This is a genomic window from Sphingobium sp. 22B, assembly GCF_001580035.1.
Classification (GTDB): Bacteria; Pseudomonadota; Alphaproteobacteria; order Sphingomonadales; family Sphingomonadaceae; genus Sphingobium; species Sphingobium fuliginis.
Map to the genome: position 1 here is coordinate 1 of NZ_LTAB01000030.1, position 53,445 is coordinate 53,445.

Annotated in this window: 54 protein-coding genes; 9 read left to right on the forward strand and 45 right to left on the reverse strand. The window is 66.0% G+C overall.

The window, feature by feature from the left end:
- Window positions 1-149 precede the first annotated feature (149 nt).
- The 22 genes from A0J57_RS20530 to A0J57_RS20635 form a co-directional block, all read right to left on the reverse strand.
- Entirely contained in the window at window positions 150-1,307 is a 1,158-nt protein-coding gene (locus tag A0J57_RS20530) for a deoxyguanosinetriphosphate triphosphohydrolase (RefSeq protein ID WP_044660127.1), read from the reverse strand.
- A gap of 69 nt (window positions 1,308-1,376) precedes the next feature.
- Window positions 1,377-3,197 (reverse strand): SPOR domain-containing protein, encoded by a 1,821-nt coding sequence (locus A0J57_RS20535; RefSeq protein ID WP_061939077.1) that lies wholly within the window; start codon window positions 3,195-3,197, stop codon window positions 1,377-1,379.
- 123 nt (window positions 3,198-3,320) lie between these two features.
- Window positions 3,321-4,790: a cell division protein FtsZ gene (gene ftsZ / locus A0J57_RS20540; RefSeq protein WP_061939079.1), complete on the reverse strand. Its 1,470-nt coding sequence runs from the start codon at window positions 4,788-4,790 to the stop codon at window positions 3,321-3,323.
- A gap of 110 nt (window positions 4,791-4,900) precedes the next feature.
- Window positions 4,901-6,187 carry a cell division protein FtsA gene (gene ftsA / locus A0J57_RS20545; RefSeq protein ID WP_025550635.1) on the reverse strand — a complete coding sequence of 429 codons (1,287 nt, stop codon included), beginning with the start codon at window positions 6,185-6,187 and terminating at the stop codon, window positions 4,901-4,903.
- Window positions 6,188-6,193: 6 nt separating this feature from the next.
- The gene (locus A0J57_RS20550; protein WP_044660131.1) at window positions 6,194-7,141 is read right to left on the reverse strand and encodes a cell division protein FtsQ/DivIB; all 948 of its coding nucleotides are present in this window, start codon (window positions 7,139-7,141) and stop codon (window positions 6,194-6,196) included.
- A complete protein-coding gene (locus tag A0J57_RS20555; protein ID WP_025550631.1) occupies window positions 7,134-8,099 on the reverse strand; it encodes a D-alanine--D-alanine ligase in 966 nt (321 codons plus the stop codon). Before A0J57_RS20555 ends, A0J57_RS20550 begins: the two co-directional genes overlap by 8 nt.
- A complete protein-coding gene (gene murB, locus A0J57_RS20560) occupies window positions 8,096-9,016 on the reverse strand; it encodes a UDP-N-acetylmuramate dehydrogenase (RefSeq protein ID WP_082718763.1) in 921 nt (306 codons plus the stop codon). The genes A0J57_RS20555 and murB overlap by 4 nt, the downstream gene beginning before the upstream one ends.
- Complete coding sequence (locus tag A0J57_RS20565) at window positions 9,013-9,210, reverse strand: hypothetical protein (protein WP_025550630.1); 198 nt, start codon at window positions 9,208-9,210, stop codon at window positions 9,013-9,015. Before A0J57_RS20565 ends, murB begins: the two co-directional genes overlap by 4 nt.
- Window positions 9,210-10,631, reverse strand: a complete 1,422-nt coding sequence (murC, locus tag A0J57_RS20570) for a UDP-N-acetylmuramate--L-alanine ligase (RefSeq protein ID WP_025550629.1) — start codon at window positions 10,629-10,631, stop codon at window positions 9,210-9,212. Before murC ends, A0J57_RS20565 begins: the two co-directional genes overlap by 1 nt.
- Before the next feature lie 58 nt (window positions 10,632-10,689).
- Window positions 10,690-11,871, reverse strand: a complete 1,182-nt coding sequence (murG, locus tag A0J57_RS20575) for an undecaprenyldiphospho-muramoylpentapeptide beta-N-acetylglucosaminyltransferase (RefSeq protein WP_025550628.1) — start codon at window positions 11,869-11,871, stop codon at window positions 10,690-10,692.
- The gene (locus tag A0J57_RS20580; RefSeq protein WP_025550626.1) at window positions 11,868-13,070 is read right to left on the reverse strand and encodes an FtsW/RodA/SpoVE family cell cycle protein; all 1,203 of its coding nucleotides are present in this window, start codon (window positions 13,068-13,070) and stop codon (window positions 11,868-11,870) included. The genes murG and A0J57_RS20580 overlap by 4 nt, the downstream gene beginning before the upstream one ends.
- A 26-nt stretch (window positions 13,071-13,096) precedes the next feature.
- On the reverse strand, window positions 13,097-14,422 hold the full coding sequence (murD, locus tag A0J57_RS20585; protein ID WP_061939083.1) for a UDP-N-acetylmuramoyl-L-alanine--D-glutamate ligase: 1,326 nt from the start codon (window positions 14,420-14,422) through the stop codon (window positions 13,097-13,099).
- A 5-nt stretch (window positions 14,423-14,427) separates the two neighbouring features.
- Window positions 14,428-15,501, reverse strand: a complete 1,074-nt coding sequence (gene mraY / locus A0J57_RS20590) for a phospho-N-acetylmuramoyl-pentapeptide-transferase (protein ID WP_025550622.1) — start codon at window positions 15,499-15,501, stop codon at window positions 14,428-14,430.
- Complete coding sequence (murF, locus tag A0J57_RS20595) at window positions 15,501-16,877, reverse strand: UDP-N-acetylmuramoyl-tripeptide--D-alanyl-D-alanine ligase (RefSeq protein ID WP_061939086.1); 1,377 nt, start codon at window positions 16,875-16,877, stop codon at window positions 15,501-15,503. Before murF ends, mraY begins: the two co-directional genes overlap by 1 nt.
- Entirely contained in the window at window positions 16,874-18,316 is a 1,443-nt protein-coding gene (locus A0J57_RS20600; protein WP_061939088.1) for a UDP-N-acetylmuramoyl-L-alanyl-D-glutamate--2,6-diaminopimelate ligase, read from the reverse strand. The genes murF and A0J57_RS20600 overlap by 4 nt, the downstream gene beginning before the upstream one ends.
- Window positions 18,316-20,016: a penicillin-binding protein 2 gene (locus A0J57_RS20605; protein ID WP_061939089.1), complete on the reverse strand. Its 1,701-nt coding sequence runs from the start codon at window positions 20,014-20,016 to the stop codon at window positions 18,316-18,318. The genes A0J57_RS20600 and A0J57_RS20605 overlap by 1 nt, the downstream gene beginning before the upstream one ends.
- On the reverse strand, window positions 20,017-20,670 hold the full coding sequence (locus tag A0J57_RS20610) for a hypothetical protein (protein ID WP_025550614.1): 654 nt from the start codon (window positions 20,668-20,670) through the stop codon (window positions 20,017-20,019).
- A complete protein-coding gene (gene rsmH / locus A0J57_RS20615; RefSeq protein WP_061939091.1) occupies window positions 20,667-21,647 on the reverse strand; it encodes a 16S rRNA (cytosine(1402)-N(4))-methyltransferase RsmH in 981 nt (326 codons plus the stop codon). Before rsmH ends, A0J57_RS20610 begins: the two co-directional genes overlap by 4 nt.
- Window positions 21,644-22,141 carry a division/cell wall cluster transcriptional repressor MraZ gene (locus A0J57_RS20620; RefSeq protein ID WP_061939093.1) on the reverse strand — a complete coding sequence of 166 codons (498 nt, stop codon included), beginning with the start codon at window positions 22,139-22,141 and terminating at the stop codon, window positions 21,644-21,646. Before A0J57_RS20620 ends, rsmH begins: the two co-directional genes overlap by 4 nt.
- A gap of 185 nt (window positions 22,142-22,326) precedes the next feature.
- Entirely contained in the window at window positions 22,327-23,601 is a 1,275-nt protein-coding gene (locus A0J57_RS20625) for a hypothetical protein (protein ID WP_235600923.1), read from the reverse strand.
- Window positions 23,602-23,644: 43 nt separating this feature from the next.
- Window positions 23,645-23,950 (reverse strand): hypothetical protein, encoded by a 306-nt coding sequence (locus A0J57_RS20630; RefSeq protein ID WP_044660141.1) that lies wholly within the window; start codon window positions 23,948-23,950, stop codon window positions 23,645-23,647.
- A 41-nt stretch (window positions 23,951-23,991) separates the two neighbouring features.
- A complete protein-coding gene (locus tag A0J57_RS20635) occupies window positions 23,992-24,987 on the reverse strand; it encodes a cysteine synthase A (RefSeq protein ID WP_044662761.1) in 996 nt (331 codons plus the stop codon).
- 173 nt (window positions 24,988-25,160) lie between these two features.
- On the opposite strand from A0J57_RS20635, the gene A0J57_RS20640 reads away from it, so the two are divergent.
- Both A0J57_RS20640 and A0J57_RS20645 read left to right on the forward strand, forming a co-directional pair.
- Entirely contained in the window at window positions 25,161-26,129 is a 969-nt protein-coding gene (locus A0J57_RS20640; RefSeq protein WP_061939114.1) for a cell wall hydrolase, read from the forward strand.
- 387 nt (window positions 26,130-26,516) lie between these two features.
- A complete protein-coding gene (locus tag A0J57_RS20645; RefSeq protein WP_025546951.1) occupies window positions 26,517-26,645 on the forward strand; it encodes an entericidin A/B family lipoprotein in 129 nt (42 codons plus the stop codon).
- Between the two features lie 36 nt (window positions 26,646-26,681).
- Here A0J57_RS20645 and tatC read toward each other — a convergent pair whose 3' ends face one another.
- The 9 genes from tatC to A0J57_RS20690 all read right to left on the reverse strand — a co-directional run bounded on the left by tatC (window position 26,682) and on the right by A0J57_RS20690 (window position 34,083).
- Window positions 26,682-27,467: a twin-arginine translocase subunit TatC gene (tatC, locus tag A0J57_RS20650; RefSeq protein ID WP_025546953.1), complete on the reverse strand. Its 786-nt coding sequence runs from the start codon at window positions 27,465-27,467 to the stop codon at window positions 26,682-26,684.
- Complete coding sequence (gene tatB / locus A0J57_RS20655) at window positions 27,464-27,901, reverse strand: Sec-independent protein translocase protein TatB (protein ID WP_025546955.1); 438 nt, start codon at window positions 27,899-27,901, stop codon at window positions 27,464-27,466. Before tatB ends, tatC begins: the two co-directional genes overlap by 4 nt.
- 30 nt (window positions 27,902-27,931) lie before the next feature.
- Entirely contained in the window at window positions 27,932-28,162 is a 231-nt protein-coding gene (locus tag A0J57_RS20660) for a twin-arginine translocase TatA/TatE family subunit (protein ID WP_007685564.1), read from the reverse strand.
- Between the two features lie 130 nt (window positions 28,163-28,292).
- Window positions 28,293-28,886, reverse strand: coding sequence for an SMC-Scp complex subunit ScpB (gene scpB, locus A0J57_RS20665; protein WP_025546958.1), 594 nt, complete (start codon window positions 28,884-28,886; stop codon window positions 28,293-28,295).
- Complete coding sequence (locus A0J57_RS20670; RefSeq protein ID WP_044660143.1) at window positions 28,883-29,665, reverse strand: ScpA family protein; 783 nt, start codon at window positions 29,663-29,665, stop codon at window positions 28,883-28,885. Before A0J57_RS20670 ends, scpB begins: the two co-directional genes overlap by 4 nt.
- A gap of 37 nt (window positions 29,666-29,702) precedes the next feature.
- The gene (gene nagZ, locus A0J57_RS20675; RefSeq protein ID WP_061939095.1) at window positions 29,703-30,716 is read right to left on the reverse strand and encodes a beta-N-acetylhexosaminidase; all 1,014 of its coding nucleotides are present in this window, start codon (window positions 30,714-30,716) and stop codon (window positions 29,703-29,705) included.
- Between the two features lie 175 nt (window positions 30,717-30,891).
- Window positions 30,892-31,608, reverse strand: a complete 717-nt coding sequence (locus A0J57_RS20680) for an SPOR domain-containing protein (protein ID WP_025546963.1) — start codon at window positions 31,606-31,608, stop codon at window positions 30,892-30,894.
- 19 nt (window positions 31,609-31,627) lie between these two features.
- On the reverse strand, window positions 31,628-33,355 hold the full coding sequence (gene argS, locus A0J57_RS20685; RefSeq protein WP_044660145.1) for an arginine--tRNA ligase: 1,728 nt from the start codon (window positions 33,353-33,355) through the stop codon (window positions 31,628-31,630).
- Window positions 33,356-33,474: 119 nt separating this feature from the next.
- Entirely contained in the window at window positions 33,475-34,083 is a 609-nt protein-coding gene (locus A0J57_RS20690) for a hypothetical protein (protein ID WP_037481428.1), read from the reverse strand.
- A gap of 154 nt (window positions 34,084-34,237) precedes the next feature.
- On the opposite strand from A0J57_RS20690, the gene ispH reads away from it, so the two are divergent.
- Genes ispH through rnhA form a run of 3 tightly spaced genes read left to right on the forward strand, consistent with a single transcriptional unit; the run spans window position 34,238 to window position 36,610 of the window.
- A complete protein-coding gene (gene ispH, locus A0J57_RS20695; protein WP_048575439.1) occupies window positions 34,238-35,185 on the forward strand; it encodes a 4-hydroxy-3-methylbut-2-enyl diphosphate reductase in 948 nt (315 codons plus the stop codon).
- Window positions 35,186-35,189: 4 nt separating this feature from the next.
- A complete protein-coding gene (gene thrB, locus A0J57_RS20700; protein WP_061939097.1) occupies window positions 35,190-36,167 on the forward strand; it encodes a homoserine kinase in 978 nt (325 codons plus the stop codon).
- Window positions 36,164-36,610, forward strand: coding sequence for a ribonuclease HI (rnhA, locus tag A0J57_RS20705; RefSeq protein ID WP_025546973.1), 447 nt, complete (start codon window positions 36,164-36,166; stop codon window positions 36,608-36,610). The genes thrB and rnhA overlap by 4 nt, the downstream gene beginning before the upstream one ends.
- 57 nt (window positions 36,611-36,667) lie before the next feature.
- On the opposite strand, the gene A0J57_RS20710 is transcribed toward rnhA, so the two are convergent.
- Window positions 36,668-37,303 (reverse strand): CAP domain-containing protein, encoded by a 636-nt coding sequence (locus tag A0J57_RS20710; RefSeq protein ID WP_235600924.1) that lies wholly within the window; start codon window positions 37,301-37,303, stop codon window positions 36,668-36,670.
- Between A0J57_RS20710 and hemW the strand changes: the two genes are divergently transcribed.
- On the forward strand, window positions 37,302-38,477 hold the full coding sequence (gene hemW / locus A0J57_RS20715) for a radical SAM family heme chaperone HemW (RefSeq protein WP_061939100.1): 1,176 nt from the start codon (window positions 37,302-37,304) through the stop codon (window positions 38,475-38,477). The genes A0J57_RS20710 and hemW overlap by 2 nt on opposite strands.
- A gap of 163 nt (window positions 38,478-38,640) precedes the next feature.
- On the opposite strand, the gene A0J57_RS20720 is transcribed toward hemW, so the two are convergent.
- The 9 genes from A0J57_RS20720 to A0J57_RS20760 form a co-directional block, all read right to left on the reverse strand.
- A complete protein-coding gene (locus A0J57_RS20720) occupies window positions 38,641-40,152 on the reverse strand; it encodes a M56 family metallopeptidase (protein WP_061939102.1) in 1,512 nt (503 codons plus the stop codon).
- Entirely contained in the window at window positions 40,149-40,517 is a 369-nt protein-coding gene (locus A0J57_RS20725; RefSeq protein WP_025546982.1) for a BlaI/MecI/CopY family transcriptional regulator, read from the reverse strand. The genes A0J57_RS20720 and A0J57_RS20725 overlap by 4 nt, the downstream gene beginning before the upstream one ends.
- 480 nt (window positions 40,518-40,997) lie before the next feature.
- Window positions 40,998-41,330 carry a Grx4 family monothiol glutaredoxin gene (gene grxD / locus A0J57_RS20730; protein ID WP_061939104.1) on the reverse strand — a complete coding sequence of 111 codons (333 nt, stop codon included), beginning with the start codon at window positions 41,328-41,330 and terminating at the stop codon, window positions 40,998-41,000.
- A gap of 57 nt (window positions 41,331-41,387) precedes the next feature.
- Window positions 41,388-41,621, reverse strand: a complete 234-nt coding sequence (locus tag A0J57_RS20735) for a BolA/IbaG family iron-sulfur metabolism protein (protein WP_025546986.1) — start codon at window positions 41,619-41,621, stop codon at window positions 41,388-41,390.
- A 19-nt stretch (window positions 41,622-41,640) separates the two neighbouring features.
- Entirely contained in the window at window positions 41,641-41,964 is a 324-nt protein-coding gene (locus A0J57_RS20740; protein ID WP_025546988.1) for a DUF1476 domain-containing protein, read from the reverse strand.
- A 60-nt stretch (window positions 41,965-42,024) separates the two neighbouring features.
- Window positions 42,025-42,618: a 3-isopropylmalate dehydratase small subunit gene (gene leuD, locus A0J57_RS20745; protein WP_048575443.1), complete on the reverse strand. Its 594-nt coding sequence runs from the start codon at window positions 42,616-42,618 to the stop codon at window positions 42,025-42,027.
- 109 nt (window positions 42,619-42,727) lie between these two features.
- Window positions 42,728-44,182, reverse strand: a complete 1,455-nt coding sequence (gene leuC / locus A0J57_RS20750; protein ID WP_061939106.1) for a 3-isopropylmalate dehydratase large subunit — start codon at window positions 44,180-44,182, stop codon at window positions 42,728-42,730.
- Window positions 44,183-44,321: 139 nt separating this feature from the next.
- Window positions 44,322-45,008, reverse strand: coding sequence for a glutathione S-transferase family protein (locus A0J57_RS20755; protein WP_061939108.1), 687 nt, complete (start codon window positions 45,006-45,008; stop codon window positions 44,322-44,324).
- Between the two features lie 223 nt (window positions 45,009-45,231).
- The gene (locus A0J57_RS20760) at window positions 45,232-46,824 is read right to left on the reverse strand and encodes an isocitrate lyase (protein ID WP_025546991.1); all 1,593 of its coding nucleotides are present in this window, start codon (window positions 46,822-46,824) and stop codon (window positions 45,232-45,234) included.
- A 149-nt stretch (window positions 46,825-46,973) separates the two neighbouring features.
- Between A0J57_RS20760 and A0J57_RS20765 the strand changes: the two genes are divergently transcribed.
- Window positions 46,974-48,371, forward strand: a complete 1,398-nt coding sequence (locus tag A0J57_RS20765) for a short-chain fatty acyl-CoA regulator family protein (RefSeq protein WP_044660152.1) — start codon at window positions 46,974-46,976, stop codon at window positions 48,369-48,371.
- A 67-nt stretch (window positions 48,372-48,438) separates the two neighbouring features.
- Here the strand turns inward: A0J57_RS20765 and A0J57_RS20770 are convergent, their stop codons facing one another.
- From A0J57_RS20770 to A0J57_RS20785, 4 genes are all read right to left on the reverse strand, one after another.
- On the reverse strand, window positions 48,439-49,047 hold the full coding sequence (locus A0J57_RS20770; protein WP_048575476.1) for a hypothetical protein: 609 nt from the start codon (window positions 49,045-49,047) through the stop codon (window positions 48,439-48,441).
- Window positions 49,048-49,168: 121 nt separating this feature from the next.
- Window positions 49,169-49,372, reverse strand: coding sequence for a hypothetical protein (locus A0J57_RS20775; RefSeq protein WP_025546994.1), 204 nt, complete (start codon window positions 49,370-49,372; stop codon window positions 49,169-49,171).
- Between the two features lie 80 nt (window positions 49,373-49,452).
- Window positions 49,453-49,869, reverse strand: a complete 417-nt coding sequence (locus A0J57_RS20780; RefSeq protein WP_025546996.1) for a DUF5990 family protein — start codon at window positions 49,867-49,869, stop codon at window positions 49,453-49,455.
- A gap of 91 nt (window positions 49,870-49,960) precedes the next feature.
- Complete coding sequence (locus tag A0J57_RS20785) at window positions 49,961-50,899, reverse strand: right-handed parallel beta-helix repeat-containing protein (protein ID WP_061939110.1); 939 nt, start codon at window positions 50,897-50,899, stop codon at window positions 49,961-49,963.
- 344 nt (window positions 50,900-51,243) lie between these two features.
- Here A0J57_RS20785 and A0J57_RS20790 point away from each other — a divergent pair, with 344 nt between their 5' ends.
- Both A0J57_RS20790 and A0J57_RS20795 read left to right on the forward strand, forming a co-directional pair.
- Window positions 51,244-52,758, forward strand: a complete 1,515-nt coding sequence (locus tag A0J57_RS20790) for an ABC transporter substrate-binding protein (RefSeq protein ID WP_044660155.1) — start codon at window positions 51,244-51,246, stop codon at window positions 52,756-52,758.
- 32 nt (window positions 52,759-52,790) lie between these two features.
- A complete protein-coding gene (locus A0J57_RS20795; RefSeq protein WP_025547000.1) occupies window positions 52,791-53,213 on the forward strand; it encodes a DUF4112 domain-containing protein in 423 nt (140 codons plus the stop codon).
- Window positions 53,214-53,445 lie beyond the last annotated feature (232 nt).

Sequence of the window (53,445 nt, forward strand, 5' to 3'; positions counted from 1 at the left end):
GGTTTCGCGATCCGTCCCCTTCCGCCCGGACCGGGGTGGCCACCCCGGTCCGGGCAATCCAGCATGACCCAAACGGACAGCAATGTCATAAGACAAGCGGTTTCAGGGCAAAGGGAATGCCGGACCGTCGCGAATCTCCCGACAATGGCTCAGGCCAGCGCCAGTTCACCGAAAATCTCGGCATGCCGCTTTTCGGCATAGCGGTCGGTCATGCCCGCGATGAAGTCCGCTATATGGCGGCTGCGCCGGGGTTCCAGCGTCGCGCAATCGTCGCGCCACTCCTGCGGCATCAGTTTCGGGTCCGCCTGATAGGCGCGAAACAGATCGGTCACGATCACGCGCGCCCGGTCGGCGGCCGCCAGTTGCGATGGGTGGTGATAGAGCGTCGCATACATGAACCGCTTGAGATCGCGCTCCTGCGCTGCGAGTTCGGGCGAGAAGCCGACCAGCGGGCGTCCGGCCCGGCGAACGTCGTCGGCCGTCTCCACGCCCGCCGCAAGGATGTTGGCGCGGGTGGCGGCGATCAGGTCGTTCGCCATCACGCCGATCTGTTCCCGCACCAGTTCGCGCAGCAGGCGATCCTCCGGCACATCGGGATAGCGCGCGCGAACCCGGTCCCAGCAGCCTTTCACCAGCGGCACGCCCAGAAGCTGGTCCAGCGTCAGCAGGCCCGCGCGCAGCCCGTCGTCGATGTCGTGATTGTCATAGGCGATGTCGTCCGCGATCGCCGCGAGCTGCGCCTCCAGCGAGGCATGGCTGGCAAGGTCGAGCGGGAACAGCGCATCCACCTCCCGCATGGCCCAGCCGGGCCGCGTGACCGGGCCATTATGCTTGGCCAGCCCCTCCAGCATCTCCCAGCTCAGATTGAGGCCGCGGAACAGCGGGTAGGGACTTTCCAGCAGCATCAGCGTGCGCAGCGTATGCGCATTATGGTCGAAGCCGCCATGCGCGTCGAGCGCCGCCTCCAGCGCATCCTCCCCTGCATGACCGAAAGGCGGATGGCCGATGTCGTGCGCCAGGCAAAGCGCTTCGGTAAGGTCTTCGTTGAGGCCCAGTGTCCGCGCCGTCGTGCGCCCGATCTGCGCCACCTCCAGGCTGTGGGTCAGCCGGACGCGGAAATGATCGCCGTCGGGCGACACGAACACCTGCGTCTTGTGGCGCAGGCGGCGAAAGGCGATACTGTGGATGATGCGGTCGCGGTCCCGCTGGAACATGTCGCGGGGCCCCCGCACCTCCCCGCCGGGTTCGGCATGGAGGCGGCCCCGGCTCTGGCCGGGATGCGAGGCATAGGATGCAAGCAGCGTCATGCCGCGCCCTTTAATGCCGTTTTCGACCATTGCCGAGTCGTTCGATGTTCCGATCGATGGGAAATCGCCCTATTTCGCCGGAAGCCGCTCAACCACTTCCCCGGCATCGCTTTTCCAGGCGAACACGTCCGCGCCCGCCGCCTTCAGCCTGTCCTCCAGCGCCCTGGCCCGCGTGAAGCTGCTGAACGGCCCGACAAGCAGGCGATTGGTGCGGCCCCAGCTCGCCACCCAGGCGTCCTGCGGTTCGAGCGAGTCATATTTCTTGCGCAATCCCTTCATGGTGAAGGCCAGTGCGCCCTTGTTCGCACCCGTACCGACCTGAAGCCAGTTGCGCGAGGGATTGGCGGCAAGGCGGGCCTTTTCCTCGGCCGCCTTCTTCTTTTCCTCGGCCAGTTGCCTGGCCTTGGCATCCGCTTCGGCCTTCGCCTTGGCGGCGGCGGCCTTCTTCGCCTTTTCCGCGGCAGCGGCGGCGGATGCCTCCCGCTCGGCGCGGCGGGCGGCCTGGATCCGGGCGACCTCCGACAGGTCGACCGCGACGACGCTCGACTGGCGTTCGGATTCCGGCACATCGATGGCGTGGATGATGTCCGCCAGCGAATGGGTGACGGCCGGATCGATCTGCTGCTGCGGCGCAGGCGTTGCGGTTGGTGGCGGAGCGGCCGGCTGAGCCGACGGCGCGTCCACCCCGCCCTGTGGCGGGCTGGACGGGGGGGGCGCCGATGCCTGCGCCAGCGTGATCGCGTTGAGCTGGCTCGGCGGGGGACTGGCGGGCGCCGGGCTGTGCGCCGGGACAGATTCGAAGCCGGGCGCCGGCGGGCCCTGCACATTGGAGGTGGCGGGAGCGGCGGCGGAGGCGGCAGCTTGCGGCGCGCGCTGCGGCGGAGGCGGCGTCTGGGTCTGGGTCTGTGGAATGGTGGAGGTGGGAACGGGCTGGCCTGGCGCCGGCGCGTTACGGGTCGGCGCTTCGGCCGGCGCAAGCCTCGTGGCGGTTTCGGTGCGGCGCGAACGACGATCCTGCTGCGCGGATCGGGCCGGCGGCGGCGTCCGGGCAGCGGGTTGGCTGGCCGGCGGTGCGGCAGGCGTGGCGGACGCGAAAGCGGGCGGCGTGGGCGTGATGGCGGCGACGGTCGAACCGACATTGGCCGGGAAATGCCCGAAATGCACCGCCGCCGCCTTTTGGGCAGCGGTCAGATAGGGCATTTTCTGCATATAGGGCAGGATCGCCGCGGCAAGCTGCGACGGCATGGTCTGCTCCGCGATCTTCCTGGCGTCGGCCTGTCGGTTGTTCATCGCCAGGATGAACGCCCGGTAGCGCCAGGCCGCCCGGTCGCTCTTGTAGAGCAGCGGTTTCAGCACTCGTTCCGCCGCGTCGACCTGGCCGGAAATGCCAAGCGAGGCGGCATAGCGGTGCGTGAGCTCGACATCGTCCGGTGTCCGCTGGAGCGCCGCCTGATAGTCGCGCTGCGCGCCCGCCTGATCGCCGGTCATGTCCTTGGCAAGGCCCCGGTCGGACAACAGGGTCGCTTCGGGAAAGCCCAGCCGCGTCGCCTGATCGAACAGGCGCAGCGCTTCGGCGGGGTTCTGGTTCTTCAGCATGACGCGGCCAAGGCCCGCCTTCACCTTGCCGTTGTTCGGCGCCAGCGTGTCGGCCCGGGCAAAGAAACCCGCCGCCGCCCGCGCGTCGTCCATGTCCAGCGCAGCCTCGCCCGCGCCGATCAGCGCCGTCACGTCACGCGGATTGGACGCCAGCCGCGCCAGATGATTGTTGAGGTTTTCCGCGCTGGAGGGACGCATCGCCTGCACCTGGGCGGGCTGCGCCAGAACCGGTTGCGCCAGCGCGGTGCCCGCTAGAAGCAGTCCGCGGAGAATCCATATGTCATAACGTCTCACAGACAGCCCTTTAGCGGATGGAGGCGGGACAAGGGAATATGTCGAAAGAAAAAGCGCGCCCGGTTGCCCATGGCAGCCGATGGCGCGCTTGTCAGTATGCCCCGGGGCGAACCCCGCGGCCGATTACTGGTTGCTCTGGCGGTTCAGGAAACGCGGAATGTCGGGCGTCGGCACGCCCTCGTCGCTGGCGGCGGCGCCCTTGTCGGCGCCGCGGGTCAGGCCCGCCATCCGCTCGAACAGCGTGCCACCGGTGGCGACGCGCGGCGCGGCCTGCGGCGCCGGAGCGGGCTGAGCCGGCGCTTCTTCGGCCGCATCCTCACCCAGCAGCAACTCGTCCTGCGAAGGGTCTTCATCCGAAAACACTGCGGCAGGACGCTGCGGACTGAAAGGCGCAGGCTTCGCCGCCGCCGGCGCTGCGGCAGGCGGGGTCAGCGGAGCCGGGGCCGGCGCGGCGGGCACGTCGAGTTCCAGCGTTTCAGGCTCGGCTTCCGGCGCGGGCGCAGGAGCCGCGACCGGAGCCGGCGCAGGCTGCGGCGCGGGCTTGGGCGCGGCGGCGGTCGGCACCGCGACCGCCGGACGGCTGGCGAAGCTGAACGGCTGGGTCAGCGGCGCGGCATTGGCTCCCGCATCGCTGTCGATGCCGGTGGCGACCACCGATACGCGGATCTTGCCGTTCAGATTGTCGTTGAAGGCCGAACCCCAGATGATGTTCGCATCGGGATCGACCAGTTCGCGGATGTGGTTGGCGGCCTCGTCCACTTCCATCAGGCGCATGTCGTCGCCGCCCACGATGGAGACGATCACGCCCTTGGCGCCACGCATCGACACGCCGTCCAGCAGCGGATTGGCGATGGCCTTTTCAGCGGCCTGCAGAGCGCGGCCATCGCCTTCGGCTTCGCCGGTGCCCATCATCGCCTTGCCCATTTCGCCCATCACGGAACGGACGTCCGCGAAGTCGAGGTTGATGAGGCCCGGCATGACCATCAGGTCGGTGATGCCGCGCACGCCCTGCTGCAGCACCTCGTCCGCCATCTGGAAGGCTTCCTTGAAGGTGGTGTTCGGGTTGGCGATCAGGAACAGATTCTGGTTCGGGATGACGATGAGGGTATCGACATGCTTCTGCAGTTCCTCGATGCCCGCCTCCGCCGACTTCATGCGGCGATTGCCCTCGAAGGTGAAGGGCTTGGTCACCACGCCGACGGTCAGGATGCCGCGGTCGCGGGCGGCCTTGGCAATGACCGGCGCGGCGCCGGTGCCGGTGCCGCCGCCCATGCCGGCGGCGATGAAGCACATATGCGCGCCGTCCAGCGCCTGCTCGACCGAGGCGATGGTCTCTTCAGCGGCGGCCTTGCCGATTTCCGGGCGAGAGCCGGCGCCCAGCCCTTCGGTGATCTGCGGGCCAAGCTGGATGCGCCGTTCCGCGGGCGAGGCATTCAGCGCCTGCGCGTCGGTATTGGCGACGATGAAATCCACGCCCTCGACGGAGGCGGCGATCATGTTCGCGATGGCGTTGCCGCCCGCGCCGCCGACGCCGATCACCGCGATGCGTGGCTTCAACTCGTCCACATGCGGCGGGCTGATTTCAATGCTCATAAATTCTAGCTCCCTCCAGCTTCGGTGACGTGAGCGAAACTGTCATCGAAGGTTAATGCAACAGATGATGGCGTATTTCACCAGTAAAATTCGTCTGACCTGTGTTTATTTCAATAGTTCGTCTTCATCGCCTTCACCATTCTCTGCCACCATGCTGGCGCGCCGATACGATGAACGGTCTGGGGAGCGGGCGCTATCGTTCTAAGATCAACCGGGTTCGAAGCGCCGTAAAGCGCAAGTCCGGCCAGCGTCGCGAAGGCCGGGCCGCTATGCGCCTCCGGCATGGCGGCTAGGCCGCGCGGCCGTCCGATCCGCACCGCGCGGCCCAGCGCGCCCTGGGCATAGTCGGCAATGCCCTTCATTTCCGCGCCGCCGCCGGTCAGCACGACCTGCCGTCCGGTGGGCGTGTTGAAGCCCATGCCGGCGAGCGCCGCATTCACCTCCACCATGATCTGGTTCAACCGCTCGCAGATCACCGCCACCAAAGCGGCGCGGGTGATCTTGCCGCCATCGGCATTGGGGCCTGCGCTCTGCCCCGGAATGGCGACGTCGCCATGGGGCGCGGCGATCTCTATCATGTCGCGGAAGTCGCGGCGGTTCTGCATGGCGGACCCATAGAAGCATTTGATCCGCTCCGCCTGGCTGCGGCGGATGCCGAAGGCGGAGGCGATGTCGTCCGTGATATCGGACGCGCCGATCGGAATGCTGTGCAGCCCGACCAGCATGCCGCCCGCATAGAGGGAGACATTGGTGACGCCGGCGCCCAGTTCGACCAGCGCCACGCCCAGGTCCCGCTCCTCTTCCGACAGGCACGCGAGGCCTGTGGCAATGGGGGAAGCCACGATGGAGTTGACGTTCAGATAAGCGCCGCGCACGCAGAGGTCGAGATTGGCGAGCGGCGCCCCGTCTGCCAGCACGACATGGATGTCGACGCCCAGCAGGTCTGCATGCATGCCGAGCGGCTTCTTTACCGGCACGCGGCCGTTGATGGTGAAACAGGTCGGCTGGGCATGCAGAACCACGCGCCCGTCCGGATCGATCCCCTGCTGGCCGGTGGTCAGAAGGTCATCGATGTCCGCCTGTTCGACGCGATAGCCGCCCATGTCGCGCTCGACCGTGACCACGTCGCTGACCAGCGAGCCGCCGGAGAAGCTGACCCACACATCCTCGATATTCGTGCCCGCGACGCGTTCCGCCTGCTCCACGGTTTCCCGGACGGCGAGTTCGGTCCGCTCCATGTCCGCGATGAAGCCGCGCCGCACCCCCCGGCTTTCGCGCTGGCCGGTGCCCAGGATCGCCAGTTCGCCATTTTCGGTGCGCCCCGCGATCAGCGCGGACACCTTCCACGATCCGATGTCGATCGCGGTGACGAACTTCTCGACCTTGGGTTGAGCCATGGGGGTTCAGCCTTCCTCGCCCTTGGCGGGCGCTTCGGCGCTCGCATCGGGCTTGTCGCCGGACGAACCGCTTCCCTGGCCCTGCGGCAGGCGCAGCACGAAACGGTCGGGATCGCGCATGTCGAACTTGACGATGCCCCGGCCCAGCAGGCGGTTCACCCCGTCCATCCGCGCGAAATTGACCAGCGCCGTGGCCGACGGCTTGTCGCCTTCCGGCAGGGAAAGCGTCTCCCCCGACTGAAAGCGCAGGTCCCAGCGCCGGTTCCCGACCCAGGTGGCGCCCGCCAGCATGGGTTTGAGCGCGGGCGCATTTTCCATCAGCCTGTTGAGGCCCGCGGTCTGGAGATTGGCGTTGGGACCGACCACCAGCGGCAGGTCCGGCATCGCCCCGGCGGACACCGATTGCAGCACCACGCCGGCCACGTCGATCAGGTGAAGCTGTCCATCATGCTGCCACACCGCGACAGGATCGCGTTCGACGATGTCGACCACCAGCGTATCGGGCAGGCGGCGGGAAATGCGCGCATCCTTGACCCAGCCGAGCTTCAGCATGTCGGCCCGCACCTTGGGCAGGTCGAGCGAAAGCATGGACCGGCTCACCTGGCCCAGGGCGATATTGTAGATGGGCAGTTCGTCCATCCGCTCGACGCCGCGCACTTCGACCTTCTCGACTTCGAAACCGGCCTGGGCGGCAAGTTCGGACGCCTTCTGCCCGGCCATGGCGGGAACGCCCATCAGCATGGCGATGCCGACCAGCGCGGCCAGCACGATGCCGACGATGGTCCAGCTCGCCATGCGCTGGAGCGTTTCCTCGCTCACCGGCAGCAGGTCGATCAAGCCGTCGATCCAGCTCCGCTGCTTGACCGAACGCCCTCGCCCCCCGCTGCGGCCGCGCGCGCCGGTCGTTCGCGTCAGCCGCGCCGTTCCGCCACGCCGGATGCGTGCTTCAGCCATGCTTCGCCCCCCCATTGGCTGCAATTCGGGCGCCGTTCAGCGCGTCCTCGACTATACGCTCCACCAGCTCGGCATAGTCAATGCCCAGCCTGGCCGCCTGTTCGGGCACGAGGCTGAGCGGCGTCATGCCCGGCTGGGTGTTCACCTCCAGCAGGAACAGCCCGTCGATCCCCTGTTCATCGTCCCAACGGAAATCGGCGCGCGACGCCCCCTTGCAGCCCAGCAACCGATGCGCGCGCAACGCGATTGCCTTGCAGGCTTCGCTGATCTCCTGCGGAATATCGGCGGGACACACATGCTCGGTCATGCCGTCGGTATATTTGGCGTCGAAATCGTAGAAGCCGCTTTTCGGGCGCAATTCCGTGACCAGCAGCGCTTCGTCGCCCAGCACGGCGGTCGTGAGTTCCCGGCCGCGAATATAGGGCTCGGCCAGCAATTCCTCGAAATGCAGCCACGGTCCCTCGACATCCCGGCCGATGGGCGATCCATAATTGCCGTCCCGGGTCACGATGGCGACGCCGACCGAACTGCCCTCATTGACCGGCTTCACCACATAGGGGCGCGGCAGGGGATCGCCCTCGAACAGGCTTTCGCTGGGCACGATATGACCGCCGGGCATGGGGATGCCATGGGGCACCAGCGCCTGCTTGGTAAGCTGCTTGTCGATCGCGATGACCGAGGTGGCGAGGCCGGAATGGGTGTAGGTGAGGCCCATCAGGTCCATCATGCCCTGCACCGTGCCATCCTCGCCGGGCACGCCGTGAAGGGCGTTGAACACGACATCGGGCCTGGCCTCCGCGAGGCGCAGCGCGACGTCGCGGTCCATGTCGATCCGCGTAACCCTGTGGCCGCGCGATTCCAGCGCCTTGGCGACGCCCTCGCCCGACGAAAGCGAAACGGGCCGTTCGGCGGACCAGCCCCCCATCAGGACGGCAACATGCCAGGGGCCACGAGTCATGTATCTGTTCCTTCAACCAGCTGAACGCCCACCCTTTGAATTTCCCATTCGAGGTCAATGCCGCTCTTTTCCTTCACCCGGCGGCGCACCTCCTCGCCCAGCGCCTCTATATCCGCGCTGGTCGCATCGCCCAGGTTGAGGAGGAAATTGGTGTGCTTTTCCGAAACCTGCGCGCCCCCCCGTTGGAGCCCCCGGCACCCGGCCTCATCCACCAACTGCCAGGCCTTGTGACCGGCCGGGTTCTTGAAGGTGGACCCTCCGGTCTTGCTGCGGAGCGGCTGGCTTTCCTCGCGGGCGGTCGCGATGCGGTCCATCTCCGCCTGGATGGCCGCGGACTCGCCGGGAAAGCCCCGGAAAACCGCGCTCACCACGACAGCGCCGTCGGGAAGAGTGCTGTGGCGGTAAGCGTAGCCCAATGCATCGACCGGCAATGTCACCCGCTCGCCGGACCGCAGCACAACCTCGCATTCCACAAGAATATCGCAGGTCTCACGACCATAGGCGCCCCCGTTCATCCGCACGAAGCCGCCGACCGTGCCCGGAATGGAGCGCAGGAATTCAAGCCCGGCGATCCCTGCATCCCGCGCGGTCGATGAAACGAGGATGCCCGAGGCCCCTCCCCCGCAGCGCAGGCTGGTCGCATCGACCTGCTCCACCTTGGCAAAGGGCTTGCCAAGACGCACCACAACGCCCGGAACGCCGCCGTCCCGCACGATCAGGTTGGAACCGAGCCCCAGCGCCATCACCGGGATCGCCGGGTCCAGTCGGGTGAGGAAATCGGAAAGATCGTCCGCGTCCTTCGGCTCGAACAGCCATTGCGCGACGCCGCCCGCCTTGAACCAGACGAGCGGTGCCAACGGCGCATCGGCCTTGAGCGAACCGCGAACCGGAGGAAGGGACGTTGCCGCCAGCGTCAATCGCGCATCCCCCAAAGCCGCATCCAGCCCTTCATCGCCTTCATGCCCGCCTCGCCCGCGCGGGTTGCGGCGAGGCCCGCATCCACATTGCGCTGGGCGGCGTCGACCATCTGCTGCGCCGCTTCGACGCCCTGCATCTGGATGTCGATCATCCGCTTCTGCATTTCCAGCCCGACATTGAGCAGTTCGAACATCAGGCGGCTTCCCTCTCCGCAACGGCGGAGGCCAACCCCGCCGCCCATTTGGTAATGTCGCCCGCGCCCAGGCAGATGATCATGTCATCCGCCTGCACATCGGCGGCGATCAGGCGGGCAAGATCGTCCGCGCCCTCGACCGTCGCGGCGTTGCGATGGCCCCGGCGCTTCAGCCCTGCGACCAGTTCCGCGCTGTCCACGCCCTCGATCGGCTGCTCGCCGGCTGGATAGACCGGGGCGGCATAGACGATGTCGGCATCGTTGAAGGCCTGCTGGAACTCGTCCATCAGGTCGCGCAGGCGGGTGAAGCGATGCGGTTGCACCACAGCGATGACCCGGCCTTTCGCACCTTCGCGGGCGGCAGCCAGCACCGCCTTGATCTCGACCGGATGGTGGCCGTAATCGTCGATCACCGTCGCGGCGCCGCCACCGACCGCGATTTCCCCGACCTTGGTGAAGCGCCGCTTGACGCCGCCGAACTTGGCGAAGCCGGTCTGGATCGTCGCGTCATCGATGCCCATCTGCAATGCCACGCCGATCGCCGCCATGGCGTTCAGCACATTATGGCGGCCCGGCATCGGCATTTCGATGCCCTCGATCCGGCGGAGCGAACCGTCGCGCTCCCGGATCTGCACGTCGAAGCGGTTGCCGCCGGGAATCGGCTGCACATTTTCGCCGCGAATATCGGCCTGGGCGGAGAAGCCATAGGTGACGATGCGCCGGTCCTGCACGCGCGGCAGGATCGCCTGCACCTCCGGATGATCGAGGCAGAGCATCGCCGCGCCGTAGAAAGGCACATTCTCGACAAATTCGACAAAGGCGTCCTTCACCTTGTCGAAACTGCCATAATGGTCGAGATGCTCGGGATCGATATTGGTGACGACCGCCAGCGTGCCGTCCAGGCGCAGGAAGCTGCCGTCACTCTCGTCGGCTTCCACCACCATCCATTCGCTGTTGCCGAGGCGGGCGTTGGAGCCATAGCTGTTGATGATGCCGCCATTGATGACGGTCGGGTCCACCCCGCCCGCATCCAGCAACGCCGCGACCATCGATGTGGTCGTGGTCTTGCCGTGCGTGCCCGCGACCGCGACGGTCGATTTGAGGCGCATCAGTTCCGCCAGCATTTCGGCCCGGCGGATGACGGGGACGCGGCGCTCCAGCGCCAGATCGACCTCCGGATTGCCCTTCTTGATCGCGGTGGAGGTCACGACCACGGCGGCATCGCCCAGATTTTCGGCCTTGTGACCGATCATCACGGGGATGCCCTTCTTGCGCAGCCCCTCGACCACATAGCCTTCGGCGACGTCGCTGCCCTGAACCCTGTAGCCCAGATTATGCATCACCTCAGCGATGCCGGACATGCCGATGCCGCCGATGCCGATGAAATGGATCGTGCCGATGTCGGTGCCGACACCCTTCATGCGTGGGATTCCTTGCTGACAGAATAGAGAGAGCCGTGGGGGGAGAGTTTGGCGTTCTTCATGCAGGAACACCCTGCAAATTGAGGCTGGTGGGCGTCGGGCCGACACGCAGCGGGTCATTGATGATGGGCGCCGGGCCAATGCTTTCCAGCAGATCCGCCATGTCGCGGGCCGCATTCGGGCGACCGCAGGCGCGGGCGCGCTTGGCCGCATTCTGGAGCGCGCCGGGTTCCAGCGCCATCTTCTGCATCTGCTTGGCAAGTTCCACAGCCGTGAAGCGCGCCTGCGGAATGGTGCGGGCGCCCCCGGCCTCGGTCATCTCGCGGGCATTGGCGGTCTGGTGGTCGTCCATCGCGCTCGGCAGCGGTATCAGGATCGCCGGACGCCCCGCACAGGTCAGTTCCGCCAGCGTCGAAGCGCCCGCCCGCGCGATGACAAGGTGCGACCAGCCCAGTTTTTCCGGGACATCGTTGAAATAAGTCGCCAGGTCCGCCGGGATTTCGAGATCGGCATAGAGCCGGCGCACCCGCTCAATATCCTCCGCCCGGCATTGCTGCGTCACCTGCAGGCGCCGGCGCAGGCTGAGCGGCAGCATGCCCAGGCCGTCGGGCACGACGCTGGAAAGGATCGTCGCCCCCTGGCTGCCGCCGATGACCAGCACACGGAACACGCTCTCGTCGGTCAGCGCGGGAAAATCCTCCTCGCGAAGCTGCTTCACCTCCTCGCGCACCGGATTGCCGACGAGGTGGACCTTGCCGGCATATCTGTCCTTGAGCCGCTCGACATCCGGATAGGCGGTCGCGATGGCATCCACCCGTCCCGCCAGATAGCGGTTCACCCGGCCAAGCACGGCATTCTGTTCGTGAATGGCCGTCGGAATGCCATCGGCCAGCGCGCCCAGCAACGCGGGCATGGCCGGATAGCCGCCAAAACCCACAACGGCCGTCGGGCGGAACGTCTCGTTCAGACGCCGCGCCATCGCCCGGCCCGCCAAAATCGCCTTCAACGCGCCCGGCCAGCTTCTGGGATTCCGGGTCATCCGCCCGGCGGGCATGACATGGACCTGTGCCCGATTGTCAGGCGCCTTGTCGAAAATGCCAGGTATCTTGGCGCCGCGCTCATCCGTCACCAGCGCGACATGATGGCCGCGCAGCATCAGCTCTTCAGCAACGGCATGCGCCGGAATCATATGACCACCCGTCCCGCCGGCGGCGAGGACGAAGTGTCGGGAAATGCTCATCGACCACTCCATTTGACGACCGTGTGCCGACCCATGAAGGGGTTGCGCCGCGTGAATGCGAGCAACAGGCCGACGCCGATACAAAGCGCCAGCATAGAGGAGCCGCCATAGCTGATAAAGGGCAGCGTCATGCCCTTGGACGGAAATATCTGGGCATTGACGCCCATGTTGATGATCGCCTGAAGCCCGAACTGGGTGGTGAGGCCCGCGGCGGCGAGGATGGTGAAATTATCATCCTCGTCCAGCATGCGCAGGAACACCCGCACGACGATCGCCAGATAGACGCAGGCGATGCCGATGCAGGCGAGCAGGCCGAACTCTTCCCCGATGACCGAGAAGATATAGTCGGTATGCGCTTCGGGCAGGCGGAACTTGTTCTGCCCGCCGCCCGGCCCGACGCCCAGGAAGCCGCCATGGGTGATGGTGCGGAAGGCCAGTTCGGTCTGGTCCGGCCCGACATCCTGCGCGACGCCGATGCCCAGGAAGTCGTTGATGCGCTGACGTCCGTTCTCATAGAACATGTACATCAGCACCAGCCCGCCAAGCCCCGCGCCCGCCATCCCGCCGATGAAGCGCATGGACACCCCCGACAGCAGCAGCAGGCCGCCCCAGCAGGCGAGGAAGATCACCGTCTGGCCGAAGTCCGGCTGCTTCATCAGAATCGCCGCGATCAGCAGCGTCAGCACGCCGGTCAGCGGGATCACGGGCAACGTCATGTCCTTGCCGCGCAGCGACAGCAACCAGGCCATGGTGACGACATAGACGGGCTTGAGGAATTCCGACGGCTGGAACCGGAAACCCGGCAGGTCGATCCAGCGCTTGGCGCCGTTCACCACCGAACCCAGCACCGGCACCAGCAGCAGCGCCACGGCAAAGACGATGCACAGGATAAAGGCCAGTCGGCGCGCCTGCGTCCGGGGCAGCATGGAGATCACCAGCATGATCGGCAGGCCGATGAACACCCACATCAACTGGCGGTAGAAATAGATGAGCGGCGTCACCGAAACCGTGCTGGTCGACCGGTCGATCGCCGCCACCGGGGAGGCCGCCGCCACGGCGACCAGCCCGATCGCCATCAGCGCGACGATCAGCGACAGCAGCACGCGGTCGATTTCCCAGAACCAGATAGCCAGCGCCGTACGCTCACGCGGGACGGTGCGGTTCCTGAACTCCTTTACAAGATCGCCTGCCCTCGACATGCCCCCCAAAGCTCCTCCGATTCCCTTTATTCCAGCGCGGCGACGGCAGCGGCGAAGGCATCGCCCCTCGCCTCGAAATCGCGGAACTGGTCGAAACTCGCGCAGGCTGGCGACAGCAGCACCACGTCACCCGGCTGCGCCACCCGCGCAGCGCGGCGAACGGCGGCCGATAGCATTTCCGAATCGTCCACCGCCATATGCGGGCGCAACAGCTCAGCGAACATGGGGCCCGCTTCGCCGATGGTATAGGCCTGGGCCACATTGGCGAACCAGGGCGCGCACTCGTCCAGATTGTCGGTCTTGGCCAGGCCGCCGACGATCCAGTGCAGCCGCTTGCGGCCATCGACCGGCGGATAGGCGGCCAGCGCCGGCGCGGTCGAGGCGGCATTGGTCGCCTTGCTGTCGTTGACGTAGAGGACACCGTTCAGTTCCCGCACCCGCTGCATTCGGTGGGGAAGGCTGGCATAGCTTTGCAGGCCCTGTTCGATTGTCGCTTCGCCGATGCCCAGCGCGCGGGCGACCGCAATGGCGACGGCAGCGTTCTGGGCGTTATGCGGGCCTTGCAATGCGGGCCAGCCGGCCTGAGCGGAGGGAGCGATGTCGCCCGATCGCACCTCCACAACCCCGCCATTCCCGCCTTGCCGGGAATGACGGACGGAATGGAATATCCCCCGGCTCGGCTCATCTTCCGTCGCGATTACCGCGACATGCCCGGCCGACTGCATCGCGAACAGCCGCGCCTTGGAGGCTACATAGCCTTCAAAGCCATTATAACGGTCGAGATGATCCGGCGTGATGTTGAGCAGCACCGCCACGTCGCAATCCAGGCTGCCCGTCAGGTCGATCTGGTAGCTCGACAGCTCCAGCACATAGACGCCGCCCTCAGGCAACGGGTCCTGTCCCAGGATCGGCAGCCCGATATTGCCGCCCATCCGCGTGGGAATGCCCGCCGTCTCGATGATATGATGGACCAGAGCGGTCGTGGTGGACTTGCCGTTGGTTCCGGTGATCCCCACCACACGATGCCTGGGCAGGCTGGGCCGGGCGAGCGCGAACAGCTCTATGTCGCCAATGATGGGCACTCCCGCGAGCTTCGCATGCATGGCGATGGGATGCTTGTTGAGCGGCACGCCGGGCGACACCACCACGCCGTCAAAGCCCTTGAGGTCGATTTCGGTGGGATCGGCCAACTCCGCCTTGCCCTTAACGGCGGCGCGCGCCTCGTCCCGGCTGTCCCATGCCACGACCTCAGCCCCGCTCGCCGCCAGGCACTCGACCGTGGCGAGGCCGGACCGCGCCAGCCCCAGCACCGCATATTTCCTGCCTGCAAAGACGTCGGAAACGATCCCCATGGCGCTCACCGCAGCTTCAGCGTGGCGAGGCCGGCCAGCGCCAGCACGAAGGAAATGATCCAGAAGCGGATCACGACGGTCGGCTCGGCCCAGCCCAATTGTTCGAAATGATGGTGGATCGGCGCCATCTTGAACACGCGCTTGCCGGTGCGCTTGTAGAAGAAGACCTGGATGATGACGGACATCGCCTCCACCACGAACAGCCCGCCGATCACGCCCAGCACGATCTCATGATGCGCGGTGACGGCGATCACGCCGATCGTGCCGCCGAGCGCCAGGCTGCCGGTGTCGCCCATGAAGACGGCGGCGGGCGGCGCGTTGAACCAGAGGAAGGCGAGGCCCGCCCCGATGATCGCGCCGCACAATATGGTGAGGTTGCCCGCTCCCGGCACATGCGGAATGCCAAGATAACCCGCAAAGTCGGCGCGCCCGACCAGATAGACGATGGCCATGAACGCCATGCAGGCGATGATGACCGGCATCGTCGCAAGCCCGTCCAGACCGTCGGTCAGGTTCACCGCATTGCCGAACGCCACGATCACGAAGGCCGCGAAGAGGAAATAGAACGGCCCCAGTTCGATCGCCGGACCATTGTAGAAGGGCACGTACAGCGCGGTATTGCCATGCTGGCTGACGATCAGCCACGCCGCGAAACCGGCGATCAGGAACTCGAAGGCCAGGCGCATCTTGCCCGAAAGCCCCTTGTGGCTGGCTTTCGTCACCTTGTCATAATCGTCGAGGAAACCGATGGCGCCGAAACCCAGCGTCACGAACAGGCAGGCCCAGACATAGATGGAGGAAAGGTCCATCCACAGCAGCACCGACGACACCATGGACGTCAGGATCATGAGGCCGCCCATGGTCGGCGTGCCGCGCTTGGCGAGGTGCGTCTGCGGGCCGTCGTCGCGGATCGGCTGCCCCTTGCCCTGCCGCACGCGCAGCCATCCGATGAAGCGCGGCCCGATCAGCAGGCCGATGATGAGCGCGGTCGCGATCGCCGCGCCCGCCCGGAAGCTCAAATAGCGGATGAGGTTGAACACACCCGCGAAATCCATGGTCTGGGCAAGCCAGTAGAGCATCAGTTCTTTGCTTCCTGTAGCGCGGCGACGAGGCGCGAGAGGCCGATGCCGTTCGATCCCTTCACCAGGACCGCATCGCCCGCGCGTATTTCATGTCGAATGAGGTCGGTGGCGCTGGCTGCGTCGGATACATGGTCGAAGGCGATGACGCCGCCCAGCGCTTGCGCCAGCGGCTCCATCTCCTCGCCCACCAGCACCGCATAATCCACCTGGCCCGCCGTCAGCGGTTCGACCAGCCCGGCATGCAATTCGCGGCTGCGGTCGCCCAGTTCGCGCATCCCGCCCAGCACGGCAATGCGGCGCTCCGCCTGCTCCCGGCCCAATTGCCTGAGCGTCGCCGTCATGCTCAACGGATTGGCGTTATAGCTTTCGTCGATCAGCAACGCCTCGCCGCCCTCGACAGGCAGGATGCTCCGCTGACCCCGACCCGGAAGGCCCGGCATTTCCGCCAGCGCCAGTCCCGCCGCCGCCAGATCGCCGCCCAGCGCCTCCACCGTCGCCAGCACCGCCAGAGCGTTGGAAACCCAATGTTCGCCCGGAGCCCCCACGGTGAAGCACAGTTCGACGCCCGGCAGCGCCGCCGTGACCAGCGTGCCGCCGCCCACCGCAGGCACGGTTTCGCGGGCGCGGACATCGGCCTCCGGATCGAAGCCGAAGGTCAGGATTCGTGCCGCATGCTTCTCCGCCTTGGCATAAAGGGTCGCGACATGCGGGCTGTCATAGGGGATGACCGCCGTGCCGCCCGGCTCCAGCCCCTCGAAAATCTCGGCCTTGGCCTCCGCGATCTTCTCCTCGGTGCCGAAAAATTCGATATGGGCCGGCGCGATGGCGGTGACGATGGCGACATGAGGCCGTACCTGCCGGGTCAGCGCCGCCAGTTCGCCGGCATGGTTCATGCCCATTTCGAACACGCCAAAGGCGGATTCGCGCGGCATGCGCGACAGGCTCAGCGGCACGCCGACATGATTGTTGTAGCTCTTGACGGAGCGGTGGACCTCCCCCGGACAGATGCGGTCGAGCGCATGGAACAGCGCCTCCTTGGTGCCGGTCTTGCCCACCGATCCGGTGACGCCGACCACCTTGCCCTGCATCCGCGCGCGGGAGGCGCGACCAAGATCCTCCAGCGCCGCCGCGCTGTCGGGCACCAGCACATGCGGCTGCGCGATCGGCTGGCTGACGATGGCGCCCGCCGCGCCCTGACCTAACGCCTTGTCGACGAAGCGATGTCCGTCCGTGGCCTCGCCCTTCATCGCGACGAACAGGTCGCCGCCCGTCACTTCGCGGCTGTCGAACGCCACGCCAGAAACGGCGAAGGGCGCCGAAGCGACGCCCCCCGTGGCCTGCGCAATCTCTTCGGAGGTCCAGAGTGCGCTCATCCGGCGCATTCCCGCGCCACGGTCACATCGTCGAAGGGCAGCACCCGGTCCCCGATGATCTGGCCCTGCTCATGCCCCTTGCCTGCCAGGAGGACAATGTCGTCCGCGCCTGCCTGAGCGATGGCGGCGGCGATGGCGGCGCGGCGACCGCCAATCTCCTCCGCGCCCGGCGCGCCCGCCATGACGGCGGCGCGGATGGCGGAGGGCTCCTCCGAACGCGGATTGTCGTCGGTGACGATGACATGGTCGGCAAGGTCCGCCGCCACCTTGCCCATTTGCGGCCGCTTGCCCGCGTCGCGATCCCCGCCCGCGCCGAACAGCGCGATCAGCCGACCCCGCGTATGCGGCCGCAGCGCCTCGATGGCGGCACGCAACCCGTCGGGCGTATGGGCATAGTCGACATAGACCGGCGCGCCCGTCCGGGTGATGACGGCCCGCTCCAGCCGCCCGCGCACGGGCTGCACCCGGCCCAGCAGTTCCAGCACCTTGCCCGCATCCTCGCCACCGGCAATCACCAGGCCGGCGGCGGTGAGCGCATTGGCCGCCTGATAGGCGCCGATCAGCGGCAGGTTGACCTTGTGGCTTTTGCCTTCAACCTCGACGTCCAGCGTCTGGCCCAACTGGGTCGGGGTGCGGTTGGCAAGGCGCAATGCCTGCCCCTGCACCCCGACGCTCAGCACACGAAGCCCCCGCTTCGTAGCCCGCTGGATAACCTTTTCCGACCATGCGTCATCGGCCCAGACGACCGCCGCGCCCTGCGGCTCGACCACCTCGTCGAACAGCCGCATCTTGGCATCAAAATAGCTGTTCATGTCGCCATGATAATCGAGATGATCCCGCGACAGGTTGGTGAAGGCGGCTGCCGACACGGGCAGTCCTTCAGTGCGATATTGCGCCAGCCCGTGGCTCGACGCCTCGAACGCGGCATGGGTGATGCCCTCGCGCTTCAGGCCCGACATGTTGGCGAGGAAGGTCACGATGTCCGGCGTGGTGAGCCCGGTGGAAACCTGATCCACGGAGGTGGTCACGCCCAGGGTGCCGATGGAGGCGGATTTATGCCCCAGCATCCGCCAGAGCTGCCGGGTCAGTTCGACGGTGGAGGTCTTGCCGTTGGTCCCGGTGACGGCAACGGTCACCTCCGGAAACGGCGCGAAATAGCGCGCGGCAAGCTGCGCGAACAGGCGGCGGGGGTTGTCCGACGCGATATGGATCGCGCCGTCCACCCGCGCCTCCGGCCGGGCGACGACCGCCACTGCCCCTGCCTGCACGGCGGCGGGAATGAAGTTCTCGCCATTGACCCGCGCTCCCTGGAAGGCCCCGAACACCGTGCCCGGCGCGACCTTCCGGTTATCGATCGCGAAGCCCGATACCGGCAGGTCCAGCGACGCGCCTGTATCGAGCTTCGCATCCAGCCCCTCGATAAGCGACCCGAGGCGCATTATTCTTTCTCCTTGTCGCCGTGCAACAGCGGCATGAGGTCGGAAATGTCGACGTCGCGCCGCTCGTCGGGCAGCACGCCCAGCATCGGCCCGGTGCGTTCCACCACCCGCTTCACGACCGGCGCCGCCGTCCAGGCGGCCGTGCGCAGGCCATATTGACCCGTCGCCTCGTCCATGGTGACGAGGACCACATAGCGCGGATTGTCCATCGGGAAGGCAGAAGCGAAAGTCGTCACCAGCGAAGTCTTGTTATACCGGCCCTCTTGGGGCTTTTCGGCGGAACCCGTCTTGCCGCCCACCCGGTATCCCTTGGCGTCGGCGCTGCGACCTGTACCCGCCGCCACGATCATGCGCAACAGTTGGCGCATGCGCGCGCTGGTCGCGGCGGAGAAGACGCGGCGGCCCTCCGGCACCTCGTCCGCCTTCAATTTGCGCAGGGTAGCGGGCCGCCACAGTCCGCCGTTCACCAACGCCGCATAAGCCGAAGCGAGATGCAAAGGCGTTACGGCGATGCCATGGCCATAGGAAACGGTCAGCGTCGTGATGCGCCCCCAATTGGCCGGCCAGAGCGTGCCTGCCCGTTCATTGAGCTCGATCGGCGCGCGCTGATCGAAGTGCAACTCCCGGAAAAGATGCTGCAAAGGCTCCGCGCCCATCTGGTCGGCGATCCGCGCCGTACCGATGTTGGAACTGTGCACCAGGATTTCCGGCACGTTGATCCAGCGGCCGAGCGGATGGTCGTCCTTGATCCGGAAGCCCGCAATGGCGAGCGGCGCCGTCGCGTCATAGGTCTTCGACATGGAAGTGACGACGCCGCGATCCATCGCCGCGGCAATGGACAGCGGCTTGAACGCCGATCCCAGTTCATAGCGCGCCTGCACCATATGATTGCAGAGCGGCGATTCGCTGCAACTCTTGCCCGCATAATTTTGCAGCTTGTTGGGATCGAACACGGGAATCGACGCCATGGCGATCACCTCGCCGGTATTGGCGTCCAGTATCACGCCGCCCGCCCCCTTTGCGCGGGTCTGTACGAGCTGCGCGTACAGCTCGCTTTCCAGCGCGCCCTGCACGCGGCTGTCGATGGACATGGCGAAGGGCTGGCCGCGCAGCGCCGCATCGGTCAGCCGGTCGTTGAACGCCGCTTCCACGCCCATGCCGCCCTTGCCGTCCGTATTGGGCGCAAAGCCCATCACATGCGCCGCCAAGGTGCGCTGCGGATAGAGCCGCTCCTTCTCGCGCGGGAATTCGATGCCGATCTCGCCCAGGGCGTTCACGGCCGCCACCTCTTCCGGCAACGCGCGACGGCGCAGATAGGCCCAGCCGCGCCCGGTCAACTTCTTGTGGAAGGCGGCTTCCGGTTCGTCGGGGAATATCTCATGCAGCTTACGGGCCAGTTCGGACGGGTCGCCGATCAGCCGCGAAGGCCGCACCGCAATCGAATAGGCATCCATGGTGCGCGCCAGCGGCACGCCGTTGCGGTCGACAATGTCGGCCCGCGCAGGAAGGCCGCCCATCGCGTCGCCGCCCCGCCCGTTGCCGGCGAAGACCCCCACCCAGCTCAGGCGCAGAATCAATACCGCCGTGATCGCCATGAACAGGATCAGCAGCAACATCAGCCGGTTATGCGCGATCGCCGTCAGGTCGACGCGCTGCTTGCCCGCTCTCGCGCCGCCCGGCTGAACGATGATCGTCGCCATCTAGCGATCCCCCTTGGCGCGCTCGCGCTTCGCCTTGGCGCTGATGTCCCCCAGCGTGCTGTCGTCGAGCAGCTTCGCGTCCAGCATCGCCATCCGCTCCGCGCGGCGGGCGACAGGATTGGGCTTCGTCGTGTCGGCGTCCTCCTTCGCCTTTTCCTTGGGCGTCTTGACGGGCGGCGCCTTGGCGATCTTGTCGACATTGTCCGCCGCATGCGCCTCCCGGATCACGGCGATGTCGCTGCGGATCTGGGTCGGCGCGGGGCTGGCGGGCGCGGCCTGCGGCGCCGACGGCAGATCGGCGGGCGTCTGCACCATCGCCACCATCACCGGGGGCGCGACATAATCGGGCCCATTGGGCTGCACCCCGTCGAGATGCGCCAGCGCCCGCTCGCCCGCCAGATATTGCTGGGCGGTGGGCGTCGCATACATGAAGTCGTCCTGGTTCCAGCGCTCAAGCTGCCGCATGTTCGCCCGCGCGCTGAACTCGGTCTCCAGATAGCGGATGTCGGCCTTGGCCCGCGCGATCTGCGCCCGCACCTTCATCAACTCATTACGCTCGGTCGCGACCTTGAGCGACACCAGATAAGCGCCCAAGGCCCCCAGCGCGACCAGAAGGATCCAGATCAGGCTCTGCAATCTCTTGACCGCGATCATGAGCGGGGTTTCCTGTCTTGGGTTCGGCGGGGGGAAACAGGGGCGGACGTGCGAACGGCGCTGCGCAACGTGGCGGATCGGGAGCGGGGGTTGCGCGCCAGTTCCGCCATGCCAGGCCGCACCGCCTTGGCTGGCCTTTCGAAAGTCGGCGCGGGACCGGACTGGAGTTGGGGCAAATGGCGCGATCCGCTCGCCTCGCTGCCGCTGCGGTTGCGCAGGAACTGCTTGACGATGCGGTCCTCCAGGCTGTGGAAGGTGACGACCGCCAGCCGGCCGCCTTCCTCCAGCATCGCCTCGGCCGCTTCCAGCCCCCGCTCCAGTTCCTCCAGCTCGCGATTCACATGGATGCGGATCGCCTGGAAGGTGCGGGTGGCGGGGTCCTTCTTGTCATACGGCTTGTGGCCAAGCGCCTTGCGCACGACGCCGGCGAGTTGCCCGGTACGCTCCAGCGGCCGCGCCTCGACGATCGCCTTCGCCACGCGGCGCGAGCGGGGCTCCTCGCCATAGCGATAGAGGATGTCGGCAATCTCCTGCTCGGGGGCATTGTTCAGGAAATCGGCGGCGCTCATCCCGCTCTGGCTCATCGTCATGTCGAGTGGCCCGTCGCCCTGAAAGGAAAAGCCCCGCTCCGGCCGGTCGAGCTGCATGGACGAAACGCCGATGTCCAGCGTGACGCCGGAAACCGATGTCACGCCCCGGTCCGCCAGCAGTTGCTCCATCCGCGAAAATTCGCCCGCGATCAGGGTGATGCCCTTTGCGTCGGCCAGCGCCTGCCCTTCGCGAATCGCGTCGGGATCGCGGTCGAAGGCGAAGACCCTCGCCCCCTTGTCCGCCATGGCGCCCGAATAGCCGCCCGCGCCGAACGTGCCGTCGACATGGACCTCGCCGGGGTTGATGGCGAGGGCGTCGAGCACTTCGTCGATGAGCACCGGAATATGGCGCTCGGGGTCCTTGGCATGATCGGCGGAAGCGCTCACCTGGCCCCTCCCGCCGTCCGCTGGTCCAGCCAGCGGCGAACCTTGTTGCGGATCAGTTCCGGCCGGTCCTTGCTGTCGACCAGCGTTTCCGGCTTCCAGATCTGGATGTAGCGACCCACGCCATAGAAGAAGACGGCGTCGGTAATGCCATATTCCTCCTTGATGTCGGGATGCATGGCGAAGCGGCCGCCGTCATCGAAATTGACCTCCTCGATCGTGCCGAGGCGGCGCTCCAGTTCCAGATCGGCATCATAGTCGCGCCCCGCGGCGCGCGCTTCGCGGGCCAGTTCCTCGACTTCGGTGAACAGATGGCGGCGGTGCGATTCGCCAAAGCCCGTGGCGCAGGGGTTGCCGCCATGGACCGAGAGGAAAAGCCGGGTTTCATTGCCGCTGGACAGCTTGACCTGCCGGCGCATCTCCAAGGGCAGCACGAAACGGCCCTTGCCGTCCGCGACGCTGAATGCGTTGCCCGTATAGAGAATGACTTCCGACACTTTTGGACTGCTGCCCCTCTGTTTCCGGGGCGCAGGCTATCGCCAGCCGGATTCGCGCAGAGACGAACCGGCTCACAGGACTAGCAAAGCCTGACAAACCCCTATGGCTTTCAAATACCAAGCCACGGGGTGCAAGAAAAGGGATATTTTGGGAAAAGCCGGGAAATCCTGTTTTGTTCTGGTAATTAACCCTCTTTAAATGGCGTTGGCCGGGCAGGACGTGGCGAAGAAAGGTCCAAGGGAGCCGCCCCGCGCCGCCGGAAAAACACGGTTCCCAAGGCCGCCCAGAAAATCCCGACGAGGACCGCCCAGCGAACGGCGTTGACCAGCGCGTCACCCGACCGGACCCAGCGCCGCCCTGCCGGAAGCGTGGCGCCCAAAGCTTCCGCCACGAACTGCGGGGTATCGGCGGTCCATTGTCCGGGCTCCAACGACGCGGCGGCATCCGCGAGCCAGAGCCTGTCGTCGATCAAATCGGCATCCGCGACGATGGTTGCGCTGCCCTTCCCCACCATGCAGCGCGCCACCAATCCCCGCCCGGCGATGCGGCACTTCGGCCCAGCATCCTCGAAACCGGAGGCGGAATAGACGGTCAACACCCGCCCATCGCCCAGAAAATGACGCTTTTCGCCCGCGCTGGGGGGCATCAGCCTGACGCCCCAATATTCGATCATCGCCGCGAGCAAGGTGACGGCCGGCGGTCGCCGCCGGTCGCCCAACGGCAGGTCCATCGGCCAACGCAGTTCCGGATCGGCCAGGACCAGCGCCTTGCCGCCCCGGCTGATCCATCCGTTCAATGCGACCAGTTCATCCATCGAAAAAGCCCGCGGCTGGGCCAGGAGAAGCGTCTTGGCAGGGCTGTTTTCCAGAGCGAGCGGCGAATCGAGCGGGCTCAGGTCGAATCGCTGGCGGAGGACGGTGACGATGGGCGCATCCACCTGGGCGCCATCGCGCCAGAATAGCGGCAGTCCGGTGATGACGGACAATTTGGCAGGATGAGGCGCGCGCTGAACAGCCGGCTCCTGAGCCAGCCAGCACGCCGCGAGAGCCAGCAAGGCCAGACCCATCGCAGCAATCCGCCCTGTTCCTGCGAAGGCAGGAACCCAGTCCCGCCATTTGGACCGGGCGGTCGCGAGCCATTCGTCTCTCTCGAGCGCCTTGGTGGGAATACGGAACATCAATCCCGCAAACATGGCCGCCAGCATCACCGCAAGCAACCAAAGCACGGGCAGCAAAGCCGGCACGCGCCAAGCCGCCAGAAACGCGCAGGACAGCACCGTCCCAATCGTTCCCAGCCCGGCCCACCACGCCGCCCCGTCCCCTAGCCGCGCCTTCAGCACAGCGGCCATCGGGATCGACAGCAATGCCGGAACCATCCAGCCCCGAGGATCGACCTGCCCGGTCCGCAGCAGCGCGGGCAACCCGCCGAGCAGCACCAGGAGCCCGGGCAGAGCCAGCATCACAAATGTCCGAAGCGCAGCCTTCAAGCCGAACCCGCCAGCATCAGCGCGAAGCCGGCGGAATCTCGCGATCCATGGGTTTCTTGAGATTGGGGTCGGGTTGCAGGTCCGGCACGATCGGCGCCTGCTCCGGCGCGGGCTGCACGCCCAGTTCCGCCAGCGGCTCCTTGGGCGATACCGCATTCACGTCCAGCGTGGGCACGGTCGGCGGCGGCACCGTCGGATCGTCTATCCGCGCCTTGTCGATCACGATATTCGCCAGACCCACGAGCAACACCACGCCCGCCAGCCCGGTGAGGCCAATCTGGACACGCTGCAACCCTTCCTGTTGGCGGGGTGTTTCAGCCATGAAGCGCTCTTTTTTATCGCCGCCGCGACCTGTGTCGGCGGTCAACGAGTTTGCGCGAGCCAGGGGAAGACAGTCAAGCCCTTCAATTCCAGCCATTCGCGATTATAAAGTGTTGAAAGATAACGGAATCCGGTATCGCACAGGATCGTGACGATCCGCTTGCCGGGCCCAAGACGCTTCGCCAGCGCGACCGCGCCCGCGACATTGATGCCCGACGACAGGCCCAGGCACAGCCCTTCCTCGGCCAGCAGACGCCGTACCCAGAGCAGCCCTTCCTCATCGGAAATGCGAAACTGGGTATCGATCGGCGCGCCCTCCAGATTGGCGGTGATGCGTCCCTGCCCGATGCCCTCGGCTACCGAAGACCCTTCCGCCTTCAGCTCGCCATGGGCATAATAATTGTAAAGCGCCGCGCCATGCGGATCGCTGAGCGCGATGGTGATATTCTCGTCATGCGCCTTCAGGCCCAGCCCGACGCCCGCGATCGTCCCGCCCGTACCCGCCGCGCAGGTGAAGCCGTCGATCTGCCCGTCCATCTGGGTCCAGATCTCCTCGGCCGTGCCGATGATATGCGCCTTGCGGTTGGCGATATTGTCGAACTGGTTGGCCCAGATCGCGCCTTCCGTCTCTTCCGCCAGGCGGCGGGAGGTGTGGACGAAATGGCCGGGATTGGAATAGGGCGCCGCCGGCACCGTCACCAGCTCTGCGCCCAGCGCGCGCAGCGTGTCCATCTTCTCGCGGCTTTGCGTCTCCGGCATGACGATGATCGTCCGATAGCCCTTGGCGTTGGCGACCAGCGCCAGCCCGATGCCGGTATTTCCCGCCGTCCCCTCGACGATGGTGCCGCCGGGCTTCAACAGCCCCTTTTCCTCCGCATCGTTGACGATGAACAGCGCCGCGCGATCCTTTACCGAAGCGCCGGGATTGGCGAATTCGCATTTGGCGTAAATATCGCAACCCGTCTCTTCGGAAGGGCCGGCAAGGCGCACCAACGGCGTGTTGCCAATCAGGGCGAGACTATCTTTCTGAACCAGCATGGCTTCCGCATAGCGGACCAGATACGCGCTTGCCAAGCAACGGATTGATGGCCGCGCGAAAGTCGGGATTGTCGCTGGACTCGTTAAGCTTTGCATCCTCCACCGTCTCAGACCGGGACAGGCCGGATTCCGCGGGGGAACTGGCGAGGCTTTTCCCCTATGATGGCGCCAATATGCGGATTTTCGGGGGAAACGGGGCTTTGAAGGGCCAGCGGACAGGGGTGAGGCACGGTGTCGTCGCCGCGCTGGCGCTGCTCGCCCTCGCTGCGCCGCGCCTGATCACTGCGGCACCGCCTGACCTGCTGGCCGCCAACCATGCGCAGGATGATCCCGCGGAGAAGCCCGGTGAGAATTTCCCCGGATCCGCCTTCTTCTTCGCGCAGGGCGCCTTCGATCCCGCGCCCGGCGCCGCAACGCTGCGAAGCGAGCATGTACTTGGGCTTGATGCCGTGCAGGCTGCTCCCGCCATGGCTTTCCGGGGCCTGACCGCGCTCGACAGCTATCGGGCGCTCAACTGCCTGACATCCGCCGTCTATTATGAGGCGGGGAGCGAGCCGGAGGACGGGCAACGCGCCGTGGCTCAGGTGGTGCTGAACCGCGTCCGCAACCCCGCCTGGCCCAAGAGCGTGTGCGGCGTCATCTACCAGGGGTCGGAACGCACTGACTATCGCTGCCAGTTCACCTTCAGCTGCGACGGCTCCATGGCGCGCGGCGCGAGCGCGGACGGATGGTCGCGCGCCCGCCGCATCGCCGCTCAGGCGCTTTCCGGCATGGTCTATCGGCCCGTCGGCCTTGCCACCTATTATCATACGCTGGCGGTGCGACCCGAATGGGCCGGCGCGATGCGGCCGGTTGCCGTGATCGGCGCGCATATCTTCTACCGCCCGCCCGGTGCCGGTGGCACGGCCGCCGCTTTCCGCATGGCTTATTCGGGGCGCGAAACACAGTCGGGGCCTGCCCGACTGGCATTGACCGCGAAGTCCCCGATGTTCGATCCCATGGTGGCGGAACCCGTCACGGCATCCCCCGCGCCCGCCGTGCCCGTCACCGGGCCTTTTGTCCCTCTGTCCCCCGATGCGCCGGGCCTTCCCCAATCGACGATCCGCCCCGAATATCGCAACAGCGGCCGACCGCTGATCTGACGAGCGTTTTTTGCGGAAAAATGCCGATTATTTTATGGTTACCGTTTTAGAAACCAATCAAACCGTTGAAAAATAACGAAATAAATTTCTCATCATTTTTTCGGACCTGGGGAACCTAATCCTTCCTTCATGGGTTCTGCACTGCGGATAGCAAATCTTTTGCCCCCCGCTCTTGCTATCCAAAAAAACATGAGCCCGGAACGCATCTCCCCCCCCCCGACGCGTTCCGGGCTCAGAATTTTTTAGCCAACTCCCGGAAATCAGAGATATTTTCGCTCTCGGAACGCTTTTCCGGGCAGCGGGTTGTTCAGTGGTCACCGGCATGACGCCCGGTTGAAGCATTTCCTGCCAGCTATGCAGGACAAAGGCTCTGAAAAGGAGACGATGATGACCAGGAAGATATTGGCCGCCCTTCTATTGACCGGTTCGTTGATGGTTGCGGCCTGCAACACGGTCGAAGGCGCCGGCAAGGACGTGCAAAGCGCCGGCCAGGCGGTCGAAAACGCCGCCAACTGATCAGATGGAAAGGCTCGCTTCACAGCGAGCCTTTTTTCAACCCGCAGCGTCAGCCGCTTCGCTGGTGGCCAGATCCTTGGCCTGCTTCCGGTCGGTGAACCAGATGGCGACGATGGTGATTTCATAAAGCGCCAGCAGCGGAATCGCCAGCATGAGCTGCGAGACCACGTCCGGCGGCGTCAGCACCGCCGCCAGCACGAAGGCGGCCACGATCATGTAGCGGCGCAGGCCAATCAACTGCGCCCGGCTCACAAAACCGGCGCGGTTGAGCAGCATCAGCAGCACCGGCATCAGGAAGCTGATGCCGAAGGCGAGGATGAACTGCATCACCAGCCCCAGATAACTGTCCGCGCTCGGCAACGCCTCCACCTGCAGGCCGCTGCTGTTGCCCTGAAATTCCAGGAAGAAGTGGAAGGCCGTGGGCATCACCACGAAATAGGCCAGCGATGCGCCCATGGCGAAGAGGAAGGGCGTGGCGATGAGGAACGGCAGCAGCGCCTTCTTTTCCTTCGCATAGAGCCCCGGCGCGACAAAGGCCCAGAGCTGGTTCGCGATGATCGGAAAGGACAGGCAGAAAGCGCCGAAGACCGCGATCTTCACCTGAACGAAAAAGGCTTCATACAGCTTGGTGTAGACCAGCCGCCCGCCATCGTCGCCAAAGGCTTCCTTCAGCGGATGGACCAGGATCGCGAACAACTGCTCGGAGAAATAGAAACAGATCGCGCCCGTTATGAACAGCGCATAGACGCATTTGAGCAGCCGTCCGCGCAGCTCTATCAGATGGTCGAGCAAAGGCGCCTTGCTGTCGTCGATGTCCTTCATGCCGCCGCGTCGTCCTTCCGCACCGGTTCCTGCGCCACATAGGGCGGTCCGTCCGTCGCTGGCGGGGCGACATAGGGGGGCGCTTCGCTGGCCGGGGCCGATTCGGCGACGAAGGGCGGCACCTCTCCGGCTGCCGCTGCGGCGGCGGGTGCTGGCAATGCGCCGGTTTCACCGGCGGTTTCAGGCGCAAGCGTCTCCGGCGGATGCTCTTCCATGATCCGCTTGTTCTGCGCGGCCCATTTCTTCTCCAGTTCCTCCAGCTCCACCTCGCGGACCATCGCATCGATGCCGGTGCGGAAATGGCGCGCCATGGACTGCGCCTTGCCCACGATCTGCCCCACCTTGTAGAGCGCGCGCGGCAGGTCCTTCGGGCCGATGACGATCACCGCGATGATGACGATCACCAGAAGTTCAGACGAATCGATACCAAACATGCGTGCCTACCGCCCCGGCCGAAGGAAAAATCAGGCCTTGGTCTTTTCTTCCGTCGCGGTGGGCGCGTCCTGTTCGGGCACGCGATGGCCCTCGATGCGCGTGGCGGGCTTGGTGGGCACGTCGTCGTCCTCCATGCCCTTCTTGAAGCTCTTGATGCCCTTGGCGACGTCGCCCATCAACCCGGAGATGCGGCCGCCGCCGAACAGCAGCATGACCACCAGGAGAACGATGACCCAGTGCATCAGCGAAAAGGAACCCATTTGAACACACTCCTGAAACTGCGTCTTATCTAGAGTGATTTCGCGTGAAATGGAAATATTTCACGGCCCGGAAATCACGGCGAACAAACCCGCAGATCATGTTTCGGCCCGACAGGGGGCCAAGCATGATCTAGGCGTCTTCCTCATCATTTTCCACAACGGATTGGGCGCCCAGACCCTCAAGCGCCAAATCGACGGGATCGAGCAGGCCGGCGGCCCGCAAGTCGTCGATACCCGGCAGGTCCCTGCGGCTGCTAAGGCCGAAATGTGACAGAAATTCTACCGTGGTGGCATAGATCAGCGGCCTTCCCGGCACCTCCCGGCGCCCGGCGGGCCTGACCCAGCCCGCCTCCATCAGCACGTCCAGCGTGCCTTTCGCCACCTGAACGCCGCGAATGGCCTCTATCTCGGCCCGGCTGACAGGCTCATGATAGGCGATGATCGCCAGCGTCTCCATGGCGGCGCGCGACAGCTTGCGCGTTTCGTCCTTCTCCCGGCGAAGGATATGGGAAAGGTCGGCCGCCGTCTGGAAATGCCAGCGCCCGCCCCGCTCGACCAGATTGACGCCGCGCCCCGCATAATGACCGCTGATCGTCGCCAGCGCGGCGGCAAGATCGCCCGCCTCCCCCACATGCAGCTTGATTTCGCCCAGGGTCAGCGGCTGTTCCGATACGAACAGCACGGCCTCCACCGCACGAAGGAAATCGTCCTGTTCCTCGATCACAATAGGCGCCCCGCATTCGGTTCCGGCACGGCGGCCCGCAGGAAAATGGGTTCGAAAATCCCGTCCTGCTGGATTTCCAGCCGCCCCTGCCGCGCCAGTTCCAGCGCGGCGACGAAACTGCTGGCCAATGCCGATCGTGCCATCGGCCCATCCTGCCCGCTCGGCAGGAAGGCTTCAAGCGCGGTCCAGTCGATCGCCGCCCCCACCAGCGTGCCGACGCGCTGTATCGCCTCGTCCAGGGTCATGACCGGCCGCACCGCGACCATATGCACCACCGGCTGCGTCCGCGCACGGACCTGGCCGTAGGACTGGATCAGGTCGAACAGGCTGGCCGCCCATTTCGCCTTGCGGACGAGGCGCAGGCCTTCGGGCCTTTCGCGGACGAACACGTCGCGGCCGATGCGGTCGCGCGCCATCAGCCGGGCGCCCGCCTCCCGCATCGCCTGAAGCCGCTGGAGCCGCAATTGCAGACGCAGCGCCAGTTCCTCGGGGCTGGGTTCGGGCTGCGCCTCCCTCGGCAGCAGCAGCGAGGATTTGAGATAGGCCAGCCACGCCGCCATCACCAGATAGTCGGCCGCCAGTTCCAGCTTCAGCTTCCGCGCGCCCTCTATATAGGCGAGATATTGTTCGACCAGCGCGAGGATGGAGATTTCGCGCAGGTCGACCTTCTGCGTCCGCGCCAGCGCCAGCAGCAGGTCGAGCGGCCCCTCCCAGCTTTCGAAACTGACGGTCAGCATGTCGGGCCGGGCCGCGGCGGCAGGGGCGAAGAGGTCGTCCATCGCTAGCAGGGCGCTTTCCGGCAATCGGCGCCCCGCCTCACGCCGGCACCATTGCCAGCAAGGCGTCGCGGGTGGCGAGCAGTTCCTCCAGCGGCGGTCCCCCGGGCGGTGCGCCGCTCGACGCCATCGCCCGGTCCAGCCTTGCCTTCGCCTCGGTCCCGATGTCCGGCAGCAGGCCGGCAATGCCGACCATATCGTCCATCCGCCCCCAGCAATTGAGCGCCAGATCGCAGCCTGCCGCCACCGTTGCCGCCGCCAGTTCCGGGATGCTGCCCTTCAACGCCTTCATGTCCAGATCGTCGGACATCAGCAGCCCGGCAAAGCCGATCCGCCCACGGATGATCGTGTCGATCACGGAACGGGAGAGGCTGGCCGGCAGGTCGGGGTCCCAGGCCGTATAGACGACATGCGCCGTCATCCCCATGGGCGCATCCTTCAACGCCTGGAACGGCGCCAGATCGATCGCCAGCGCATCCTCGTCGGCGGTGACGATGGGCAGTTCATGATGGCTGTCGACCATCGCCCGGCCATGCCCGGGCATATGCTTGACGATGCCGACCACGCCACCATCGGCCAGCCCTTCGATCACCGCCCGTCCCAGCGCTGCGACCCGTATCGGCTCCGCGCCAAGGGTGCGGTCGCCCATGATGTCGCTTGCCCCTTCCTGCCGCACGTCGAGCAACGGCAGCGCATCGACGGTAATGCCGACTTCCGCCAATGTGGTGGCAATGGCCCGCGCATTGGCATGGGCCGCCGCGATGGCGCTGGACGGAGCGATTTCGTAGAGCTTGTCGAACACCGCGCCAGGAGGAAAGCTGGGCCAGACCGGCGCCTGCATCCGCGCGACCCGGCCGCCTTCCTGATCGATCATGATGAGCAGATCGTCCCGGCCATGCAACGCACGCAGATCGTCGGTCAATGCGCGAAGTTGCCCCCGATCCACGATATTGCGGCGGAAGAGGATGTAACCCGCCGGATCGGCCTCCGCGAAGAAGGCGCGTTCATCGGAAGTCAGTGTCTCGCCGGAAAGGCCGAAGATAACGGGTTTCATGCGGAGCGATGGTAGCGGCTGAAAGCGGCTCTGTCGAAGGGGTTGTTCCGGCCTTGCCGCAGGATCGGTGGGATTTGGCCGAGGGACATAAATGGGCGGGTCCAAGACATTCCCCCTCCCGCCTGCGGGAGGAGGAATGTTTCAGGACGGCCATTCCCGGCCAAGTCCCATTCCCCTAATTCACCACCATGCAGCTTTCGCCCGCGACCTTGAGCTTGCCGCAGAGGGTACTCGCCTGCCCGCCCGCCGCCGCGCGCAGGCGATAGACGGTGCTGCCGCCCACCTCGGCCTGCTCGATCGACATGGGCAACGGCTCCAGATAGGTGAAGCGCTTGGACAGCCGCTTCCACGCATCCTTGGCGAAGGCCTGGTTGCCATAGGCGCCAAGCTGGATCATGCCGCCGCCCGCCGGCCGGGCCGCCGCCGTCGCCGGCCGGGCGCTGGTCTCGTCCGCCACGCGCGCCGTGACGCTCTGCGACGGCTTGCCTTGCACAGCGGGGCGCGCATTATCCGCTGTCCCGGTCGGCGTGATCGGCGCCTCCGGCACGCGGGTCGGATCGATTCGCCCGTCACGCGCCACGCCCTCGCTCGCGGCATAGCTGGCATCGCCCTCACCATCGAACTTCTTGGCGTCGGCTTCCTTGGCCGGAATCTTATAGTCGCCGGCAGGCGCGGCGATCAGCTTACCCTCGCCCCCGGCGCCGCCCGTCCGGTTCTGGATCAGCCAGACCCCCGCGACGACCGCGCCGATCAGGACCAGGCCAAAGAGAATGAAGCCCAGCAGCCGCAGCGGCGACAGCCCCGGTTCCTCCTCATCCTCGATGGCGGGTTCCAGCCAGGGCAGACGCTCCTCATCGTCCAGGTCCAGCCTTCCCCGCGCATAATCGCCCATCTCGATCAAACTCCGCCGGTCATTGCATCTCGTTCAGGGCCGCAACGCCCATCAGCGCCAACCCGTTGCGGATGATCTGCCCGATTCCCCGGCTCAAGAAAAGCCGCGCGGAAGTGGTGGCCGGATCGTCCGTCAGGATGACCCGCGCCCGCGGATTGTCGTTGCCCAGATTCCACCAGCTATGGAAGGCCGAAGCCAAGTCATTGAGATAGAAGGCAATGCGATGCGGTTCACGGGCCGAAGCCGCCCCCTCCACCACACGCGGGAACTGCGCGGCGAGCTTCACCAGCCCCAACTCCTCCGTCCCAAGGCGGGACAGGTCGGGCGCGGGCAGGTCGATCCCCGCCTCCTCCGCCCGCCGTCCGAGCGAGGAAATGCGCGCATGGGCATATTGCACATAGAAGACCGGATTGTCCTTCGACGCCTCCACCACCTTGGCGAAGTCGAAGTCCATCTGCGCGTCGGCCTTGCGCGTCAGCATGGTGAAGCGGACCACATCCTTGCCCACTTCGCGAACCACATCGGCCAGCGTCACGAAATTGCCGGCGCGCTTGGACATCTTCACCGGCTCGCCGTCGCGCAGCAGGCGGACCATCTGGATCAGCTTGACGTCGAAGCGCGCCTTGCCCTCCGTCAGCGCGGCGACGGCGGCCTGGATGCGCTTCACCGTGCCGCCATGGTCCGCGCCCCAGATGTCGATCAACTGGTCGGCCGTCTGCGCCTTCTGGAAATGATAGGCCATGTCGGCGCCGAAATAGGTCCAGCTTCCGTTCGACTTCCTGATCGGCCGGTCCTGGTCGTCCCCGAATTTCGTCGAGCGGAACAGCGGCAGTTCGACCGGCTCCCAATCCTCCGGCGTCTCGCCCTTGGGCGCTTCCAGCACGCCGTCATAGACGAGGTCGTGCGCGCGCAGCCATTTTTCGGCCGCTTCGGGCTTGCCTGCCGCCTGCAACTCGGCCTCGGAAGAGAATATGTCATGATGGATGCCCAGCAGCGCCAGATCGCTGCGGATCATCTCCATCATCGCCGCGACCGCTCTGGTGCGGAACGGCACCAGCCATTCGCTCTCCGGCGCACCGACATATTTGTCGCCATATTCGGCGGCCAGAGCCTGCCCCACCGGCACCAGATAATCGCCGGGATAAAGACCCTCGGGAATCTCTCCTACCGCCTCGCCCAATGCCTCGCGATAGCGCACATGCGCCGACCGGGCGAGCACGTCCACCTGCCCGCCGGCATCGTTGATATAATATTCGCGGATCACCTTGTGCCCGACATGCTCCAGCAGCGTGGCGAGCGCGTCGCCCACCACCGCGCCCCGGCAATGGCCCATATGCATGGGGCCGGTCGGATTGGCGGAGACATATTCGACGTTGACCGTCACGCCCTCGCCCGTCGAGGAGCGGCCATATTCCTCCGCCTCCGCATGGATCGCGGCGAGTTCCGCCCGCCAGGTGGCGTCGGTCAGCTTCAGGTTGATGAAGCCTGGGCCGGCAATCGATGCGCTCTCTACCTCGTCCAGCCTTTCCAGGCCCGCGACGATCTTCTCCGCCAGCGCGCGCGGATTGCTGCCGGCGGGCTTGGCCAGCACCATGGCGGCGTTGGTGGCAAGATCGCCATGGCCTGGATCGCGCGGCGGTTCGACCGTCACCGGCTTGCGGTTGAGGCCGGCGGGCAGCGTGCCGTCAGCCTCCAGCGCGTCGAGCACGGCATCGAGATGGGCGGTGAAGCGGTTGTAAAGAGACACTGGGCGAACTTTCTACCAGGACCCGTTCACCCTGAGCCTGTCGAAGGGTCGCCCTTTTTCTTCAAGAAACAAGGGCTTCGACAAGCTCGGCCCGAACGGGGAAATGAACTGAGCTAAGCTTAGCGGGTCGCGTTGTAACGGAGCTGATCCTGGGTCAGGTTGAAACCCACGAGCAGCTCGAAGCTGGTTCGCTGCAAGGCCGCCTTGACGTCCGGCTGCGCGAAGGGGTCGATCGCCGCGTCGGCATCCCCCGCCTTGCGCTTCTCCGTGATCTTGCGCTGGATGTCGGCCGGCAGCGTCGCGGCGGCCCTGTTCACATAGGAGCCGGCCTTGGCGGTCGTGGTGGCGCGATATTGCCCCGCCGGAAAGTCGAGCACCACCTGGCCAACACGCTTGGCGACGACGGCGTTGCCGCCCCGCACCACAGCGGAATAATAAGGCAGCGTCACCTGCCGCGCCGCGCCCGCATCGCTGCGGCGGGCGTTCACGGTGAAGGTCGCCTCCGTGTAAAGCTGGTCCCCTTCCGAGCAGGTGGAGCGCAGGTTGGTGATCTCCGCCACCACGTCGATCGCACGGGCATCCGTGCTGCCCGCCGGATTGAACAGGGTGACGTCGCCGGTCTGCGCCGGGATCGCCGCGACGGGACAGGCCGATCGCACGGCCACGATGCCGCCGGTGGGATCGATTTCGCCCCGCTGGGAACAGCCCGCAAGGGCCATGGCGATCATTCCGGTCAGCGCAAATCGAGAAAAGGTCACAGGCAATCCCTTGGGAACAGGCGTTGGGCTTCTTATCCATAGCCCGTCCCCCACGCAACTCAAACTGCACAGCGCGGCAAGGAAGCGGCTTTCCTCCAAAGCCACATTGGCCTAAGCGGCAGGCATGACCGATCTTCCGCCCATGAAGCTGCTGATCGCCGCCCCGCGCGGCTTTTGCGCCGGTGTCGACCGCGCCATCGTCATCGTCGAAAGGGCGATCGAGAAATATGGCGCGCCTGTCTATGTCCGGCACGAGATCGTCCACAACAAATATGTGGTCGACGGACTGAAGGCGAAGGGCGCGATCTTCGTCGAGGAACTGGACCAGGTTCCCGACGGCTTGCCCGTGGTCTTTTCCGCCCACGGCGTTCCCAAGACGGTCCCGGCCAAGGCGGAGGAGCGCGGGCTCGACTATCTGGACGCCACCTGCCCGCTGGTCAGCAAGGTCCACCGCCAGGCCGAACGGCAGGTGGAAGCGGGGCGCCATATCCTCTTCATCGGCCATAAGGGCCATCCGGAGGTGATCGGCACCTTCGGTCAGGTCGAGGCGGGGCATATGACCCTTGTCGAAACGGTGGAGGATGCAGAGGCCTTTACCCCCGCCGATCCCGACAATCTCGCCTTCCTGACGCAGACGACGCTGTCCGTCGACGACACTGCCGCGATCGTCGCCACGCTCCAGCGCCGCTTCCCCACCATTCATGCGCCCAAGGGGGAGGACATCTGCTACGCCACCTCCAACCGGCAGGCGGCGGTGAAGGCCATCGCCGCCCGGTGCGACGCCGTCTATGTGATCGGCGCGCCCAACAGCTCCAACTCGCTGCGGCTGGTCGAGGTGGCGGAGCGCGAAGGCACGCCCGCTCGCCTGATCCAGCGCGCGGACGAGATCGACTTCGCCTGGCTGGAGGGCGTGAACACGCTGGGCCTTACCGCCGGCGCATCCGCCCCCGAAGTGCTGGTGCGGGAAGTGGTGGACCGGATCGGCGAAAGATTTTCCGTGGCGGAGGAACAGGTCGAAACCGCGCGGGAAAGCATTGCGTTCAAACTCCCCCGCGGACTGGAGGCCGCGTAACTCCATGGCCGTCTATACCCAGGTTCCCGCCGAAGAGATCGACGCTTTCCTCACCCGCTACGACGCCGGACGCCTCGTTTCCGCCAAGGGCATTGCGGAGGGGGTGGAGAACAGCAATTATCTGCTGGAGACCACCGGCCCGGACGGCAATGGTCATCGCTATATCCTCACCCTCTATGAAAAGCGGGTGAATGAGGCGGACCTGCCCTTCTTCATGGACCTGCTCGACCATCTGGGCGCACGCGGTTGCCTCGTCCCCCGTTTCATCGCGGACCGGGAAGGCAGGCGGCTTCAACAGCTTGCCGGTCGCCCTGCCTGCCTGATCGAATTCCTGACCGGCATCTCCGTGACCGAACCGACCGCGGGCCAGGCCCGGGCCGCGGGCGCGGCGCTGGGCGCGATGCACCGGGCGGCGGAGGGCTTTGCCGGCACGCGCCGCAATGCCCTCGATCTCCCCGGCTGGCATGATCTGGCCGCCAGATGCGGCGGGGACTTCGACCGGATCGCGCCGGGTCTCAAGGCCCGCGTGGCGGAGGAACTCGCTTTCCTCGACGCCCATTGGCCCGCCGAGCTGCCTCGCTCCGTGATCCATGCCGACCTCTTCCCGGACAATGTGCTGATGCTGGGCGATCGGGTGACGGGCCTCATCGACTTCTATTTCAGTTGCACCGACATCCGCGCCTATGATCTGGCCGTCACCCACAGCGCCTGGGTGTTCAGCAATGACGGCGCGACATGGCACGGCGATCGGGCGGCGGCGCTGGGTGCCGGCTATCGGGAAACGCACGGCCTGACCGAAGCCGAACGGGCCGCCTTTCCCGTCCTCTGCCGGGGTGCGGCGCTCCGCTTCCTGCTGACGCGCGCCTATGACTGGATCAATACGCCCGCGGATGCGCTGGTGACGCGCAAGGACCCGCTGGCCTATCTGCGCCGCCTGGAATTCTACGCCGCTGCCGATCCGGCCATGCTGCTCGGCGCATGAGCACCCTTCCCCAGGTCGAGATCTTCACCGACGGCGCGTGCAAGGGCAATCCCGGCCCCGGCGGCTGGGGCGCCGTGCTGCGCTTTGGCGAGACGGAGAAGGAAATCTCCGGCGGTGAAGCGCAGACGACCAACAATCGCATGGAGATGATGGCCGCCATGCAGGCGTTGGAGACGTTGAAACGTCCATGCCAGGTGACGCTCTATACCGACAGCAAATATGTGATGGATGGCATCACCAAATGGGTGTTCGGCTGGCAGAAGAATGGATGGAAGACGGCCGACAGGAAGCCGGTGAAGAATGCGGAACTCTGGCAGGAGCTGGTCAGGGCCGCGGCCCGCCACAAGGTGACGTGGCAATGGGTGAAAGGCCATGCCGGCCACCCCGAAAATGAGCGGGCCGATCAACTCGCCTGCGCGGCGGCGGAGCAATTCCGCAAGTAGATGGGTTGACCCAGCCGACGGGCAGCGCCGCTGCCCCCCTCGACTGGCTCCATCCCGTCAGGATTGGACGCCATCCTCCCCATCCAGGGGGTTGCGGCCGAATATATTGCCCGCCGGATAATAGCGGCAGACGAGATAGTCGTAGCTCTGCCCCTCCGCCAGGGCGCAGCCGACCTTGCGGGTGCCGCGCCAGATGATCTGGGTATAATGGCCGACATCTTCCCATCGGCCGGTGACGCTGAGGTCGGGCAGCTTGCCGCTCCGCCGGAACAGCCGCTTCTCATCGATGAAGGAGCCCACCATCAGCTGATAATCATAGAGGCCGCGCGATCCCATCCAGAGATTTTCGCCGCTGGGAACGGCGCGGCTGGCGCGGGCGGAATGGCGGAAGATGTTGGTCTGCGCCATCTGCCGGGCATAGCGGGCCGCATCGGCGGCCAGGGCGCTATCCCAGGCCAAGGGCGAAAGCCCCAGCGATCCCCGTTCCTCATTGTGCATGCCCAGCACGACGTCGCGCATCAGACCCTCGTCCCGATCCGCTTCCTCAAGACCGTAATAGGAAGCGGGCCGGGCGGGAGGCAATTGCCGCGCCACGGGCGACGGCTCCGCGCCGCCCTGCCCCGGCGCTGCCGCCAACAGGCCGAGCAGCGCTAGCCGCGCAGGCCAAAGCCGTTTAAGAAGGCCCCCATTCATGCCGCCCGACCCCTTTATCCCCGCTGCCGCGCCCGATGAGCCCCTGGCCTTATATGTGCATTGGCCATTTTGCGTTTCCAAATGTCCTTATTGCGATTTTAACAGTCATGTCCGGGCCGAGATCGACAGCGATGCCTGGCGCGCGGCGCTGCTGAGCGACCTTGCCCATGAAGCGGCGCTGAGCGGCGGCCGGCCGCTCTCCTCGATCTTCTTCGGCGGGGGCACGCCGTCGCTGATGCCGCCCGACATCGTGGAGGCGCTGATCGACGCGGCCACGCGCCATTGGCGGCTGACGAGCGACATCGAGATCACGCTGGAGGCCAATCCCAGTTCGGTCGAGGCCGCCCGCTTCGCGGACCTGGCGGCGGCCGGGGTGAACCGTGTGTCTCTGGGCCTTCAGGCGCTGGAGGATGAGGCGCTGCATTTCCTCGGCCGCGCCCATGACGTGCGGGAAGGACTGGCGGCGCTAGACGTGGCGCAATCGGTGTTCGGCCGGGTGAATTTCGACCTGATCTATGCCCGTCCCGGCCAGAGTCTGGCGGATTGGGAAAGCGAACTGGCGCGCGGACTGTCCTTCGGCACCGATCATCTCTCGCTCTATCAGCTCACCATCGAACCGGGCACCCGCTTTGCGACGCTGGTGGCGCGGGGCGAGTTGAATCCCGCCGATCCGGACCATGCCGCCGACCTCTACGAACGGACGCAGGCGATGACCGCCGCCGCCGGCATTCCCGCCTATGAGATCAGCAACCACGCCCGGCCGGGGCAGGAAAGCAGGCATAACCTCACCTATTGGCGCTATGGCGACTATGTCGGCATAGGCCCCGGCGCCCATGGCCGGCGCGATGGGCTGGCGACGCTGCGGCACAGGAAACCGGAAAACTGGATGAACGCCGTCGCGCGCAATGGCCATGGCCTGCAAAGCGAAGACCCGCTCGACGGCCACGACAGGGCCAGGGAAGCGCTGCTGATGGGGCTGCGGCTGGGCGAAGGGGTAGAGCTGGAGAGGATTGCGCGGATGTCGAGGATGGCGGTCGAGGCTCTGGTGGATGCCGAGGCGGTGGCGCGGCTGGCCGGCCATGGGCTCGTGCGGCGAGAGGGTCAGCGGCTCCGCATCGAGCCTGCCGGGATGCTGCTGCTCGACGCCATCCTGCCGGAGATCGTGGCGGTCTGAACGAGGGGCGCGGCATCCGCCACGAACGCGTCATGCTGAACCCGTTTTCAGCATCCATCCTGCCTTCAGGCGGCCTATGCCTGCGGAGAGAAATGGATGCCGGAACAATCGGGGCAGGCAGGTGCATGGGATAGTGGCGGCGGCGCCCTCCGGATCTCGCCCGTCAATCCTCGCCATCCATATGCGCGATCTCCTTGTCCAGATCGCGCAACACCTCGGCCCGGACCTTGTCCGACATCCGCGCTGCCGCAGCGATCTGGGCGCGGGCGGCCATCAGTCCGGCCCGGGCGGCGCGATGGGCCTGCGCCTCGATCTGGTCCTGGCAGATGCGGACGCGGATATGGCGGCGGCCATCGGCATCCACCGTCTCCCGCTGGCTTACGCTCTTGCCGTTCTCGCAGCCATTGGCGACGTCGACATGCGGCACCATGCGGCGGATTTCAGCCTCGCTCGGCATGGCGTGGCTCAAGGCGCGGTCGCCCTCGTCGCGCAGGCCGGCGGGCGGCGCCGGGGGAACCGGTGGCGCCGGCAGCGCCATGTCGGCAACGGGCGCCGGAGGAGCAGGCGGAGCGGGAGGCGCCGGCGGCAGGACGGCCATCTCCTCAGCGTCTCTCGCATCGGACGAGGACGGGGACGGGGGCGTGACCGCGGCTTTCGGCGCTTCGGTCAGGGCGATCTCGCTGGCGGAGGCAGGCTGGGCGACCAGATCGGCCAGCCTGCCGAAGTTCATCGAATCCACCTTGTCGGTGATCGCGGCGACCTGCTGCGCCGCCCGGCTGCCGGACGCGGTCAGCGCCAGGCCGGACGCGGTCACCAGGGCGACCGCCGCCATGCCCCAGCTGATGCGGCGCAGCGACACTTCATGGGCAGAGAGCATTTTCAGCCTCCCTTTGAGTGCGGTTATGCGATTGAGATGACAGGCGCCGGCAAACTGGCGGCCGCCCGCAGCCTTCAAGATGGCGCGGCCATAGGCATGCGCCTGATCCCGGCCGTAGAGCGACAGGACCCGGGCATCGCAGGCCTGTTCCTGATCCGCCCGATAGGCGCGATAGGCGATCCACGCGACGGGATTGCACCAGTGCAGGCCCAGCAGCAACAGCGCGACCATATTGGCGACCAGGTCGCCGCCCTGATGATGGGCGCGCTCATGGGCGATGGCCATGGCCTGTTCCTGGGGATCGAAACGCAACGCGAAATCAACGGGCAGCACGATGACGGGGCGGAACACCCCGAAGGCGAGCGGTCCGCCCGCCTGTGGGCTGCTGACGATGCAAATGCGGCCTTCTTCCCCGATCGGCGTCGCGCCCTTCAGGATGAAACGCCGGAAGCGGACATAGCCGGCCGCCTGGACGATCAGAAAAAGGACCACGCCCAGCAGCCAGATCGACACCCCGATCTCCAGCCAGGGAATGCTCCAGTCCGACCTGACCGGGAGCGCCACCGGCGCCGCATCCAGCAAGGTCGGCAAGCCCGCCTGGTCAACCGCCCGTTGCAGGGGCGAAGGGCTGGCGACCTCTCGCGGCAGGGCCGGCAAGGCCATGCGAGCGAAGGGCAGCAGCCATAGCCAATAGGCCGCCCCTGCACCCAGCCAGCGCGCCACAGGCTGCCGCAGCAGCATGACCAGCGCCATCAGCAGGGTCATGGCGATCAGCGTTTCCGCGATCCAGACGCTCATGATTTCAACCCCTTCAGGATTTCCTCAAGCTGGGCAATATCTTCCGCCGTCAACTGGTCTTGGCTGGCGAGCTGGGCCACCAGCGGCGACACCCGCCCGCCGAACAGCCGGTTCACCAACCGCCCCGACTCGCTGGCAACATACTCCTCCCGCGCGACGAGCGGGCGATATAAAAAGCGACGGCCATCCTGATCGGCGGCGATGACGTCCTTGGCCATCAGCCGGGACAGCAGCGTCTTGACGGTCTGGACGCTCCAGTCGCGCCCGGCGGCGACACGGTCCGCGACATCAGCGGCGGTCTGCGGCGCTCGTTCCCACAGCGCTTCCATCACCACCAGTTCCGCTTCGCTGATCTTCTCGCTCAAGGGACTCGTCCGCACCAGAATCGACTACAGACGTAATCGCATTGATTACATCTGTAGTCAAGTGCATGTCATGAACTGTCGGTGCGGTTTACAGCGCCGGTATCGGCCGGACAGGCATTAACCTTTTCAAAGCGCGGGAACGGGCTATTCGCGATGGTTCGCACAGGCTTTGCGTCGTTTCAGGCATACCCGATCGTTCGACTACCCGGGAGGATGCGGCACCAGTCTCCGCCGCATCCTCCCACCCGGGTTTCCCGTGCAGCGCCAGGCCTTAAACCAGACCTGTCGACTGCCTTGCCTCGATGGCGGCCGAACTCGTCGAAGAAGGACCGGTCTCGACGGCCATGTTCCCATACGGCCTTCGACAAGCTCCGTCCCCTCTCAGCATCCCGTCATCCGAAGGGCCGCATCAGGACCTGGCAGGCATGAAAAAGGCGGCCCGGATAACCGAACCGCCCACCCATTCGCTTTAGCCAGCGCTCAATTGGCCGCGGCGACGCCCTGATCGGCCATCAACTGCTGCAACTCGCCGGCCTCGTACATTTCCATCATGATGTCGCTGCCGCCGACGAATTCGCCCTTCACATAGAGTTGGGGAATGGTCGGCCAGTCGGAAAATGCCTTGATCCCCTGGCGAACCGCCTGATCCTGCAAGACGTCGACGCTTTCATAGGCGACGCCCAGATGTTCCAGAATCGCAATGGCGCGGCTGGAAAAGCCGCATTGCGGGAACAGTGGCGTGCCCTTCATGAGAAGCACGACATCATTGCCGTTGACGATCTCCGCAATCCGCTGCTGCACGGCGTCGGTCATTATCTGGGTCCATTCCTGTCAGGCGCCGCTATCAAGGCGCATTTCGTCCAATGGCCGTTAATTGGGAACGGCGGTGGTCAGTTGCAAGGCGTGGAGCACGCCGCCCATGCGGCCGCCCAGCGCGGCATAGACCGCCCGCTGCTGCGCAATGCGGCTCATGCCCCGGAAACTCTCCGCCACGACACGCGCCGCATAATGATCGCCATCACCGGCAAGGTCGGTGATCTCGACCTCCGCATCGGGGATCGCGGCGCGGATCATGTCCGCTATTTCCTCGGCTGCCATCGGCATGGCGAAAGGGTCCTGATGCTTATTGGGCTTCGATGAACATGCGGCGGGCGATGACCTGCTGCTCGTCCAACGCGGCGCGAACGCCTGCCTCGTCGATGTCGATGCCCGCCTGCGTCATATCGCCCAGCAGCTTGCGGATCACATCCTCGTCGCCCGCTTCCTCGAAATCGGCCTGCACGACCGCCTTGGCATAGGCGTCCGTTTCCTCGGGGGTCAGGCCCATCTTCGCCGCCGCCCATTCACCGAGCAGGCGGTTGCGCCGCGCCTGGATGCGGAACTGCATCTCCTGATCGTGCGCGAACATATTTTCAAAGGCCTTTTCGCGGTCGTCGAAGGTTGTCATGCCTGTGCCCTGTAAAAGGTGAAATGGATCGTCCGATCCGAAATAGGAAGATCGGGACGCTTACGCAACGGCGGGGACGAGCCAGGGACGCGTTCCGGCGTCCTTCGCCTCGAACGCGCCGATCGCGTCCGCCTGCCCCAATGTCAGCCCGATCTCGTCCAGACCGCCGAGCAGGCAATGCTTGCGGAAGGGATCGATCTCGAACTGAAAGCGGTCCTGAAACTGTGTCGTGACGGTCTGATGCTCCAGATCGACATGGATGGGGTCCGTCCTGGCCACCTCCATCAGCCGGTCTATCGCCTCCTGCGGCAGGACGACCGTCAATATGCCGTTCTTGAAGGCATTGCCGGAGAAAATGTCCGAGAAGCTGGGCGCGATCACCACCTTGATGCCAAGGTCGGCCAGCGCCCAGGCGGCATGCTCGCGGCTGGACCCGCACCCGAAATTGTCGCCCGCGATCAGGATCGGGCTGCCCGCATAGTCGGGATCGTCGAAGACATTGCCCGGTTCCTTGCGCAGCACTTCGAAGGCGCCCTTGCCCAGGCCCGCACGGGAAATGGTCTTGAGCCAATGCGCCGGGATGACGATGTCGGTGTCGACATTCTTCATCCCGAACGGATAGGCCCGGCCGTCGACGATATTCAGCTTTTCCATCAATGCGCCTGCTTGCTCGCCGGGCGCGGCGTGTCTTCCGCGCGCCCCAGGGTCGCCGCCATGGCGGCACTTGCCAGCGCGCCCAGCGCCAGCAGCCAGAATACCTTCTTCATGCGACCGCCTCTCCCCTTTTTTCACCCATCAGTTCGCGTACGTCCGTGAGATGTCCGGTGATCGCGGCAGCGGCGGCCATGACGGGCGAGACGAGATGCGTCCGCGACCCCGGCCCCTGCCGGCCCATGAAATTGCGGTTGCTGGTGGATGCGCAGCGCTCGCCGGCGGGCACCTTGTCCGGGTTCATGCCCAGGCAGGCGGAGCAACCCGGCTCCCGCCATTCGAAACCGGCTTCGGTGAAGATGCGGTCCAGGCCTTCGGCTTCCGCCTGGCGCTTGACCAGCCCGGAACCGGGCACGACCATGGCATGCTTGATGCCGCTGGCGATCCGGCGGCCCTTCAGCAGGCCAGCGGCGGCGCGCAGATCCTCGATCCGGCTGTTGGTGCAACTGCCGATGAAGACATGTTCGATCGCCACATCCTCCATCCGCTGTCCGGCGGAGAGGCCCATATAGTCGAGCGACTTCTGCGCGGCCGCGCGCTTGGAGGCGTCGGCAAAGCTTTCCGGATCGGGCACCACGCCAGTGACCGGCACGACATCTTCGGGGCTGGTGCCCCAGGTGACGCTCGGCACGATGTCGGCGGCGTCGATGACCACGCTCTTGTCGAACACCGCGCCTTCGTCCGTCGCCAGCGTCTTCCAATAGGCGATGGCGGCGTCCCACTCCGCGCCCCTGGGAGCCATCGGGCGGCCTTCCAGATAGGCGAAAGTCTTTTCGTCAGGCGCGAACAGGCCGGAGCGCGCGCCGGCCTCGATCGACATGTTGGCGACGGTCAGGCGGCCCTCGATCGACATGTCGCGGAAAGCGGAGCCGCGATATTCCATGACATAGCCAGTACCGCCCGCGGTGCCGATGCGGCCGCAGATCGCCAGCGCCACATCCTTGGGGGTGACGCCATAGCCCAACTCGCCCTCGACCACGACTTCCATCGTCTTCGACTGTTTGAGCAGCAGCGTCTGGGTGGCAAGCACATGCTCCACCTCCGACGTGCCGATGCCGAAGGCCAGCGCGCCCAGCGCCCCGTGAGAACTGGTATGGCTGTCGCCGCAGACCAAAGTCGTGCCCGGCAGGGTGAAGCCCTGCTCCGGCCCGACGACATGCACGATGCCCTGTTCGGGGTCCGCATCCCCGATCAGGCGGACGCCGAATTCCGGCGCGTTCCGCTCCAGCGCCGCAAGCTGCTGCGCGCTTTCCGGATCGGCAATGGGAATGCGGCGGCCCGCGGCGTCGCGCCGCGCCGTGGTCGGCAGGTTGTGATCCGGCACCGCCAGCGTCAGTTCGGGACGGCGCACCTTGCGCCCGGCGATCCGCAGCCCCTCGAACGCCTGGGGACTCGTCACCTCATGCACAAGATGGCGATCGATGTAGATCAGGCAGGTTCCATCGGGACGGCGCTCGACGACATGCGCGTCCCAGATCTTCTCATAGAGTGTGCGGGGCTTGACCATAGTGATTTCCCCCTAGACCCAGACAGGACAGGGGAAAAGGGGAAAAGCGGCCATTTTTTGCTGACGCTGGAGATAGCCCGACCGCAGGACGCCGCGCCAACGGGTTAGCCGGACGCGGCGTGCACGCTGGACATCGGGCTCAAATCGCCCGGTCGTCCCGCACGATGCGCCCCGCGGCGCCGAGTTCCGCTTCATGGCTTTCCTCGCGCCAGGTTTCGGCCAGCGCCGCGCTTTCCCATTCGCGCATCGCGGGCAGCGCCAGCATATGATCGACCCAGCCAAGCGCCACCGGACCGACATCGAGGCCATAGGTGCGCACCCGGAAAACGACCGGTGCATAGAAGGCGTCGGCGGCAGTGAAGACGGGCCCCGCCAGGAACGGCCCACCGAAGCGGGACAGCCCCTCCCCCCATAATTCGGTGAGCCGGGCGATGTTGCGGTTCAGGGAGGGAGAAGGCAGGTGCGGTTCCACCCGCACGCCGACATTCATCGGGCAATCATTGCGCAGGGCGGCGAAACCGCTGTGCATTTCCGCCACGGCCGATTGCGCCCACGCCCGCGCGGCTTCTTCCTTCGGCCAGACTTCCGCATGCCTGTCCGCCAGATAGAGCGTGATGCCCAGCGAATCCCAGACGGTCCGGTCCCCGTCGATCAGGGCAGGAACCTGGCCCGTTGGCGAAAATTCGCGAAAGGCAGCGTAGTTTTCGGCGGCGGCGAATGGCGCCATCCGGTCTTCGAAGGCTATGCCCAGCGCCTTCATCAGCACCCAGGGGCGCAACGACCAGCTCGAATAATTCCGGTTGGCGGTGACGAGGGTGTAGGACATCGGCTTCTCCCGGTAGAACGGAGCGTCCGGAATAGACCTGCCTGCCGCCCGGCGAAAGCCGGAACGGGACAAGGGTTTCACAAGCTGGCCTTATGCAAAAAAACGGCCCGGAGCGCGAGGCTCCGGGCCGCCAAGTCCTTCCACCCTGATCACGGGAACTGCACTCCCGCGATCCGGACCGTTCGGCAGCCTTCGGGCTGCAAACTGGTTCCCGCCGCAGCCCCTAGGCGGCGAACTGATTCATCGTGTTGTGCGCGCCGCCGGCCTTCAGCGCCGCTTCACCCGCGAAATATTCCTTATGGTCGTCGCCAATGTCCGAACCGGCCATGTTCTGATGCTTGACGCAGGCGATACCCTGGCGGATTTCCTTGCGCTGAACGCCCTCGACATAGCCGAGCATGCCTGCCTCACCGAAATATTCCCTGGCAAGATTGTCGGTCGACAGAGCGGCAGTGTGATAGGTCGGCAGGGTGATGAGGTGATGGAAGATGCCGGCCCGCGCCGCCGCATCCTTCTGGAAGGTGCGGATCTTCTCATCGGCCTCGCGGCCCAGGTCCGTCGCGTCGTAATCGGCGCTCATCAGCTTCGCCCGGTCGTAGGCGCTGACATCCTTGCCCTCGGCGGTCCAGGCGTCGAAGACCTGCTGGCGGAAGTTCAGCGTCCAGTTGAACGAGGGCGAGTTGTTGTAGACCAGCTTCGCATTGGGCACGACTTCGCGGATGCGGTCGACCATGCCGGCGATCTGCTCGACATGCGGCTTTTCGGTTTCGATCCACAGCAGGTCCGCGCCGTTCTGGAGCGAGGTGATGCAGTCGAGCACGACGCGGTCCTCGCCGGTTCCGGTGCGGAACTGGAAGAGGTTCGACGGCAGGCGCTTGGGACGGAACAGCTTGCCGCCGCGGGCCAGCACGACATCGCCGCGCAGGCTGCCCAAGTCGGTGACCTCCTCGACGTCGAGGAAGCTGTTATACTGGTCGCCCAGGTCGCCATCTTCCTTGCTGTAGGCGATCTGCTTGGTGAGGCCGGCGCCCAGCGAGTCGGTGCGGGCGACGATGATGCCGTCGTCGACGCCCAGCTCCAGGAAGGCGTAGCGGACCGCGCGGATCTTCGCGAGGAAGTCCTCATGCGGAACCGTGACCTTGCCGTCCTGATGGCCGCACTGCTTTTCGTCCGAAACCTGATTCTCGATCTGGATGCAGCAGGCGCCCGCCTCGATGAACTTCCTGGCCAGCAGGTAGGTCGCCTCGGCATTGCCGAAGCCCGCGTCGATGTCCGCGATGATCGGGACGACATGGGTTTCGTAATTGTCGATGTCATGGCTGATCTTCTGCGCCTTGACTTCGTCGCCGGCTTCACGGGCGGCGTCGAGGTCGCGGAACATCATGCCCAGTTCGCGGGCGTCGGCCTGGCGGAGGAAGGTGTAGAGTTCCTCGATCAGCGCGGGGACGCTGGTCTTCTCATGCATCGACTGGTCGGGCAGCGGGCCGAATTCGCTGCGCAGCGCGGCGACCATCCAGCCGGAGAGGTAGAGGTAGCGGCCCTTGGTCGTGCCGAAATGCTTCTTGATGCTGATCATCTTCTGCTGGCCGATGAAGCCGTGCCAGCAGCCCAGCGACTGGGTGTAGTTGGCCGGATCGGCGTCATAGGCGGCCATGTCGCGGCGCATGATGCCGGCGGTGTAGCGCGCGATGTCGAGGCCGGTGTGGAAACGGTTCTGGAGACGCATGCGGGCGACCGATTCGGCCGCGATGCCGTCCCAATGGCCCTGACCCCCGATGGTGGCGCCAGCCTTCGTGATTTCCTGTTGGTAGGTCATGACAGCTCGATCCCATGAACGATGTGGTGAATGAATGGCGTTTTTCTAATCGGGCTTTCGCGGGTGCGGCAGGGGGCGTGAAGTTCAGTTGTAGAACTTTACAAGAATTGCATGTAAAGTTGTAAAGGCTGCACAGGAGCGCTTGACGAATGGCCAAGGATCGACCGGTTTACATGGGGCCGCGGCTGCGCAGGCTGCGGCGCGAACTGGGTCTGACGCAGGCGGACATGGCGGCGGATCTGGAGATTTCCGCCAGCTATGTGGCGTTGCTTGAGCGCAACCAGCGGCCGCTGACCGCCGACATGCTGTTGCGCCTTGCCCGCACCTACAAGATGGACATGAGCGAGCTGGCGGGCGACGGCGGCGCCGAGCAGACCGCGCGATTGCAGGCGGTGTTGAGGGACCCGATGTTCGCGGACATCGACCTGCCGGTGCTGGCGACCGGGGATGTCGCGGTCAATTATCCGGGGATCACAGAGGCTTTGCTGCGGCTGCACACCGCCTATCGCGAGGAGCAACTGGCGCTGGCGGACCGGGGCGTGGAGCGGGAAGATGCCGCCGAGGCGCCCGATCCGGTGGCCGAATCGCGGCGATTCCTGGGCGCGCGGCGCAACAGCTTTCCGCTGCTGGACGATGCGGGGGAAAAGCTGGCGCAGGAGGTGGAGGCGGCGGGGAGCCTGTCGGCATGGCTGAAGGCGAAGCATAATCTGCGGGTCCGGCGCCTGCCGCCCGACGTCATGGCGGGATCGATGCGGCGGCTGGACCGGCACCGCGACGCGGTGCTGCTGGACGATGCGCTGGACGGGGCGAGCACCCAGTTCCAACTGGCGTTGCAGATCGCCTATCTGGAGATGCGCCGCGATTTCGACGCGGTGCTGAAGGACGGCCAATTCGCGAGCGAGAGCGGGCGGCGGCTGACCCGGCGGGCGCTGGCCAGCTATGGCGCGGCGGCAATCCTGATGCCCTATACCGCCTTCGCCAAGGCGGTGGAGGCGCGGCGTTACGATGTGGAGGCGCTGGCCCGGCAGTTCGGCGCGAGCTTCGAGCAGACGGCCCACCGCCTCACCACGCTGCAAAAGCCGGGGCAGGAGCGCGTTCCCTTCTTCTTCCTGCGCGTCGACCATGCGGGCAATGTCAGCAAGCGGCTGGACAGCGCGGGCTTTCCCTTTGCCCGCCATGGCGGCTCCTGCCCGCTCTGGTCGGTGCATCATGCGTTCGAGCGGCCCAGGGAATTGCTGACGCAATGGCTGGAACTGCCCGACGGGCAGCGATTCTTTTCCATCGCGCGGACGGTGACGGCGGGCGGCGGCGGCTGGGGCGCGCCGAAGATCGAGCGGGCGATCGCGCTATGCTGCGCGGCGGAGCACGCCCATCGGCTGATCTACACGACCGGCGAGGCCACGCCCGAACCCACGCCGATCGGCGTCACCTGCCGCCTGTGCCATCGCAGCCAGTGCATGGCGCGATCCGCCCCGCCCATCGGGCGCGACATGCTGCCGGAGGATTTCCGGCGAACCCACGCGCCCTTCGGTTTCGCCGACGGGTGAGCGCGGCGGCGGCGGATCGTGGCGGGTCCGGCTGACCTGCGCCGGACCCGTCCGCCCCTTTTTGGCTTCAGCGCGGATCAGGCCCGCGCACATCGTCCTGCCTCAGCCGCGAGACCGAAGGCGCCATGCGGTGATCGACCGGCTCGTGCACCAGATCGTCGAACAGCGCGCGATAATGGATCATGGCGCGGCGCAGGTCTTCGGTATCCGCGTCGCCCCGCGCATGGCGCAGGGCGATGTCATGGGCCGCGCGATAATTCTGGACGACTTCGGGATGGTCCACCGACAGGTCGGCCGAACGCTGCTCGAAGTCCACGACGGGATAGCCGCGCACCTCCATCACCTCGGCCAGCAGCACGTCGGCCCGCGAGACCGCGCCCTGCGGGTCGTCGACGAACTGCGCCTGCACCCGCACCCAGGCGTCGGTGAAGGCATCGGCCTGTTGCGGCGAAAGCGGACGGATGGGGAAGGCGGCGACGCGCTTCTCACGCTGTTGCAGTTCCGCCTCCGCCTTGCGCGCGCTTCCGGTCATTTCCACGGTCCGGCCATATTCCGGGCCGAACCGGGCGCGCAGATCGGCGCGGCGGCGATGGGCGACGGCCATGACGGCGACCGCCACGACAAGAACAAGCGCCAGAAGCGCCAGGCCGACTTCCAGCGGGGTCAGAGTGACCATGACATCTCTCTCCTCCACGGCCTTCGCAAAGCCGCTGTCGACGCCCGCCGCCTGCACGGGAACAACCTGTTTTGCCCGGCTTTGTTCCGGGGTCGAGAGAGGCGCCGATGGCCCCGGAAAGCTAACCCTCCATAAGATCGAGATAAGCCACCACGTCATTGTCCGTGGCGAGGAAAAGGCCGTCCTGCACATCCTGCGGCTGCTGCTCCGCGATGCGCAGGGCTTCGCTCAACGGGCCGTAAAAGAGCGTCGTCGCCGCGCCGCCGCCGTCAGCGTCGCTAAGATGATAGAGGCGGACGGTGGCCGAGTTGTAGGTGGTGCGCATGGGCGGGGATTATCGGCGCGGCGGTCAGGCCATGCAAGTCGGATCGGATGCATTTCGGGGTGAGAGGCAACCTTTGCTCCTCAGATCGCAACCCGCCAGCCGTCGAGCGGCTGAATGGTGGCGCAGGACGGGCCGTCATCCCTGGCGCGGCCGGGCAAGTGACATTCCAGCGCCGCAGGCGGCGCAGCCTGTTCCAGAAGATCATGAGAAATATCGTGAACGTCGATCTTGGCACGGCGGCTCCACGGTGACGCAGGATCGCCGGCCTGACCGCCGATGGCGATATAGACGAAGCGGCGTTCTGGACCTTCCCGGCGGACGAACTCGCCGCTGAGCTTCGGCCCCGGCGCGAGCTGGACCGGCACATCGAAGCGAAGGGCTTCGTTGCGCGCGACCACCGGGCCTACCGGCGCACCCTTTCTGTCTTGCAGGCTATAGGTGACATCCGGAACCGGATTGTCGATCACCAGACGGAGAATGATCGTCCGCTTCGCCATGATCGCTTGCCCTCCAATCGCTTCGGAAAGGGTCAAGCTTATAGGAGCAAGCTTATAGGAGAATGCGAGCCGATGGCGGAATTCGGCGCCGTCAGCGGCGATCGGTGATCCTGATGCCGCTTGCCAGACGGTTCGGGCCGATCTTCACCGCGTCGTCGGTGAAATTGGCGACGAAGCTGCTGTTGCGCTGCAACCCCGGCACGAAGGAGGCGCGGTTGTTCGCGATGGAGAGGTTCGTGCTGTCCTGCTCCCGCCCCTCCGGCGCCACGGTGATGAAGGCGCTGTAATTGTCCTTGTCGCGGCCCTGCACCATTTCATTGCCGCTGATCGTCCCGCTCGCGCCGTTGGAAAGGTCGATCATATAGTTGGTGAGCCGCCCGCCGCTGTCGTCGAAACTGTTGTCGGTGATGGCGACGCGGGGCGTGCGGGTTTTCAGATAATGACCGCCATCGCCCTGGTCGAAGCGGGAGCGGGTGACGGTCAGGCTGCCGTAGCGGCCCGCATAGATGCCGTGGGCGCAGGCGAGGTCGCGGTCGCAGCGCCCCAGATGGCGGAAGGTCGACCTGTCGATGCTGATCGCGTTGCCCGGCGCGTCGCCCGTCAAAATGCCTTCCTCGCTGTTGCGGAACAGGCTGTTGGCGACGGTCAGGTTGCCGCTTTCCAGCCGAATGCCCGCGCCATTGCCATCGGGCACGCGCAGATTCTGGAAGATGAGGCCGTCTATGGTGCTCGACCGGCCGCGCAGCACCAGCGCCGCCTTCTGCTCGCAGGCCACGCCGTCGAGGATGGCGGTGCCCGGGTTCTGCGCGCGGATGGTGACGTCGCCGCCCTGCTGCACCGCGCATTGCGCATAGCTGCCCGGCGCCACCAGCACCGTGCCGCGGCCATTGCCGATCGCCCGGATCGCGTCCCCCAGCGTCGCATAGCTTCGCCCGCTTTCCGCCACGGTGAAGGGCGACGTCACCCCCTGCGCCAGCGCGGTTGCCGTCACGGCGGCGGATACAAGCAGGAGAGTCGAAAAAAGGCGCATATCCAAGGATATAGAGGAGCGCCTTTCTGCGGCCAATGCGGAGTCATGGTTAATGAAATATTGTTCCGCTATGGGACAGCGGGAAAACGCCCCCTTGCGCCCGGCCTAGAGCCAATCGACATTCAGAAGATGACGAGCCGAAAATGGCGGTTTTCCGTGACCCGGAGCGCAGCGTACTCAAGGTACGTGAGCACCGGAAGCACGGAAAAGCGTCATTTGCAGGCCGTCAGGGCTGAATGTCGATTGGCTCTACTCCCGCGATTCCGCGACTTTGGCCGGTCCCCGCACATGCCGCATCATGACGGTTGGCGCGGGCGCGGTTGCGGGTTAAGCCTTGTCCGGACATGGTTTCCGCCCCCTCCCGTCCCTTTCCCGCCTGGCTGACCCTTTGCGGAGCCGCCCTGATGGCGGCGATGACGGGCGGCTGCTCTGACGAGGGGAGCGGACCGGTGACGGTCAGCGTGATCGGCAGCCCCGCCGATTTCGCCACGCCCCTGGAGAATCTGCCGGACCCCGGATCGAAGCTGTTCCTGGAAACCACCGCGCAGGGGCTGGTGGCGTTCGATGCCGGCGGCGAGATCCTGCCCGCCCTCGCCCAGCGCTGGATCGTGGAGGACGATGGCCGCAGCTATATCTTCCGCCTGCGCCGCGCCTTCTGGCCCGATGGCAGCAAGGTGCTGGCGAAGGATGTCGGGCGGCTGTTGACCGCGCGGATAGAGGCGCTGCGCCGGCTGGACCCCGCCGGGCCGCTGGACGCGGTGCAGGACGTGGTGGCGATGACGGGCGAGGTGATCGAGATCAGGCTGGCGGCGCCGCGCCCCTATGTGTTGCAGATGCTGGCCCAGCCGCAGATGGCGATCCTGTCGCGGGAGGGGGGAACCGGCCCCTATCGGCGGGAGAAGCGGGGCGGCGTTCCGGGGAAGGCGCTGGTGCTGACGCCGGTGGAGCGGGCCACGAACGAATCCGGCGACGAACTGCCGGTGCCCGCCTGGCAGACCCGGATCGTCCGGGCGGAGCGGGCCGCGCTCGCCATCACCCGTTTCCAGCAGGGCAAGGCCGCGCTCGTGCTGGGCGGGCGCTTTTCCGACCTGCCGCTGCTGGTGCCGGCGGGGGTCGACCGCGACGATGTGCGGATCGATCCGGTGCAGGGGCTGCTGGGACTGGCGGTGACGGGCCGGAGCGGGGCGAGCGGCAAGCTGCTGGAGGATGACGGCGTGCGGCGGGCGATCAACATGGCGATCGACCGCAGCCGCCTGCCGGTGATGTTCCCCGTCGGCGGCTGGGCCACGACGGAGCAGATCGTGCCGGGCCAGCTCGACCTGCCAGCGCCGCCCGCCGTGCCGGATTGGTCCCGCCTGTCGCAGGATGAACGCTGGGCGCAGGGACAGGCGGTCATGAAACGCTGGCGCAGCGAGCATGGCGATCCGCCGGCGTTGCGCGTGGCGCTGCCCAGGGGGCCCGGCTCCACCCTGCTGTTCGGGCTGGTGCGGCATGACCTGGGCATGATCGGCCTGGCTGTCGAGCGGGTCGACATGGCGGCCGATGCCGATCTGCGGCTGGTCGACGAGGTTGCGGCCTATGACAGCGCGCTCTGGTATCTGGGGCGGATCGGCTGCGCCCGGAAGGTGCATTGCTCGGCGGAGGCGGAGGCGCAATTGCAGGCGGCGAGCCTTTCCGCCAGCCTGGACGAGCGCATGGCGCGGGTCGCGCAGGCGGAGGCGCTGATGCAGGCGCATAACGGCTTCATCGCGCTGGGCGCGCCGGTGCGCTGGTCGCTGGTGGCGCGGCGGCTGACCGGCTTCATGGCGTCGCCCCGGGCGCGGCACCCATTGAACCATCTGTTCAGGAGCACCAACTAGAGCATCGAAAGCCGATGCTTGGAGGACGGATGATGGCGATTTCGCAGGACCAGTTCGACCGGATCGTGCGCGACATGCCCGGATTCGGCCGCGATCCGGCTTCGGTGCGCAGGCGGATCGAGATGATGGAGGCGATGCTGGAGGGGCTGTTCGTCCTTCCCGGCACCAACCGGCGGGTCGGGCTGGACAGTCTGGTCGGGCTGATCCCCGTGGTGGGCGATTTCGCCACGGCCGCCATGGGGGCGTGGATCGTGTGGGAAGCGCGGAACCTGGGCATGTCGAAATGGCAGCTCACGCGCATGGCGGCCAATGTCGGCTTCGATACGTTGATCGGCGCCATTCCCTTTGCCGGGGATGTTTTCGATTTCTTCTACAAGTCGAATACGAAGAATCTGCGCATCATCCGCAACCATCTGGACCGGCATCATCCATCGACGGTGATCGTCGAGGGTTAGGGCCGGTCGACGGTCCGTTGAATGGCGATCGATCCTGGAGCGTTTTCCAAGCAGATGGAATCATCTGCTGACTCGGAAAACGCGACAAAACAAAAACTTGGAGCAGTCGAGCCGATGCAATCGGATCGGAATCTGCTCTAGGGTTTGTGGGGATTCATCGTGAGTTGATGATGGCTGCGGCGAGATAGATCATTGCAGAGAAGCTCTGGTCGGTTTTGCAGGCACGCATAGC

Coding starts and splice junctions, on each gene's coding strand:
- A0J57_RS20530 (WP_044660127.1), bottom strand. CDS start 1,307: ATGACGCTGCTTGCATCCTATGCCTCGCATCCCGGCCAGAGCCGGGGC.
- ftsZ (WP_061939079.1), bottom strand. CDS start 4,790: ATGAGCATTGAAATCAGCCCGCCGCATGTGGACGAGTTGAAGCCACGC.
- ftsA (WP_025550635.1), bottom strand. CDS start 6,187: ATGGCTCAACCCAAGGTCGAGAAGTTCGTCACCGCGATCGACATCGGA.
- A0J57_RS20550 (WP_044660131.1), bottom strand. CDS start 7,141: ATGGCTGAAGCACGCATCCGGCGTGGCGGAACGGCGCGGCTGACGCGA.
- A0J57_RS20555 (WP_025550631.1), bottom strand. CDS start 8,099: ATGACTCGTGGCCCCTGGCATGTTGCCGTCCTGATGGGGGGCTGGTCC.
- A0J57_RS20565 (WP_025550630.1), bottom strand. CDS start 9,210: ATGTTCGAACTGCTCAATGTCGGGCTGGAAATGCAGAAGCGGATGATC.
- murC (WP_025550629.1), bottom strand. CDS start 10,631: ATGAAGGGTGTCGGCACCGACATCGGCACGATCCATTTCATCGGCATC.
- murG (WP_025550628.1), bottom strand. CDS start 11,871: ATGAGCATTTCCCGACACTTCGTCCTCGCCGCCGGCGGGACGGGTGGT.
- A0J57_RS20580 (WP_025550626.1), bottom strand. CDS start 13,070: ATGTCGAGGGCAGGCGATCTTGTAAAGGAGTTCAGGAACCGCACCGTC.
- murD (WP_061939083.1), bottom strand. CDS start 14,422: ATGGGGATCGTTTCCGACGTCTTTGCAGGCAGGAAATATGCGGTGCTG.
- mraY (WP_025550622.1), bottom strand. CDS start 15,501: ATGCTCTACTGGCTTGCCCAGACCATGGATTTCGCGGGTGTGTTCAAC.
- murF (WP_061939086.1), bottom strand. CDS start 16,877: ATGAGCGCACTCTGGACCTCCGAAGAGATTGCGCAGGCCACGGGGGGC.
- A0J57_RS20600 (WP_061939088.1), bottom strand. CDS start 18,316: ATGCGCCTCGGGTCGCTTATCGAGGGGCTGGATGCGAAGCTCGATACA.
- A0J57_RS20605 (WP_061939089.1), bottom strand. CDS start 20,016: ATGGCGACGATCATCGTTCAGCCGGGCGGCGCGAGAGCGGGCAAGCAG.
- A0J57_RS20610 (WP_025550614.1), bottom strand. CDS start 20,670: ATGATCGCGGTCAAGAGATTGCAGAGCCTGATCTGGATCCTTCTGGTC.
- A0J57_RS20625 (WP_235600923.1), bottom strand. CDS start 23,601: ATGCTGGCTCTGCCCGGGCTCCTGGTGCTGCTCGGCGGGTTGCCCGCG.
- A0J57_RS20630 (WP_044660141.1), bottom strand. CDS start 23,950: ATGGCTGAAACACCCCGCCAACAGGAAGGGTTGCAGCGTGTCCAGATT.
- A0J57_RS20635 (WP_044662761.1), bottom strand. CDS start 24,987: ATGCTGGTTCAGAAAGATAGTCTCGCCCTGATTGGCAACACGCCGTTG.
- A0J57_RS20640 (WP_061939114.1), top strand. CDS start 25,161: ATGCGGATTTTCGGGGGAAACGGGGCTTTGAAGGGCCAGCGGACAGGG.
- A0J57_RS20645 (WP_025546951.1), top strand. CDS start 26,517: ATGACCAGGAAGATATTGGCCGCCCTTCTATTGACCGGTTCGTTGATG.
- tatC (WP_025546953.1), bottom strand. CDS start 27,467: ATGAAGGACATCGACGACAGCAAGGCGCCTTTGCTCGACCATCTGATA.
- tatB (WP_025546955.1), bottom strand. CDS start 27,901: ATGTTTGGTATCGATTCGTCTGAACTTCTGGTGATCGTCATCATCGCG.
- A0J57_RS20660 (WP_007685564.1), bottom strand. CDS start 28,162: ATGGGTTCCTTTTCGCTGATGCACTGGGTCATCGTTCTCCTGGTGGTC.
- A0J57_RS20670 (WP_044660143.1), bottom strand. CDS start 29,665: ATGGACGACCTCTTCGCCCCTGCCGCCGCGGCCCGGCCCGACATGCTG.
- nagZ (WP_061939095.1), bottom strand. CDS start 30,716: ATGAAACCCGTTATCTTCGGCCTTTCCGGCGAGACACTGACTTCCGAT.
- A0J57_RS20680 (WP_025546963.1), bottom strand. CDS start 31,608: ATGGGCGATTATGCGCGGGGAAGGCTGGACCTGGACGATGAGGAGCGT.
- A0J57_RS20690 (WP_037481428.1), bottom strand. CDS start 34,083: ATGATCGCCATGGCCCTTGCGGGCTGTTCCCAGCGGGGCGAAATCGAT.
- ispH (WP_048575439.1), top strand. CDS start 34,238: ATGACCGATCTTCCGCCCATGAAGCTGCTGATCGCCGCCCCGCGCGGC.
- thrB (WP_061939097.1), top strand. CDS start 35,190: ATGGCCGTCTATACCCAGGTTCCCGCCGAAGAGATCGACGCTTTCCTC.
- rnhA (WP_025546973.1), top strand. CDS start 36,164: ATGAGCACCCTTCCCCAGGTCGAGATCTTCACCGACGGCGCGTGCAAG.
- hemW (WP_061939100.1), top strand. CDS start 37,302: ATGCCGCCCGACCCCTTTATCCCCGCTGCCGCGCCCGATGAGCCCCTG.
- A0J57_RS20710 (WP_235600924.1), bottom strand. CDS start 37,303: ATGAATGGGGGCCTTCTTAAACGGCTTTGGCCTGCGCGGCTAGCGCTG.
- A0J57_RS20720 (WP_061939102.1), bottom strand. CDS start 40,152: ATGAGCGTCTGGATCGCGGAAACGCTGATCGCCATGACCCTGCTGATG.
- grxD (WP_061939104.1), bottom strand. CDS start 41,330: ATGACCGACGCCGTGCAGCAGCGGATTGCGGAGATCGTCAACGGCAAT.
- A0J57_RS20735 (WP_025546986.1), bottom strand. CDS start 41,621: ATGCCGATGGCAGCCGAGGAAATAGCGGACATGATCCGCGCCGCGATC.
- A0J57_RS20740 (WP_025546988.1), bottom strand. CDS start 41,964: ATGACAACCTTCGACGACCGCGAAAAGGCCTTTGAAAATATGTTCGCG.
- leuD (WP_048575443.1), bottom strand. CDS start 42,618: ATGGAAAAGCTGAATATCGTCGACGGCCGGGCCTATCCGTTCGGGATG.
- leuC (WP_061939106.1), bottom strand. CDS start 44,182: ATGGTCAAGCCCCGCACACTCTATGAGAAGATCTGGGACGCGCATGTC.
- A0J57_RS20755 (WP_061939108.1), bottom strand. CDS start 45,008: ATGTCCTACACCCTCGTCACCGCCAACCGGAATTATTCGAGCTGGTCG.
- A0J57_RS20760 (WP_025546991.1), bottom strand. CDS start 46,824: ATGACCTACCAACAGGAAATCACGAAGGCTGGCGCCACCATCGGGGGT.
- A0J57_RS20765 (WP_044660152.1), top strand. CDS start 46,974: ATGGCCAAGGATCGACCGGTTTACATGGGGCCGCGGCTGCGCAGGCTG.
- A0J57_RS20770 (WP_048575476.1), bottom strand. CDS start 49,047: ATGGTCACTCTGACCCCGCTGGAAGTCGGCCTGGCGCTTCTGGCGCTT.
- A0J57_RS20775 (WP_025546994.1), bottom strand. CDS start 49,372: ATGCGCACCACCTACAACTCGGCCACCGTCCGCCTCTATCATCTTAGC.
- A0J57_RS20780 (WP_025546996.1), bottom strand. CDS start 49,869: ATGGCGAAGCGGACGATCATTCTCCGTCTGGTGATCGACAATCCGGTT.
- A0J57_RS20785 (WP_061939110.1), bottom strand. CDS start 50,899: ATGCGCCTTTTTTCGACTCTCCTGCTTGTATCCGCCGCCGTGACGGCA.
- A0J57_RS20790 (WP_044660155.1), top strand. CDS start 51,244: ATGGTTTCCGCCCCCTCCCGTCCCTTTCCCGCCTGGCTGACCCTTTGC.
- A0J57_RS20795 (WP_025547000.1), top strand. CDS start 52,791: ATGGCGATTTCGCAGGACCAGTTCGACCGGATCGTGCGCGACATGCCC.